The sequence below is a fragment of the Collinsella sp. BM28 genome (assembly GCF_054551995.1).
In genome coordinates, this window is sequence record NZ_JBTOLJ010000001.1 from 114,441 (window position 1) to 171,207 (window position 56,767).

Consider the following 56,767-nt stretch of genomic DNA (forward strand, 5'->3'; position numbering starts at 1 on the left):
TCCGTTCCTGGGCAAGAACATGCTCATCCCGCTGACCAACGTGTCCGCCCTCGCGTTCATCCTCTCCTGCACCATGGTCGCCCTCGCGTGCCTGAAGATGCGCTACACCGAGCCCGACCTGCCCCGTCCCTACAAGGTCCCCGGCGGCAAGTTCGGTATCTTCCTGGCCATCCTCGCCGGCGCTATCATCATCGGCCTGCTGGTCCTGCCCTTCAGCCCGGCATCGCTCGACATGGTCGAGTGGTCCATCGTGATCGGTTGGCTGGTCGTCGGTTTCATCCTCATGTTCGTCACCAAGGCCCGCGCCAAGTAGCGAACTACCCGCAAGCGGCGGGTGACCCCACACGACGCACCCGCCGCTTTCCTCCGGGCATTCGCCCGACCTCTCCTCTCTTGTGGCATCACCCGGCCGTGCACGTACCCCGCGCGGCCGGGGGCCAATAGCCAATCCATCGTTCCAATAAGGAGGAACATCATGGGTAAGAAGTACGCAATCGTCGGAGGCAAGCTCATCGACGGTACCGGCGCCGAGCCGGTCGAGAACTCCCTGGTTCTCGTCGATGAGAACGGCAAGATCGAGTACGCTGGCGCCCACCAGGACACCCCTGAGGGCTACGAGGTCATCGACGCCGCCGGCAAGACCGTCATGCCCGGCCTCATCGACACCCACCTGCACTTCTCCGGCAACCTCACCGACGACGACACCGACTGGGTCATGCAGCCGCTGCTCGAGAAGCAGGCCGTCGCCGTCAAGCAGGCCTATGACTGTCTCACCCACGGCCTGACCACCGTGTGCGAGATCGGCCGCTTTGGCATCCAGGTTCGTGACTGCATCGAGAAGGGCGTCTTCAAGGGTCCTCGCGTCCTCGCCACCGGTCTCGGTTTCTGCCGCACCGCCGGCCACGGCGACTCCCACCACTGCAGCCAGCTCGAGAACAAAGAGTCCCATCCTTGGGGCGACCAGGTCGACGGTCCGTGGGACCTTCGCAAGGCCGTTCGCCGTCGCCTGCGCGAGAACCCCGATGCCATCAAGATCTGGGCTACCGGCGGCGGCATCTGGCGCTGGGACTCCGGTCGCGACCAGCACTACTGCTCCGAGGAGATCAAGGCCGTGATCGATGAGGCCAAGATGGTCGGCATTCCGGTGTGGAGCCACTGCTACAACAACCACGCCGCCGCGTATGACTCCGTGCGCTTTGGCTGCGAGCAGCTGATCCACGGCTTCGACATCGACGAGCGCACCATGGACCTCATGGCCGAGCAGGGCACTTTCTTCACCCCGACGATCGCCTTCCTGCCCACCTGGTACTCCACCTATCCGCCGGTCTACGTGCCCGAGCTGCACGACAAGTACGAGGGCACCCTCGTCGAGAAGGAGCTCCAGCGCAACTACGACTGCCTGCGCGAGGCCAAGAAGCGCGGCGTCGTGATGACCATCGGCTCCGACTCCTTCTCCTTCGTCACTCCTTACGGCACCTGCTCCATCGAGGAGATGTACGAGTTCGTGGACAAGATCGGCTTCACCCCGGTCGAGACCATCACCTGCGCCACCCTCAACGGCGCCAAGATGTGCCACATCGAGGACGAGACCGGTTCCCTCGAGGCCGGCAAGTGCGCCGACCTGCTCGTGGTGAACGGCGACGTCGCCGCCGACATCCACACCCTCAACGTCGACAACATGGACGTCATCATGAAGGACGGCTGGATTGTCGATCCGGGTACCTTCGGCGAGGGCAATAAGTATTCCGAGTAACGGGGGTCACTCCCATCGGGGCTCCCCGGTCCTTAGTCTTGCGCTCAGCTTCGCTGCGCTCAGAAATCGCGCAAGACTAAGGACCGGGGAGCCCCTGCGCTTACCCCGTTGCGGGGTCGGGTGGAGCGGGGGAGTTGGCGCGCCCGGCTTCGGGACTTCCGCTCTTGTAAGATGGTGAGGTGTTGTGGATGGCGCGGGCGAGAGGGAGACGCATGCAGAGACCGTTCGAGCGGCAGAACCAGACGAAGTTCTTCCGCGTTGCGCAGACCTGGGCACTGCGTGGCCTCATGCTCTGCGTGCCGATGCTGCTCGGCCTGCTCGGTCTCGAGTTCGTGAGCAATCCCAACCCGGTTCCCGCGGTCATCACCATCGCCGGCCTCGTGCTGCTGTGTTTCTTCTTCGCCTACGTGTTCGTGGCGCCGGACGACTTCTCGCTCTCGGCGACCGACCGCACGCTGGGCATCGCGAGCAAGATCTTCACCTACACGCGTCATGGCCTTACGCCCGAGGCCACGCTCGGCGCGTGCCAGATCATCCTGCCCGAAACGCTCGCCTCCGCGATCTGCGTGACGGACGGCACCGCCGTCGTGGCGAGTTGGGGCGAGGATTCCGACAGGTGCCCGTCGGGCACGCCCGTCGTGCTGCCGAGCACGTTGCGTGTGCTCGAGGAGAAGCAGATGGAGGTCTTTGCGCGGGAGACCCCCGAGCCGGGCGAGCCGCGCTTCTTCCCCCGTCTGCACGCGGGCATCACCGCCCCGCTCATCGTGCGTGATCGCTGCATGGGCACAATCGAGCTGTATTACCCGCGCTACAGCGACATCGACGCGCGGCAGACGGCGCTCGCCACCGGGTTTGCCGAGCTCATCTCCACGCAGCTCGCGAGCTTCGAGCTCGAGCGTCAGCAGGACGTGAGCGCGCGCATGGAGCTCCGCGCCCTGCAGTCTCAGGTCGACCCGCACTTCCTGTTCAACACCATCGGAACCATCGTGTCGCTCGTCCGCACCGAGCCCGAGAAGGCCCGCTCGCTGCTCATCGACTTCTCGAACTACTACCGCCAGACGCTCTCGAACTCCGACGCACTCACGACACTGCAAAACGAGTTGGGGCAGGGCATGCGTTACATCAACCTCATGCAGGCGCGTTACGGAGACGACCGCCTCAAGCTGCGTGTGGAGCTCGACCCTGCGACACTGGATAGCCGTGTGCCTCCGTTCATCTTGCAGCCGCTGTTGGAGAACTGCATCAAGCACGCCATGCGCGAGATCGAACCGCTATCCATCGTGCTTTCGTCCATCGAAACGGATGACGGCATCGAAATCGTTGTGGAGGACGATGGCATTGGCATGAGCGAGGAGACGGTCGCGTACCTGTTTGACCCCAAGCGGGCATCGGGGTCGCAGCCCAACGAGGCGGAGGGCCAGGACGGTGCCCGTCTTCGCGATGCACCCACTACGGCAGACGGGTCGCTTAAGCGCGGCGGCGGTTTGGCGCTCGCCAATGTGCTCATGCGCATCCATTTCTTCTTTGGCGACGAATCGGGCATTCGCGTGGAATCTCGGGAGGGTGTGGGCACGCGGATTATGGTCGAGCTTGTGGGCGAACCTCACGAGCCGGACGCGAGCGCAATACCTTCCGCCCGCTGACCTTGGGCAATTGCGCCGGGGCGTCGGGGCTGTTGGCGCTGCGGTAGACTTTTCGTTTGGGACTGGATTTTGGCCGTATGAGTTCGGGCGCATGCCCGGGCAGCAGAAAGGGAGTTCGCATGGCTGGGCAAAACTGGCGCGTGCTAATTGTGGATGATGAACCGCCGATTCGTGCAGAGCTCAACTACCTGCTTACGCAAGATGCTCGTGTGGGCGCGGTGGAAGAAGCGGGCGGAGCGACGGCGGCGGTTGAAAAGATCCTGTCGTTCCGTCCGGATGTGCTGTTCTTGGACATCCAGATGCCCGGCACGAGTGGCGTGCAGCTCGCCGACAGCCTGCACAACCTCAAGCACCCGCCGGCAATCGTGTTCGTAACGGCGTTTTCCGAGTACGCCGCCGAGGCATTTGAGCTCGATGCTGCCGATTACGTGCTCAAACCCGTTGAGCAGGCCCGTTTGGAGAAGGCACTCGACAAGGTTGAGGCTACCATTGCGGCACGCAAACCCGCTGCGGCTGCCGAGCCGGTCCGCCGTATTCAAGGGGAGCGTAACGGGAAACGCTCGTATATTCCCGTGGGGGAGATCGCCTACATCGAAGCAAAGGCCGATTACGCCGTTGCGCACACGCAAGTAGGGGGCTATTTGGTCAACGAATCGATATCGGTGTTGGAGCGCCGCCTGGCGTCTGAGGGCTTCCTGCGTGTGCACCGCAGCTTCCTGGTGAACATCGACGACGTTCGTGACATCGAGGTTCTCAAGCCAAGCGGCCTTATCCAACTCACGCTCGAGCGCACGGGGGCGTGCGTCCCGGTGAGTCGCCGCCGCGCCGCGGGTGTGAAGCGGCAGCTCGGTTTGGCGTAAATGCTCCTTGATGCCAGGAATCGGGCGATTTTGTAACGAATTTCCGGATGCCTTGAGTAGACGGGAAAAGTAAAGAGTTTTATCAGGGAAAACGTCGGCGTTTTAGAGGGTCTACTTGGCTCCCTTGGTTTTTCGTTACATTTTCGCCCGATTTGCGGCAGCAGCAATCGAATCGCGCTGTGCTCGTGCTGTGGCAGCCATTAGAGAACGATGTCGATGAGTTCGCGTGGGTCGTCAATCACGTAGTCGGCCCCCGCCGCCTCGAGTTCGGCGCGTCCGCGGAATCCCCAGGCAACGCCGCAAGAGCGCAAGCCGGCGTTGTGTCCACAGGCGATATCCACATTGGAGTCACCCACGTAGAGCGTGGAGGCGGGGTCGGCACTGAGCAGTTCGAGCACATGGAGCGTGATGGGGGCGGCAGGCTTGGGCGGGAACGCATCCACGCGCCCCTGCGCGACGGCGAAGCGGTCTCCAAAGTACTGGGCAACGAGCGGAGTGGTGGCGGCATGGTCCTTGTTTGAGAGGACGCCGAGCGTCACGCCGGCATCCAAGAGGGCGTCGAGCATCTCCATAATGCCGCTGTAGGGGGCCGTGCGGTCCTGCTTGTGGGCACTGTAGTACGTGCGGAACTCGGAGAGCGCCTGTTCAAAGATGCGTCCGTCCCCCGCGAACTCGGCGGGTATGAGCCGCTCGATGAGTTTGGGCTGTCCGTTGCCCACTTTGAATCGGAACTCGTCAGCGGTGAAGGTGGGCCAGCCGTGCAGCTCGCACATATGGTTGCCCGCTGCGGTGAGGTCATCGAGCGTGTTGAGCAGCGTGCCATCCAGGTCGAAGATCACGTGGGTGAATGCCATGGGCGGGCCTTCCTCTCGGTTGATTGCGCAGCCATCATAGCGCAACGTCCCGGTACCTTGGGGGATGGTGCCGGGACGTATAGGAGGGGACGGGGTTGTTGTGGGGGTCTGCGACGTCGCACCTTGGAGGGGTTGCGCGCGGCGGCGGGACGGAGCCTTGAAAGCGCGAAGCGCTTGCACCGTGTACGCGGAGGTCGATGTGCAGGGGCTCTGAGCGGGGGTGCAGCGCGGAGAGGCTACAGTTCTCCGAGGGCCTTCGCCACGGCGAGGTACGCCTCGTCGCGCTCGCGCGTGGCCTCAACGTCGCGACCCTGAGTGTAGTCATAGAACCCGCGCTGGGTCTTCACGCCGTAGGCTCCTTCGTCGAACAACTGGGCGAGAAGGGGAGAGGGCTCTGCGGCATTGCAAAGGTCCGCATTGAGGTACGACGCGATGTGGTGGAAGGTGTCGAGCCCGCCGAAGTCGGCGATCTGCAGCGGTCCCAGGCACGCATAGCGCAGACCGAGGCCATAGCGCATGATGTCATCGACGCCCTGCGCATCGACCACGCCGGTCTCCACAAGGTGCAGGGCCTCGCGCAGCACCGCGAATTGAATGCGGTTCGCCACGAAGCCGGGCACGTCCTTCTGCACCACGACGGGCTTCTTGCCAATCGCGTGCGCCAGATCGCGCACGATATCGGCGGTCTCATTGGAAGTCTCGTCGCCGCGGACGATTTCGATAAGCGGGATGATATGGGAGGGGTTGAACCAGTGCATGCCGATAAACCGCTGGGGCAGTTTCACCGCCGCCGCGAGCTCGTTGATGGAGAGGCCCGAGGTGTTGGTGGCGAGAATCGCGTCGGGACGAGCGAGTTCGGAGATTTCCCGGTAGAAGGACGTCTTCACATCGAGGCGCTCCACGATGCTCTCGACCATGAGGTCGCAGGTGCCAAAGCTATCTTTCTCGCAGGTATATGCGATACGTTCCAGCAGCTCATCGCCTTCGTCGCGGGTGATATCGCCATCCGCAACGAGGTTGTCCGTGCCCTGCGCGATGCGCGTCGCGGCGTTATCGAGTGCCGCTTGAGCGAGGTCGTAGATGGTGACCTGGTAGCCGTAGCGCGCGAAGATCTGCGCCATGGAATAGCCCATCGTTCCCGCGCCGGCAACCACGATGCGCTCGATATCTTGAACCTTCATAGTTAGACCTCCATCTCGAGCAGGGCGCTCCCTAGGGACTTTCCATGCATGTCGAGGGCGAGCGAGCGGGTCACGCCGCCACCAAGAGCTGCTTTGAGCTCGAAATTCAGCGCTGCGATGCTTGGGATCTCGTAACGGGTTACCTCTCCGTGCACGAGCTCTCCAAACCAAGAGGCGACACGCTCGGCGGTGATCTTCTCCTCGAGGAGCGCATAGTCCGCTGGGTCGTAGGCGATGACCGATATGACCGAGACATTGCCCTTGTCGCCCGTGCGGGAGTGGGCGATTTCCTTGAGTTTCATCGTCTATGCCTCCAGAAGCTCGACGCCGATGGTGAAGTCCGAAGACGGAATGAGAATGCTCGCGATGGAGATGATGTCACGTACGCTGGCTGTGGCACCGCCGCCACCGGCGGGGCCGTTGGTGTAGAGCGCCTCGACCTCGCGACCAACCTCATGTGCCATCTCGGCAGTCTTGGTGCGAGCTGCAACGCGGAGGCGGATCTCAATGGGGGCGCCGACTCCAGGGCCGGACGTCTCGCGGATGGCATGGGAGATTGCATCGCCATACAGGGAGTTGAACCCGATGTAATCGAAGCGGACTTCCTCGGCTTCAAGCCCGATGATCTCAAAGCGGTGCTCGAGTACATCACGTGCGAGCTCCGCCTTGGCGAGCGCGTTCTCGCCGCCGTAGCTGATCTGCCCCTCGCCGATGAAGCAATCGTGGTAGCCAACGCTCGTCTTGAAGAAGCCGTTGGGTGCGGCTCCGTCTGCCCCGTGGATCTTGACGCGGTTCTCGGCCTCTTGCTCGATGCGGACCTGGGAGAAGTCTGCCACGACATCGGGCGTGAAGTAGGTGTGGGGGTTCTGGATCTCGTAGAGGGTCTGCTCTTGGACCGTCGCGACGCTGACGAGGCCACCCGTGCCGGGCAGCTTTGTGATCACGCCGTTGCCCTCCTCATCGACCTCGATGATGGGGAAGCCGAGGTTCCACAGGTCGGGCACTTCCTTGTGGCCGGGATCGGCGAAGTACCCGCCGCAGACCTGACCGGCGCATTCGAGCAGGTGACCGACCCATGTGCCCCGCCCAAGACGAGTGTAGTCGTCCATGCTCCAGCCGAATTCGTGCACCAGGGGGCCGAGCGCGAGCGAGGGGTCCGCCACGCGTCCGGTGATGACAATGTCGGCGCCACGGTCGAGCGCCTCGACAATACCAGCGCAGCCGATGTAACCGTTGGCGGACAGGACCTCGCCGTCGATGTCGGACAGCGGCGCGCCCGTCTCAATGGTGGTCATGCCCAGGTAGTGGTCGAGCTCATCGGTCTTGTCGTCGCCGGTGACGCATACGATTTTGAGGCCGGTGAGGTCGCGCTCGCGTGCCATAGCGAGGCAGCGTTTCGCCGCGGCCGTGGGGTTCGCCGCACCCATGTTCGTCACGATGCGCGGGGCTCGCTTGGTTTCGGCGCGCAAGTCGACGAGGGCGTCGAGGATGCGCGTGAAGCGGTAATCGAACAGGTCATTGTAGCCAAGCTCGGGATTTTGGCGGCGCCTGGTCTGGGCGATGGAGACTGTGCGCTCCGCGAGGCACTCGAAGATGATGTAGTCGAGGTCACCGCGGCGGATGAGGTCGATGGCGGGTTCGATACGGTCGCCACCGTATCCCGCGCCCGAGCCGATGCGGATAGTTCTCATGTTTGGCGTCCTTTCGCATTGCGGGCCAAAGGAGGATGGGAGTACTGGCCGGCCTCCCGTGAATGTGCCGGTACCACGTAAGTACAACGTTGTACCCTACGAGGATAGTAGAACGTTGTACCTATCAGTGTCAAGCGGTTGTGCTAGGATTTTTTAAGCAAAATCGTCTGCATGCGCGGTGTCGAGCCCGCACGTGCCGTGCATATGGGGGAATGGGAATGGCCACGATAAAAGACGTCGCCGCATTGGCGGGGGTCTCGCTCTCGACGGTCTCCATCGTCGCAAACGGCCGCGCCAAACAGCGCAACATTTCACAGGTCACGCAAGAGCGCGTGCTGGATGCGATGCGTGAGGTTGGGTATCGCCCAAGTGTTGCGGCCCGCAAGCTCCGGGGCGGCAAGGAGCGCCGCCAGCTCACAGTTTTTTGGGCGGATGACTTCCGCGAGATCATGCTTGCCCGCTTCCTTAAGGGGCTTCATGCGAAGCTCGAGCAATGTGGTGTAGAACTCGATGTTGGTGTCGAGACGTACCGCAACGGAGAGCTGTCTCGCGTTGGTGCCCTGTGCGGTGCGCCGACGTTCGACGCCGCCATCATCGCGAACGCGTCGCCCGACGACCTTGCGTTCCTGGCAGAGATGAAGCCCTTGGCACCTATGGTCCTCTACAACCGCGAACTTGAGGGCTACGCCTCGGTTGTGGTTGACGATGCGGAAGTTGGGGCGATGGCGGCGAAGAGAGCCGCTGCGTGGTTGGGCGGTCGGGGCGATGGCGGTCGTCGTCCCGTGGCTTGCCTGCGAGCACCTGCAGCCTTTGAGGGCATGCTCATACGCGAAGAGGCGTTTTGCGCAGGCCTGCGAGATGCGGGCCATGAGGTGATCGACATGGCAGTTGACGAGAACTCCGCACAAGGCGGCTATAAAGCGCTTGCGGGTATCGCGCCAGGTGCGGTGTCGTGCCTGTTCGCTCCCAGCGATGCGGTCGCCATGGGCGTGCTGCACCGGTGCTGGGAGCTCGGCATTCGCGTCCCCAACGATATGGGAGTCATCTCCGTGGGCAATGGTGCCGTGGAATACGCCGAGCATACGTGTCCGCCTTTGACGTGCGTCTCGATTCCCATGGAGGAGATGGCAGGGCACTGCCTCGAGCTTTTGGGGGACGCGGTTGGCTTTGCGCCCCCCGCGGACGAGGCGCGTGTGCGCCGCATATCCGCGCGCCTGTGCGTTCGCGCGTCCATGTAGCGCCGCCGCGATTGAGGCGCTAGTAGTGTGTGAGCTCGATGCTGTGTTCTTCTGCAAATGCAATCACTGCCGGATCGCATAGGGCATCGAGCTCACGCACGCGATCCAGGTTGTACGAGCTTGCCCGGTAGAGGTCGAGGTCGCAGTAGCCGGGATGGCACATGAGCTCGATATCCTCGTCGAGATGTTCCTGCATGATCGATATCAGCGTCTCGGCTGTGGCGGTTGGCCCAAAGAATCCGCTCACATACGCAAAGCGCCCGTACCGGCGCATTTCGAGGCCGTACTCGCGCGCAAGGCCGCGCGTGACATCGAGGATGGCGGGAGACATATCGTGCACGCCATGGTGTGAGTCGATATGCGTGGGCGCATGTCCAAAGACATCGCAGAAGGACTCGATCTGGGCCTTGAACTCACGTCGGACGTCTTCGGCGTCGAGGTCATCCACGCGGCTGTAGAGCTCCTTGCGTCCATAGAACGTACCGCCAGGGGCCGTGATGCTGCGTCCAGCGGTGAGGGGGCTGCCCAGGGTGAGCGTGAGGTGAACGCCGATGCCCAGGCCGTCCAGGCCTTCCACCGCTTGCCGTGCGAAGTCGATGTCCTTGGCGTTCATGAGCGCGGTGGTTGAGCGGAGGATGCCACGCTCGTATGCCTCGATGATGCCAAGCGTATTCGCCTTGGTGTAGCCAAGGTCATCTCCATTTACAACGAATCGCATGGGGCCTCCAAGCAGGGGACGTGTGGATTAAAGAACGGCGGTCGCCAGCGCACTGATGAGGGGCAGCGTTACCAGAGAGAGCAGGGTAGAAAGACAGACCGTGATGCTGGGCTTATTGGTGTCCTGTCCGAGCTGTTGGCAAAAGACGGAGACGTTGGAGCCTACGGGCGCTGCGGCCGCGATGAGGATTGCAAGTTTGACCTCGCGCGCCCCGGGGATGACGGCAAAGAGGGCAATGGATACCAAGGGGATGAGCACGAGGCGCGCCACGCTTGCCTGATAAGCTTTGGGCGTGGTGAGTAGGGTGCGCAGGTCTGCATTGGCCAGATACGAGCCAAGAATCAGCATCGCGAGCGGAGAGTTGAGGTTGGCGATAGTCCCCATGAGGGTTTGGGCAATGGGGGGAATGGGCATGCGAACCAAGAACAGCACGGTCCCGAGGATGAGTGCGATGAGCATGGGGCTGCTCAGGACGGAACGCATGCTGATGCTCTCAGTGGAGCCGGAGATGCGCCACCGCCCGTATGTCCACTGCAAGACATTGAGGGCCGCGATGAAAGGCGCGATGAAGAACACTGCCTCGGCTCCAAATGCTGCTTGAACGAGGGGAATCCCAATGAACCCGGCGTTGGAAAACGCAGCGGCGAACTCAAGAACGCCGTCGCGGGGGAACACCAGCCGCGCGATGAGCATTGCCAGTCCGAGTGCGAGGGCGGAAAGCACCATGGTGAACACGAGGTTTTCAAGGCGCTCGGGTGTGTACATGCCCCAAAACGAGCGGACGATCACAACGGGGAACACGACATTGAGAAGCAATGAGCCGAGTTCGCGCGTGGTGGTGGGGCTAAGCATGCCAAGCTTCACCAGCAGGCAGCCGAGCCCCATGACGGCGAACATGACAAGGCACTGAGAGGCCAGTGTTGCGGCGATGCTCATGGGTCCTATTTCTCGGCTATAGCCTGGTATACGGAGATAAACTCCTTGGCGAGGATGCCAAAGGCCTCGGCGCTCATGAGCTGATCTTCGGCGTGCATGAGGATCAGGGCGAATTCGGACTGCTCGCCGGCGGCCTCCTTCTGGATGAGGGAGAAGTGGGCGTCGTGACCGGCGGTGAAGAGCTGCTGGCCCTCGGCAATCAACTGCTCGGCACCATCGAAATCGCCTTCCTTGGCGCGGTGGATGGCCTCGACGTAGTTTGAGCGCGCGGCACCAACGGAGGCGATGATCTGGAAACTTGCCTGTTCGACTTCGGGACTCATGGATACTCCTGTTCGTTGGGCTGGTTGCTATTTAGCGTGGATTTGGAAGTAGACAGCCTTGAATTCTGGGGTTGCCTTGAGCGCCGCCTTGACGACGGTGAGCGCGCGCTCGTCGTCGGTCGTCTCAAAAAACATCTCCATGGGAGTCTCGCTGACGAACGTGCACGTGGGGTCTTCCACGGCGGTGACGTACTCTTTGAGCTTGTCGTGGTACATGGTGCAGTTGATGGCGATCATGATGGGTCCTTTCTATTCGATCGCGGTGTTAAGACTGTTGGGAGGTGCGCTGCGCGAGGGCGCTGGTGAGCAGATCGATGAACACCATGAACGAGACTTGCGTCTCGAGGTATTGGCTGTAGTTCTGGTTCTGATAATTGGGGAGCCAGACGACCTGGTTGACCTTCGCGTTGAGCGGGTTCTTCCGACTCATGGTGATGAGGACGATATGCGGTTTCCGCTCGTCGGAGGTATCGGCCAAGGCATCGAGAATATCTTTGTAAACCCTGCTGCCTGCGGAGAAGATGACCAGGGTGTCCTCATCGGTGATGCCCTGGTCGACGGAAAGCTGGTCATAGGGCGCAAAGCTCGAGATGATGCCGAGCTTGAGGAGGTTGAAGTTCAGAAGCTGGGCGGACAGGGCGCTCTTGTGGAAGCCGGTGGTGACGATGCGCCGCGACGTCGTGAGGCGCTCGACGAGCAAACTCATATCGGCGTCTTCCATAGCGGCGGGTATGAGCTGGAGGAGCTTGCAGTACCATTCGATTGCCGTAGACGGCGAGCTGCTCTCGCCAGCTGACTTGTGGTGCTGGTACACGGCGGACCGGAAATCGGAGAACCCCCGGTATCCGAGTTTTTGGCAAAAGCGCGTGATCGCCGGCTGGGAGATGCCGAAGTCCTCGGCAAGGGAGGTCGCCGAAGCGCGCAGGACGGCGTCGACGTTATTGATGAACGCCTCGTACACCTGTTGATCCGTTGCGGTGAACGCACCCTGTTTAATCTGCATCTGCTCGAATGGGTTCATAGTGAGTCCTCCAGTCATACCGAATGGCTATTCAGCAATCATGGACTCAATACTACCAATTACCGACTGAACGAAGGCGTCCGCCTCGCCGCGCGCGGTGCGGGAGTTGAACGTCTCGAAGTACTTGCCGTAGTCGCAGTTGGGGACGAGATAGTTGCAGTAGGTGTTGGCGTAGCCGATGATGATGACCTCGTGATGCGGGAATGCCGCTTTGATGCGGCGGCCGAGTTCGCTGCACACGTCACCCGGCATGGTGACGACGATGAGGGTACCGAATGAGTAGAACTGGCTCGTAAGTTCGAGCGACACGGGGCTCATCTCGAGCTTGCGCTGTTGGCGGTCCATCAGGAATGCGGACATGGCCTGGGGCTCGGGTGAGGCCAGGTCTCCTTGAATGCGAGCGGTCATTTCTGCCCAGTCGCGATCGGTGCGGGCATCATAGGTGGTGGGACGACTGACGCTTCCGCACCGGGGCGTCCACGTGTGCAATTCGACGGGCGTCTTCTTGACCATGACCTGATCAAAGAGGGCATCGGCGGTCTCGTTAAGCTCGTCTATGCCCGATGACTTGCGGTAAAAGCGCGTTGACACATCCCCGCACGTTCCGTTGGTGCACAACACCTGGCAACCAAGGGCATCCTCGAGCCTCAAACGGACTTGGCCGATAAGGTCGGCGGAAAGCGCGGTGCTGCTTCCGTTGAGGATGGTGGGGTGCGCCGAGACGTTGAAGAACGCTCCGAGGGGCGTGCCGTCCTCGCCTTGGAAGGTGATGAGGTAGCAGTGCTTGTCCTCGACACCCCCCCGGACGTTGCGGTTGCCGTAGAGGCCGTCGACGAGCATCTTCTCGAAGGTGCAGGTGGCGGGCTGCATATGCGCGTGTGCACGGCAGGCGCTCTCGATCATGCGGCGCTCAGCGTCCGCGGTGAGTTCGGGTTCGACATGGGTGTCCTCAAAGGCGAGTTTGAAATACGCCGGGGCGGAGTGCGTGTGAATGCACGCCACGGTGATGTGTGAGGGGTGGATGCCCGTGCGCGAGGTGATTCCCGCCTTTACTCGGTTGCAGAACACGGGGTCGAGCATGATGGAGTCAAGGACGACGAGAACGAAGGTCTCGTTGTCGATGGAGAGACATAGTGAATTAATCTGAATGGAATCAAGCACTGATTCATTCATTCCTGGGCGATTATAGCCAGCCATATAGCATGGACGCTGTGGGGTGATATCTACTTTATCGAATCTGATATACATAGTTACCAGCTTCTTACCATTGAAACCTGTATGATGAGGACATCGTACTACATGAATTACCATTTACCGTTTACCGAATGGAAATTCCGGTAAACGGTAAAAGTGTTAAATGGTCATTCAAGTTCGTATACATTCGACTCACGTACTGGCCGTGCGCCCACATCGTTTGCAGTAACGAGAGGAAGGAAGGTCCACCATGAGTGAGGCCACTGCACCAAAGCAGTCCATCATGGATAAGTTCCAGGCAGTCATGGAACGCACCATCGTGCCCATCGGCATGAAGATCTCGCAGCAGAAGTATCTGGCTGCCATCCGCGACGGCATGACCGTCATGATCCCCATTACCATCATCGGCGGTTTCGCCTGCCTGCTCGCCGTTCCTCCTGCGCCGGTTGGGCTCACGGGCGGCAACATCTTCGCCGACTTCCTGCTTGCCTGGCAGGCATGGGCTGCGGCGAATGCGTCGGTTCTCATGATTCCCTATCACATGACGATCGGCATTATCTCAGTGTTCGTTGTGTGCGGCGTGGCCTACCAGCTCGCCCAGACGTACAAGATGGATGGCGTCAACAACATGCTCTGCGCCTTGTTGGTGTTCCTATGCGTGAGCGACGCCGTCGACCTTGAGACGGTCTCCATCTCCATTTCCAAGCTCGGTGCCTCTTATATGTTCGGCGCCATGATGATCGGTTTGCTGGCTGTTGAGATCAACCACCAGTGCATCAAGCACAACATCAGCATCAAGCTGCCCGCATCCGTTCCGCCCAACGTTGCCGCCCCGTTCAACGTATTGATTCCCATGACGTTCAGCGTCGTCGGGTTCACGCTCCTCAACGTCCTGTGCACCGCGGTCACTGGCGCGGGTATCACCTCGCTCGTGTACACCATCTTCCAGCCGCTGCTTTCCGCAACCGGTAGCCTTCCTTCCGTTCTGCTCATCAACGTCATCATGACTACCTTCTGGTTCTTCGGCATCCACGGTGCCAACATGGTCAGCGTTGTCACGAGCCCCATCACCACGGCAGCCCTCGCCGCCAACCTTGAGGCCTATCAGGCGAATCAGCCCCTGCCCTACATCTTCTCCGGCGCGGTTAACAGCGTGTTCGGCAACTGGATCACCTACTTCGCCATCCTGCTCGTCGTGCTGTTCTTCTGCAAGAGCTCCCAGCTCAAGAGCGTCGCCAAGGTCGCATCCGTTCCCTGTGTGTTCAACATCAACGAGCCCATGATCTTCGGTATGCCCACGGTGCTGAACGTCTTCACGTACGTGCCGCTGCTCATCTGCTCGATCATCAACTTCTCTACGTACTATCTGCTTGCCGATGCTGGCATCCTGGGTCGCTTCTACATCACGCTACCCTTCACGGTCCCCGGCCCGCTGCAGGCGTTCCTCGCCACTATGGACCCCAAGACCATCGTTCTGTACTTCGTGCTGCTCGCGGTCGATGTCCTGGTGTGCCTGCCGTTCATCAAGGCGTATGACAAGACGCTCGTCGAGGCCGAGACTGCTCAGGAGAAGCTCGGTGCCTAAGCCAGTCGTTCGGTTCGTGTCCGGTGTATTGACCGAACCCGTATCACATGTGTGGGGCGCGGGATGCCCGTGCCCCACATTGCCAGAGAGGAAACCATCATGCGTAACATCGTTTTGTTCTGTGCTGCCGGCATGTCTACGAGCCTGCTCGTGACCAAGATGCAGGAAGCTGCCGACGCCGCCGGCTATGAGGCAACGATTGCGGCTCACCCCATTGCGGAGGCCGACACGTACGGCAAGGACGCCGATATTGTCCTGCTTGGCCCGCAGGTTCGATTTGAGTTGGCGCGTATCCAGGGTCTGCTGTCCGACAAGAAGGTCGAGGCGATCGACATGATGGCCTACGGCATGATGAACGGCGAGGCCGTCATTGCCCAGGTCAAGAAGGCCCTTGGGGATTAAGACGAGCGATATCGTATATATGACTTTGATTTGGCGGCCTACGAGATACCACTGGCCGCCTTTTTATTAGGGGATCAAGCCAAATAAGCGAAAACGGAAACGGTGCCGGATCGGTGCCATGGGAGGTACTACCTTAATGGGCAAGAACGTAAGTCGTAGGGGGGTTGTGTGCGATGGTGGCTGCGGCGGCGACTTCTGCAGGCCTTTCGGCGTGCACGGGTGACGATATTACCAAAGGCGGGTTGTCTTCTGAGGCAAGTGGTGTGAAGTTTGATGGTGCGCGCGCCACGGTGAGCGCAGGTTCGGTCAAGGGGTCTGAAGTTGCTGATGGAGTGTTCTCGTGGTACGGAATTCCGTATGGCGAGGTACCGATTGGTGACTTGCGTTGGAGTGCTCCAAAAACCCGTGCTGCGTGGACGGACGAGCTTGACTGCAGCAAAATGGGCGAGAGGTCGCTCCAGTATTCCGGCGGAAAGGTTATTGGCTCTGAAGACTGCCTTAACCTGACCGTGACAGCTCGTGACGGTGAGGGTGGAAAACCGGTTCTTGTTTATATTCATGGTGGCAACAATCAGACTGGTGATGCTCGGGAGCTTATTGGAAACGAGCTGGTGAGTACGCTCGACTGTGTGTATGTCTCCTTAAACTATCGACTGGGTCTCTTTGGATTCAATTGTCTTCCGGCGCTACAGAGCGACGATGACGCTACGGGTAACTATGCGCTGCTCGATATTAAAATGGCTCTTGATTGGGTTGCGGAGAACATCTCCGTGTTCGGTGGCGACCCAGAGAATATTACGATAGCGGGTTTCTCGGCGGGAGGCCGAGACGTTATGGCGATGCTTATCAGCCCTTTGTTTGAAGGAGCTTTTAAACGTGCGATCGTCTTTAGCGGCGGTATGACGACATGTGATGAGTCTGCCGCCTCTGTGCGAGTGGCCCGGGCATTGGCGCCTCTTGCGCTTGAGGATGGAATCGCCGACACATCGGAAGAGGCGGTGGCGTGGCTTCTTGCGAATGACAATGAGGTCGAAGCATACGTGCGCGGGCTGGAAGCGGAGCGTCTGGCACTTCTCATGGCGAATGCCAGTATCCGGATGAGCGTGTTCCCTCATTTGTACGAAGATGGTGTGGCCCTTCCAAGGGGAGGATTTGATGGAGCGTTGTACAACGATGTGCCCGTGATTATGTTGACGGGTTCTTCGGAGTTCGGACTATTCTCCAATGGAGATTCGTGGTGGCAGGGTGAAGAAGCGGCAGGGCTCTCAGATGACGAACTGACTGCGGCAAAGAACTTCTCTTGCACATATGGGAACGAGATGTATCGCATCTTCAACGCGCAAGAAAGCGCAAACACGATGATGAGTGGATGTGAGCAGCCGATATACGTATGCGAGGTGAACTATGGCGATGATGCGTCAAAGATGAAGGATGAACTCAGCGGTTACGGCGCGTTCCATGGCATCTTTATTCCCATGCTGTCCTCGACTAATTCCTATACCTCGATGCTCCCAGGCGTGTTCGAAAGTGAGAGCTACCAGGCAATGGCGGAAGTATTCAGGAGCTACATCGCAAACTATTTGAAGACGGGAGACCCGAATTCCGAGGAGCTCGAAGAGTGGGTGGCTTGGAGCAGCGATTGCCATGAATCCCTGTGCTTTGACGCGGATGCAGAAGGTGCAGTGGTGAAGAGCCTTGATAAGACTACTACCTATGGCGATATCATCGAGCGCATGGAGTTGGATACAACGGTAAGCGATGAGATAAAAAGCCTAGTTGCGAAAAATGTGATGAATGGGCGTTGGTTTAGCAAAGACCTTGATGGGTACTATGCGGGAAACCGATCAGCGTAATAACAGGTGCCTTCGAAGTCTTTGTAGAAAAGGATAAGAAGAATCCACTGTGCGTTCGTCATTGAACACGTAAGCAAACAGGCCGGAGCAATTATCTGCTCCGGCCTGCTGTATTCAATGGCTGGGGTAGAGGGATTCGAACCCCCGTAACTGGTACCAAAAACCAGGGTCCTGCCGCTGGACGATACCCCAATGCATCGACCGCGCAAACGCGCGACCGTCATAGTGTAGCGTACCTAGGCGCTCAATGCATCGCACAAAGCGTCGAGGAGGCGGACCGCCAAGGTTTGCGCATCGCTTGCGGTGAACATGCCGTAACCGGTGATGCCCGTGAGCTCGATTCGCAGTGCCACAGGTTTGGTTTTGGCCGCCGCCAGAGCGGTCTTTATGCGAAGGGGGAGATTCTGGCATTCGGCGAGAGCAATGGTCGCACGGGGCTCTGCGTCTTCGGGAAGCTCGTCAGAAGCGACCTCGACGATGAGGTCGACGTCGTGCGGCGCCTCGCTGTCGTACAGGACGATACCGCTGCCGTCCGTGGTCGCCGAGGCGATATTCCACACGCGCGAGGCGACGTTGCGCGCGATCGCGTCCTCGCCGCCAATGGCAATGCGGCAGTTCTCAAGCACATTTGCAGCACGTGCGAAGCCCATGCGTGCCTCGGCATCGATGTCGACGATCGAGGGCTTACCCTCCCAAACATGGTGAAGGCGCTTGACGTAGGCAAACGTGTCCTGGAACGCCATGCCATCGGCGAAGAGGCCGACGTTTTCCTGGAACTGCTGCAGCGCCGCCTCGGTGTGCGGGCCAAAGTAGCCATCGTCGACGCCGCAGGCAAAGCCCAACGTGTTGAGTGCCCGCTGCAGTGCCTGCACGTCCGCGCCGTGGAAATTGGGCAGGCGCAGGTAGAGCGTGCGGTCACCGAGTTTGTACGAGGCATCGACCAGCGCACTCCATGTGGTGCCGTCAACCTCGTCGCCCGTCTCGATGCCTTCGGAGGAGCGGAAGGCACGCACCGCCTCTGTGGTGGTGGTGCCGTACTCCTGGGCGGACGTCTCGGCGGTGTCAATGGTATATCCCAGCGATGCGAGGCGCGTCTGAACGTCTTCGACGGCAGGCCCCTGCATTCCCGGTGCGATGGACTCCATGCGGATCCCCTAACAAGCCTGGCGCGCATCACCAATTGGACGGTGACGGCGCTATCTCATGCGCGCGGGTGCAACATGTCTGCGCGGCATACGATTCATAGTGTATCAAGGATGCGTATCGTCCGCACAAGTTCCACCGGGGTCGGCTCGTGAGGCGTTGATGATACACGGGACGATGCAGCTCATGCAAAAAGACGACCGCGCCTGGGGGACGGGCGCGGTCGCAGAGGGAAGGTGCGTTGACGCGCCGCAGTGCGACGCGACGTGGCAGGCGTTTAGAGGTTTGCCTCGATATCTGCCTTAAGCTTGGGCTTGGGAACGGCGCCAACCGAGCGCATGGCCTCTGCGCCGCCCTTGAGCATAACGACCGTGGGGATGGACATGACGCCGTAGCGCATGGCGAGGTCCTGGTTCTCATCAACATTGCACTTGGCGACGACGATCTTGCCCTCGAGCTCGTTTGCGATCTCGTCAACGACGGGGGAGAGCATGCGGCACGGACCGCACCACGGGGCCCAGAAGTCGATGACGACGGGCAACTCGTTGGTGAGCAGGCTGTCGAACGTGTTTGCATTCGCTTCGATGATATTGGCCATGAGAGCCTCCTGTATGGGTGGTCTCGCAGCGTTGGACGCTGCAAGGGTTGGTCTAATCGAGGTGGTTATACCCACGAGCGTACTGGTGTTACACCGAGCGGTAGAATGTTCTTACAATATGTAGGACGACGGTCAACGCGGACGGGGTGAGGGCGCATGTCGGTAACAACAGGCGAACGCAAGGAGGCCCTGGCGGCTGCCGTTGAGCAGGAACTTGGCTCGCTCCAAGCGCGTGGCGTTCGGATTGCGGGGAATGCGTTCTCGCCTGTCGTTTTGGTAAAAGGCGAGCTGAATGCCGACGAATTGGCGGGCGAAAGCCTCTTGAGCGGCGCAGACGGCGCGGCGCTCCGTGCGGCGCTTCCGGCCATTGGGTGGGAACCGCAGGATTTCTGTGCGCTTGCGACGGTGTTCGGCGCGGGCGAGCCAGGCATTGTCGACGGCCCCGTACCGGGCGATGCCGTGCCCGCTGAATTGTTTCGCGAGGCGCTCGAGGCGCTTGACCCCGAGGCGATCGTCTTGCTCGACGATGCCGCAGCGGATGCGATGCGCGAAGCGTACGCGGACGCCCTTGCGATCATCGAGGACTTTGACACGGCTATGCTCAAGCCCGGGTTGGTGGCTCCGGTGTTGGGGCGGCGCGTGCTTGCGCTCGACGGCTTTGAGGCGGCACTCACGGAGCCTCGTCAAAAGCAGCGCATGTGGGCATATCTCAAGCAGCTCCCTCCCTTGGGAGCCCCCTATTAACCGTGAACCGTGGCGACTTCTCGTCATTATTAACTGTCTTGTCAGTTGTCTTGTCAGTAAAGGCGGTCAGTGGGATACTTCCCCCAACGGAAGCTGATTCGTCGGGAGGACTCAATGACGGAGACGACGATGGAACCCACCGCGCTTGAGCGCGCCGCCGCGGTGACGGCGGAGACCCGCGCGCGGATCGAGACGCTCAAGGCTGAGCGTGACGCGGTGATTTTGGCCCACTATTATGTCGAGCCCGAGGTCCAGGCGGTGGCTGACTACGTGGGTGATTCGTTTTACCTGGCAAAACTCGCAAAATCACTCCCTCAACAGACGATCGTGCTGTGCGGCGTGGAATTCATGGGGGAGAGCGCGAAGCTCCTCAATCGCGATAAGACCGTGTTGATGCCCGAGCCCGCAGCGGACTGCCCTATGGCCCACATGGTGCAGCGTGCGACGATCGACAAGGCGCGCGAGGAATACGGCGACGATCTTGCGGTGGTCTGCTACGTCAACTCCACCATGGAGATCAAGAGCTGGAGCGATGTGTGCGTGACCTCCTCCAACGCGGTGAAAATTGTGCGCGAGCTGCCCCAGCATCACATCCTGTTCATTCCCGACCGCAATTTGGGGCGCCACGTGGCGGAGCAGGTTCCCGAGAAGCACGTGATTTTGAATGACGGATGCTGCCCGCGGCATGAGGCCATCTCTTTGGCGGAGCTGCGCGAGCTCAAGGTGGGGCATCCGAATGCCCTGGTGCTCGCTCATCCCGAGTGCGTCGCCGCCGTGTTGGACGAGGCGGACTACATTGGTTCGACGGCGGGCATCATCTCGTTTGCCGAGCAAAGCGACGCGCAGGAGTTCATTATCGTGACGGTTCGAGGGGTTCTGTACGAACTCGAGCGTCGATGCGCCGGCCAGGGGAAGAGATTTTACGTTACGTCTACGCCGCCTACGTGCAGCGATATGGACGGTATTACGCTTGAGAAGCTCCTGCATTGTTTGGAGTTCGGCACGGGTGCCGTGGAGATCGGCGTGGATGGGGCCTCCGCAAAGCGCGCTCAGCTCACGCTCGACCGTATGCTCGAGTACGCCGCTCGATAATCGACGGCACATGCGCGGCGAAAGGAGCGGCACGATGGAGGCTGTATATAAAGATATGACATGCGATGTGGTAATCGCCGGCTGTGGCGTGGCGGGTTTGTACGCCGCGCTCAACTTGCCGAGTGATATGCGGGTGGTTATGCTTTCCAAGGGCGCGGTTGACGAATGCGACTCCATGCTCGCCCAAGGGGGCATCTGCGTATTGCCCGAGGCCGCGGATTACGACGCGTTCTTTGAGGACACCATGCGCGCGGGTCATTATGAGAACCGGCGCGAGAGCGTGGACATCATGATTCGATCATCCCGTTCGGTCATCAACGACCTCGTGGCGTTGGGGGCGGATTTCGATCGGGCTGAGGACGGTTCGCTCGCGTTCACGCGCGAAGGTGCGCACTCGCGTCCGCGAATCGCGTTCCATGCGGATGTGACAGGCAAGGAGATTACCGAGTCTCTGCTCGCGGCGGTCAAACGGCTGCCCAATGTGACCGTTCTCGAACACGTTGCCGCCGTCGACCTCATCGTTGATGACCATGCGTGCGCAGGCGTGATTGCCGTGCCGGTAACGGAGGATGCCTCGATCGCGACGGTCGAAGAGCTGCGCGGTGAGCAGAGTGAGCGGGGCGTCCGTCCCGAGGGCGTGGGGGAGCCTTTTGAGATTCGGGCGTGTGATGTGCTGCTTGCAACGGGCGGTATCGGAGGCGTGTACCAGCACTCCACAAACTTCCCGCAGCTGACTGGCGACGCGTGTTTCCTGGCAAACGAATACGGCGTCGGTCAGGAGCACCTGGACTACGTTCAGATTCATCCCACGGGCCTGTATTCCGAAAAGCCCGGTCGCACGTTCCTCATCTCCGAGAGTTGCCGTGGCGAGGGGGCGGTTTTGCTCAACCAGGCCGGCGAGCGCTTTACCGATGAGTTACAGCCCAGGGACGTGGTGGCGCGTGCCATTCAAGACCAAATGCGCGATGAGGACGCGGAGTACGAGTGGCTGAGCTTTGATCCCGTCGATCGCGAGATCGTGCGCACGCACTTTGCGAATATTCGAGAGCATTGCAAGACCGAGGGACGCGACATCTTGGAGGAACCGATTCCCGTAGTTCCCACGCAGCACTACTTCATGGGTGGCGTTTGGGTCGATCGGGATTCGGCGACCACGATGCCGCATCTGTATGTTGCCGGCGAGGCGGCGTGCAATGGTGTGCATGGCAGGAACCGCCTTGCGAGTAATTCGTTGCTTGAGTCGCTCGTTTTTGCGCGCCGTGCGGCGTGGAAAATGGCAACGGGGGAGAGCCTGGAAGTCGAGAAGGCGGGCGAGCCCGCGCTCGACGGCGCACATCGCCTGTTGCCCGGTCAGGTGCGCCAAAACCTCAACATCGACGCGCTCGTGCACGCGTGATGAGCACGCCTTGAGGTGCGCTATCTGCGACGTGCCCCTTGGCGTGCAGTGTGCCCTTCATGCTTGCGACCGTCATGCCTACGAAAGGAGCTCTTGTGAACCCAATCACCATGAACCTTGTTGCCGACGATATCATCCGTTTTGCCCTGCGCGAGGACATGAACGCGGGCGACCTGTCGACCGAGTCGGTCTGCCCCGGTCCGCGGGAGGCACAGGTGCAGCTCATCGCCAAGGCCGAGGGAGTCATCGCCGGCCTGGACGTGTTCGTGCGCGCGTTCACCCTGCTCGATCCCGCCACGACATTCGAGGCGCGCGTGAGTGATGGTGACGAGGTCGAGCCCGGTCAGGTGCTGGGAACGGTGCGCGGTGATGCCCGCGTGTTGCTCTCCGGTGAGCGCGTGGCTCTCAACTTCCTGCAGCGCATGAGCGGCATCGCTACGTATACGCGTACCATGGCAAAGGAGCTCGAAGGTACCAAGACCCTGCTTGCCGACACGCGCAAGACCACACCCGGCCTACGCATATTCGAAAAAGCGGCGGTCGAGGCGGGCGGTGGCCACAATCACCGCTACAACCTTTCACAGGCGGTCATGCTCAAGGACAACCACATCGATGCGGCGGGAGATATCGCTGCCGCCGTGGCAGGTGCTCGCGCCCATGCGCCCTTTGTGTGCACGGTGGAAGTTGAGTGCGAGAGCCTGAATATGGTGCAAGAGGCACTCGATGCTGGAGCGGACATCATCATGCTCGACAATATGGATCGCGAGCAGATGCGCGAGGCCATTGCGCTCATTGATGGCCACGCCAAGGTCGAGGTCTCGGGCAACGTTGACGCGAGTAACATCCGCGAACTCGCCAATCTGGGCGTCGATATCATCTCGTCGGGAGCGCTTACCCATTCGGCGCCCATTCTGGATCTCTCGCTGAAACACCTGCGCCTGCTCTAAATCGATTTGATGCGAAGTCGCGGTGTATTCGATGAGACGGAGACGGGAGGTGCGGCGATGCCGCTAATGGGTCATGAGCGCAGGGATGCCATCTTACAGTCCTTGCGTGGCGCAAAACGCCCGGTGAGCGGGACGGCGCTCGCAAGCGTCGCCGGTGTGAGCCGACAGGTGATCGTGCAGGACATCGCCCTGCTGCGTGCCGATGGGCACGACATCGTTGCGACCAATCGCGGGTACGTGCTGCGCGAGGGCGCCTCGGAGCTCACGGTTCCCACGCGTCTTATCAAGGTTCACCACACTATCGATCAACTTGAGGACGAGCTCCAGACCGTCGTCGACCTGGGCGGAACCGTTCAAACCGTCATGGTAAATCATCGCGCATACGGCAAAATCACCGCCAATCTGGACATACGCAGCCGTAGCGGCATAGCCCGCTACCTCGATGACATCCGCACGGGTAAGAGCACACCGCTGATGACGGTGACGAGTGGCTATCACTTTCATCGTATTTCTGCCGATACGGAGGAGGCCCTGGACGCCATTGAGGCCGCCCTTGCGGCCAAGGGCTATCTTGCCGAGGTTCTGCCCTATGAGCGCGAGGGTCTTGACGGGTAACGCTCGGGCGGCGTTTCGCAACTGCCTGTGCCGGTCGCGGCATGTCCCATCCCATGGCGGCTCCGCGCGAAAGTGCCGCGAGAGTTGACTTTCGCGGCACGTTTTTGTTGCAGGTCCGAAAAAGCTTCCGCGAAAGTTAACTCTCGCGGGCACGTTCGACGCCCGACCCCTTGGGCGCGGCTTGGCATACGGCCCCTTTGGCTGGCTACCCGATAGGCTCGACGTATTTTGCGCGGTCTGTACGCTGGACGCGCTTTGAGACGTGGAGCGGGGCGGACGTTTGATGCCGGAGCGGTGGTCCGCTTGGGGCTCTTTGCTTGCTGGAGGTGTCAGCTGCCGTCTCGTGCGACATGCCAAAATATGTTGTCGATCCGATGCTTTGGTTGTTATGGTGCCATGCCTTCTGTAGTTGCTTTTGCTGCCATAACCGTTATCTTCACAAGGCTGTCGGAAGGGTTCTTGTTCGGGCGCAGTGGCGAGGGACAGTTTGAGGATGTGGATAGATGAAGACCGTTCACATGGAAATAGCTACCGTCTACCCAAGACTGATGTAACTAAATCGTATACAACGTATAAGACGTATATGATGACTTCTGTCATATGTTGCCGCGGGATCCGGACTCGCGCGCTTCGATGAGGGCGCTTCGAAGCGCCATAAAGAATTGATGGAAAGGAGACGGTAATGAATCAGCTTTATGCAGCAATAGCCGTTGGCCTCGTGGGTGTCATTTGCATCATGGACTCCCGTATGCTGGGGCGCCTGAGTCTTGAGCGCCCGCTTATTGGCGCCACGATGGTCGGCATCGTGCTTGGTGACATCCCCACGGCTTTGGCCGCTGGCGCGACGCTCGAACTTATGAGCATCGGCTTGATTAATGTGGGCGCCGCGATGATCCCCGACATGAATATGGGATCTATCGTTGCTACGGCGTTTTGCATCTTGACCGGAGCGGGTCCGGAGGCGGCGTTGACCATCGCAGTTCCTGTTGCCGCATTTGGCCAAGCGATTGGTCTTGCGGTGCGCATGGTCCTCGCGGCATTTTCTCATAAGGCCGACACCCTTATCGATCAGGGCAAATTTAAGCAGGCGCTTCACCTTCATATTATTTGGGGTAATGTCCTGTATGCTCTGATGTATTTCGTGCCCATCTTCCTTGCGATCTATGTCGGCACCGATCTTGTCCAGTCTATTGTGGATATGATTCCCGCATGGGTCACAAGTGGACTTAACCTTGCCGGCAATGTCCTTACCGCTCTCGGCATGGCCCTGCTGCTTAATATCATGCTTACCAAGAAGATGGCCCTCTTTTTCTTCGTTGGCTTCTTTGCTGCGGCCTTCCTTAACATTAACGTTACCGCCGTTGCAATCTTTGCTGTGTTGCTCGCCCTGCTGCTCGTGGATCTCAAATTCCGTGATGGTGGCGGCCAGTTCGCAACCCAGGCCGCAGACGACTATGATCCGCTCGAGGACGACGACTAAGAAAGAAGGAGGTCATTTCAATGGCAGAGCAGATTACTGTTGAGCAGGCATCCAGCACGACCGAGCTGAAAAGCTTGGAGCCGCAACCTGTTTCCGAGAAGAAGCGCCTTTGGCAGTTCTTCTGGCGCACCTGGGCGATCCAATCTTCGTGGAACTATGAGGGCCAGATGAACCTGGGCTTCCTCTATTCCATTGCGCCGACGCTCGACCGCATTTACACAGATGAGTCCGACCCGGAGATTCTCGAGCGAAAGAAGGAGGCCTATCACCGTCATACCGCTTTGTATAACATCACGCAACAGCTGAACAGCTTTGTGCTTGGTCTCGTTGCCTCGATGGAGGAAGAGTACGCTCGCGACCCCAAACACTTCAACCCTGAGGTGATGAACAGCCTAAAGGTTTCGCTTATGGGTCCGCTTTCGGGCATTGGCGATTCATTGCTTGAGGGAACGCTTCGCATTATCTCTTTCGGATTGGGCGCGTCCCTGGCAGCGCAGGGCTCCATTCTTGGACCTATTTTGGCGATCCTCATCTCCGGCATCCCTAAAGCCCTTATTACTTGGTTTGGCGGCAAGCTCGGTTATACACTTGGTGCCGACTACGTAAAGCAGCTGCAGAGCGGCGGCATGATGGAGCGCGTGATGTACGTTGCGAGCATTGTTGGCCTCATGACTGTGGGCGCGATGATTGCCACGATGGTTGGTATTACGACCCCGCTGCAGTTCCAGGATGGAGCTTTGGTAATTCAGGACGTGCTGAACGGCATCTTCCCGGCAATGATTCCCTTGGCTATTACTATGACTTTCTACTGGCTGCTCAAGAAGAAGGTTAGCCTCACGGTGTTGCTGCTGGGCGGCATTGCTGCTAGCTTGGCTGCAAGCTTCTTCGGAATTCTTGCATAGCAATTGCGTATATAGCCCCCTTATTAGGCGCAGATCGTTGACGGGTCTGCGCCTTTTCGTATGTTGACGAAATGTGTCGAGCGGGGTCTGGTGCTTCGAGTGAGACATCTTTGAAGTATGTCGGTCTTGGGCAGGACCTGGTCCCCGACTGTTGCCAGTGGTTGCGGGCAAGTAGTGGCTCGCCGATTCGTTCGCAGCCATGGTTCATCGAAATGTGGACGGGTGTGGCGAAAGCTGTGATGGCGTGGGTGTCGAATGTGCGTGTGCCGCATGGTCATCCTGTCGATGTCAATGTGCGGATGGGTTATGAGAGTCTGGATCTTTACCGCTACGGGCGGCCTTTTCCCTTTCGAGGTTGCTGAGGACAATATGGGTGGGTGCTTTGCGTGGGGTCTTTTGGTTCAGTTGCATGACCGGTGGCTGGCATTGTCAGAGACAAGAAGCCCCCGTTTCTGCTGTATGAGAAACGGGGGATGGAAGGTTTCTGTCTTTTGGTGGGGGTGCGCGTTATGCGCGTGCAGCTTCGATCTTCTCGTAGGCGCTAAGATAGGTTGCCATTGATCGCGCATCGGCTGCCATGGGATCGGTGAGCGTTGCGGAATCGGTACACTCGACGCTTAACACCCCTTGGTAGCCGTTCTGCTCAAAGGTGAGGATGTCAGTCGCAATATCACGTTCTCCGTCGCCAAGGGCAAGGTGGAGTGAACGCTCGCCGGTATCGACATAGTGGGCATGAATCATCTTGGGGCCAAAGGCATCGAAATACTCCTGAATAGTGTTGCCAGCGCTCACCATGGCGCCGATATCGAGGCAGACTTTCAATGCGGGTTCATCGACCATGGATAGTAGAAGTTTGAGGTCGGCAACGGTGTTGGCGATGCGCGACTCGGGCGCGCGCAAGGCTTCGATGGCGAGGTTGATGCCCTGCTCGCCTGCATAGCGCGCGACCTGTTTGAGCATGGTTGCACTACGCTCGCGTGCGGTTTCAACTGGCTCGTTGTAATACGCCCAGCCACTCGTTACGAGCACCTGAGTTGCGCCAACGCTTTTTGCAACATCGACGGCACGGGTAAAATATGCAAGTGTGCGTTCTTGGATGCTCGCGTCTTTTGCCGCCATATTGTGTGGTTTGGGGTTGCATTGCTCCGGGCATATGCCGTGGATGCGGATGCCGTATTCATCGATGAGATGGCTTAGACGCTCAATGGGATCGTTCTGCCGATAATCCATAAAGAAGTGCTGGGGAGATGTCCATAGCTCGACGCAGGGATAGCCGAGCTTTTGTGCATTGGCAAAAAAGTCATCAAGGTCATAGAACATGTAGTGGTGGTTCATGGTGGCAAGTTCAATGCGAGGCTGTGCCATCCCGACTCCTTTCCAAGGATTTATCAACAAACACGTCTCAGACGTCATATACGATTATAAATTAAAGAGATGTATGATGTGCAGACCTGGGGTTCTTGCCGTGAACGGTAGATATTCGGCGATAAACGGACATTTCAACTTGAATCTAGACCAATCGGTATATAACGTCTATGATGTCAGTAACGAATAGGAGGTACGTATGAATCAACTCATACTTGCGTCGCATGGTGGCCTTGCGGCTGGTGCCCGCGATACGCTCGAAATGATTATTGGCGATGTGTCGCGTGTTCACGTGGTTTCGCTGGAGAGGGATGACAAGGATCGGATCGACGAGCGCACGATTGCGCTTATCGACTCGTTCGAGCCGTCTGATGCAGTTTATATTTTGACCGATATGATGGGTAGCAGCGTGAATAACTCGATGGTTTCCGTGCTTGCCCAGCGTCCCTCTGTCACGGTGATCTCTGGGATGAATTTTCCTCTAGTGCTTGAGATGTCGTTGGCAACCGAGCCTCTTTCTCGAGAGCGCATTGACGAAATCATCTCGCAAAGCAAGGGCGGCATCCAAGACGTCGCGGCCCTTTTGGCTCAGAAGGCACAGGAAGAAGAGGAGGACGACCTATGATCAAGCTCGTGCGTTTGGACTATCGTTTGGTACACGGCCAGATTTTGGCAGCCTGGGTGAACCACCTGAGCGCTCAGCGTATCATTTTGGTTGACGATGCGGCGGCGAATGACGAAATGAGGTCTGCCGCCCTGAAGCTCGCAAAGCCCGCGGGGATTCGCCTGAATATCTTTACCGTTGAGAAAGCTATCACGAAGATGCCAAAGATTCTCGAGCTCAACGAGAATATCATGATGGTCTTTGGTACCACTAAGGCGCTTGTCGATGTGTGTAAGGCTACTGGTGCGATTAACGAGATCCAATATGGAGCCACCTTTAATAAGGACGGTTCGAAGCAGATTGATCAAAGCGTCTTTTTGGATGAGTCTGAACAAAGTGATACCCGAGAGTTGCTCGCAATGGGCGTGAAGCTCTATAGCCAGCAGACCCCTTCGTTCCCGAAAGAACCTATTACGTCTGTTTAGCGTACGGCGTTAAATCCACTGCATAAAGCCATTTGTTTATAGGTGCCACGACGGCGCGTAGGAGAGTCTTGTCGCGGCAGCATAGAAAGGAAGCATGTTATGTACGAGATCGACCTTAACCTCCCTAAGCAGATCGTCGCTGACGTCCTGTCCAACCACGAGATCCACAGCGTCGCCTTCGTCGGCTGCGGTGCCTCCATGTCCGACCTGTACCCCGCCAAGTACTTCCTGGCCAACAACACGGACAAGCTGAACGTTCAGATCTTCACCGCTAACGAGTTCAACTACGACACGCCTTCCTGGGTCAACGAGCACACCTTCGTGATCACCTGCTCCCTCGGTGGCTCCACGCCCGAGACCGTCGAGGCCAACAAGACCGCCAAGAAGCACAACTGCCCGGTCGTCTCCCTCACCAACAAGGCTGGCTCCGCTCTGACCGTCGACGCCGACCACGTCATCGTCCACGGCTTCCACGCCAACTATGCCGCCAAGGCCGAGAAGCCTGGCTATGCCATCGCTCTTGCTCTCGAGATCCTTCAGCAGACCGAGGGCTATGATCACTACGAGGATATGATCACCGGCCTCACCAACATCTTCGACCTGTGCGAGAACGCCGCTCAGCACTGCAAGAAGCTCGCCAAGAAGTTCGCCGAGGACTTCAAGGACGACAAGATGATCTACTTCATGGCTTCCGGTGCCTCCGAGAAGATGGCTTATTCTCACGCCGCCTTCCTGTTCACCGAGATGCAGTGGATCGACGCCGCCGCCTACAACACCGGCGAGTACTTCCACGGCCCGTTCGAGGTTTCCACCGAGGGTAAGCCCTACGTCTTCTTCATGTCCGATGGTGCCACCCGTCCGATGGACGCCCGCGCCCTCACCTTCCTTGAGCGCATGGGCGCCAAGGTCGCTCTGATCGACTCCAAGGACTACGGTCTGGCCGACGCTGTGCCGGCAAGCGTCATCACCTACTTCAACCCGCTGCTGCACCTCGCCGTTATGCGCGAGTACGGCAACCAGATCGCCGAGGCCCGTCAGCACCCGCTGACCATGCGTCGCTACATGTGGAAGCTCACTTACTAGGTGAAGGCTGCAGGTTCTGTCTGCGATTTGTATTTTGACTCGGCGGGGCGGCTCCTTATGGGGCCGCCCTTTATTACAGGGAGGTTCCTATGATTAGGGCAGTGCTGTTTGACATGGACGGTGTGCTGGTAGATACAGAGTGGTATTACAGCAGGCGTCGTGAGGCATATTTAGCTGAGTGCGGGATAACATATGATGTTTTTCCCGATTTGACTGGTATTAGCACTGCCGAAACTTGGGAGGTGCTCATCCCTAACGATTTAGGGCTACGTGAACGTCTATGTGAGGCATATGGCCCCTATTGCGATGCTCACCCCATTCCGTATTCCGAGCTTCTCAATGATGGGGTGAGGGACACGTTTCGAAAGTTGCACGAACGCGGAATAAAGACTGCTATTGCGAGTTCATCATATCGAGACATGATTGAGGAGGTCATTAGCGTTGCGGGAATCAGGGGTATTGTAGACTATGTGATAAGTGGGTTTGAGTGCAATGCTTTTAAGCCTGATCCTGAAATCTACGCGAGAGCGATGAACTATTTGAGGGTTGAGCCTTCCGAATGCTTGGTCGTCGAAGATTCTCCTACTGGTATTGAGTCGGGCGTGCGTTCTGGCGCACGCGTCTTGGCATTGAGGCCCCGCGACGGGGTTATGCTCGATCAATCTCGGGCAGATAAAGTGATTGACACTTTGGGCGCAATCATGGACGAGCTGTAGTCAAGGTCTGGACGGCGATTGGCTTTTTACCGTTTACCGAGGTGTATGCCATTGCCGGTTGAGGCGGGTTCAACTGATGCGCAAGCGATTATACTTAAGACGTTATATACATCACATAATTGGATGGAATCATGGCAAATAGCAAGTCGTCACCTCTGTACCAGCAGATTTTCGAAGAGATTAAAGGGGCGATCGAGGCGGGGGATTACGTTCCGAAGGAGCGGATTCCCTCCGAGCCGGAGCTTTCCGAGCGTTATGGAGTGAGCCGCATCACCGTTCGCCGTGCTGTTGAGGAGTTGTGTGCCGATGGATATTTGGTCAAGCAGCAGGGTCGCGGCACCTTCGTGAGCACGCCTCACATTAATCGCCGTCTTCTGCAATATACGGCGGCGCGGAGTTTTACAGATGTGTGTCGCGACAGCAACATGAAGCCTGGTGCCCATGTTCTCAATCGTCTCATCGTCCCCGTGCGCTCGGAGGAAGCGAAGTTCTTTGGCCTCGACGAGTCGGCGCTACTCCTGTATGTCCAGCGAATTCGTACTGCCGACGAGCAGCCGATTTTCGAAGAAAATGTTTTCGTGCCGTACGAAGGTTGTCAAGAGCTTCTCAACGTCGATTTGGAGGACGTATCCCTGTTCGACATAATTGCGGAAGTTACCGGACACCGGCCGACTAAAACACCAAGACGCACGGTCGAGGCGGTTCGCGCCACGCAGGAGCAGGCGTCGAGGCTGGCGATCTCGGTGGGCGACCCGCTGCTCTTCCTGAATGTCTGCTTTGCCGACGACGAGGACAACCCCGTGTGCATCGGCCGCCAGTACTACGTGGGCAGCAGGTACCGCTTCGTGTTGTAGGCAAAAGCGCTTGATATGGCGGCGAGTCGATATAACGGCGCGCCGCCATATGGGATGTGCGCGGATTACCTGCCGTCGTCCTGCTGCAGGCCGGCGGGTTCGTGCCTGCGGGCCTGCTTGGAGAGCAGGCGGGCGGGTTTGTCGGGGTCGGGCACCGCGGTGGGCAACGGCTCATCCACATGGCCACCCCACCATCCGCCCACGAAGTCGAGCGTATGGAACACGTTGATCACGGCGCCGGGGTCGATGTCGCACACGAGCTTGATGATGTCCTGGCTCTCGTAGGTGGACACAACAGTGTGCAGCAGGTACATCTTCTCGCGGCTGTAGCCGCCGATGACCTCGGCGCAGCTGATGCCGTGCTGGAAGTGGTTGACGTAGGCGGTCATGACCTCGTCGGCCAGGCGCGTGGTGATTTGCAGGGTCACGCGGTCGTAACGGTGGTAGAAGCTGTCGATCGTCTTGGTGGATATGAACTGGAACACGATTGAGTACGCGGCGTTGTCCCATCCGAACATCCAGCCAAAGATCACGAGGATGAGGCAGTTGAAGGCGAAGATCACGCCCCAGATGGTCTTGCCCGTGTGGTTCGAGATCCACAGCGCGATGAAGTCGGTTCCGCCGGTGGAGGCGCCCGCCTTGAGGGCGATGGCGATGGAGAGCCCCGAGACCACGCCGCCGAAGATGATGAGCATGATCTTGTCGCCCAGGAAAGGCGCGAAGTCGAAGATGTTGAGGAACAGCGAGGAGAGGGCGACTTGGGCCATCGAGAAGATGACGAAGCGCCTGCTGATGCCGCTCCAGCACATGAGCGCCACGGGGATGTTCAGCGCGAGCATGCCGAGCGAGGTGTCGATATGGACGCCGCCGAGCGAGGTGATGCGGTCGAGGAGGACCGCGACGCCGGTGAAGCCGCTGGGCAGGAGGTCGGCGGGCTGAACGAAGGCCTGGATGAGGAAGGTTTGGATCAGGGCGGACACCGTGACGGCCACCGCGGTGATGATGCGGCGGACGATGGTGAGGCGCGCGAGCTCGAGCGCGCGGTCGGTGAGCTGGTCGACGGCGTTCGCCACGGGCGCTCCTTTTGCAGGTAGGTGTTGGTACAGGGTGTGTCGAGCGATTGTATCACGGGCGGGCCGCGTCTATCGCCAGCGGCCTTGCAGCACGCGACGCGCCGGTTGCTATAGTGGAGATCGAGTGCGCGAGGTGTGCCCATAGCCCTCATCCAATGGGAAGGGGGTGGTCGTCGTGTCCGAGGCTATTTTGCTTCTGGCCCTCGTCACCGTCCTGGTGATCGTGGCCAAGTCTTAATTTCTGCTCTCGCACAAAAGACGACTCCGGGCCGCCCTGCAAGCGACCCGGAGTCTAGGTGCGAGACATATGTTCCGTTCCACCCGATTCACTTGCTTAAAAGAGGGTGAGCCTCGCGTGCTTGGATACATCATAGCACAGACGAATCGTCCTCAAACGCTGTCGTCATACATATGGAACTTGAGTTCACGTATGCTGAAAAGCGGCATTTTGCGCGGGCATAAAGAAGGGAATCTTTGGATGGTGGACGTGGAGAGCGTGCGCGACCGCGCAAACAACCCCAGGCCTGGTGGAAGGCCCCGGCGCACCAAGCCTAGGTCCGTCTCGTCCAATGCGGGCGAATCCGCGCATTCGGTTCGGGAGGCATAGGGGGTTCGTGGAAGCAACAAAGGACATTCTCAAGCGCTATTTTGGCTACGACTCGTTTCGTCCGGGTCAGGAGCGGATGGTCGACGCCATCCTCGCCGGCCGCGATGCGCTGGGTGTGATGCCCACCGGCGCCGGAAAATCGATCTGCTACCAGGTGCCAGCGCTCATGATGCAGGGCCTCACGCTGGTGGTGTCTCCGCTTGTCTCACTTATGGGCGACCAAGTCCGCGCCCTCAAAGAAGTCGGTGCGCGCCCGAGCTACCTCAACTCCTCGCTCACGCCCGCCCAGCAGAACACCGTGCTCAAGCGTGCGTCTGAAGGCTGGTACCAGATCATGTACGTGGCGCCCGAACGCCTCGCCGACGAGCGCTTCCTCGCGTTTGCGCAGGCGGCCGCGGCCCCGGGAGGAATCGGTCTTCCACTCGTCGCCGTGGACGAGGCCCACTGTGTTTCCCAGTGGGGTCAGGATTTCCGCCCATCCTACCTGCAGATAGCAGAGTTCATCGCCGCCCTGCCCGCGCGCCCCGTGGTGGCTGCCTTTACGGCAACGGCGACTGAGCGTGTGCGAGACGACATCGTTCAGATGCTCGACCTGCGCTCGCCGCAGACGGTGGTGACGGGTTTTGACCGAGCCAACCTCTCGTTCAACGTGCAGGAGATGGGCGACAAGGCGAAGGCGGCTTGGATTCGCGATTACGCGCTCGGGCACGCCGACGAGAGCGGCATTGTGTACTGCGCCACTCGCAAGGCGGTGGATGAGCTTGCTTTTGATCTGGGCCGGACGCTTGCGCCGCAGGGAATACGTGTTGCGCGCTACCACGCAGGCATGAGCACAGACGAACGCACGGCGGAGCAGGCCGCCTTCATCGCCGACGCCGCACCGCTCATGGTCGCCACGAACGCCTTTGGCATGGGAATCGACAAGCCCAACGTGCGTTACGTGATTCATCATAATGTGCCCGAGAGCATCGAAGCCTATTACCAGGAGGCCGGTCGCGCGGGGCGCGACGGTGATCCAGCCGCATGCTACCTGCTGTGGAACGGGCACGTTTTTGGCCTGAGGCGCTACTTTATCGAGCGGGATGTGCCTGAAGACGCGCTCGGCGCGGAAGAGCGCGCGTTCACGCGGCAGAACCGGTACCGTTTGTTGGCGCAGATGGAGGGCTACTGTCAGACCACTGGCTGCTTGCGCGAGTACATCCTGCGCTATTTTGGCGACGAGGGTGCGCTGGGTGTCAAGGGGGTGGCGACTGGGAGTGCCGACCCGATCGGCGCAGGCGCGGCGGCAGGGAGCTCCGTACCGGTCGGCGCGACTTTGGCAATCGGGGGCGCCGCGTCAAGCGAGACCGGGTGCGGCAACTGCTCCAATTGCCTGACACGCTATGAAGTGGAGGACGTCACGGACGTCGCGCTCGCTGCCATGCGCCTGGTCTCCGCAACGGGCGGGCGGTTTGGCAAGGCACTTATAGCTGAGGTTCTGCACGGTGCCAACACCGAGAAGATCCGCCAATTTCACCTCGACGACGCGCCGGGATACGGTGTTGTTGCGGAGGTCTCCATCAAGCGCATCAAGGACGTCCTGGACCAGCTGGTGGGTCGCGGCTACTTGGCGCAATCGCAGGGTCGGTTCCCCGTTGTGGGCCTGGGCTCCCACGCAGGTGAGGCACTTGATCCGCAGCGTGTGAGTGGCTTCTCCTTTACGGTGAAGAAGCGCGCCTCCCAGAGCGTCTCGGCAAGCCGGGCGCGCCGGGCGGTCGACTTGGTGCGTGAGGAGGCTGCGCTGGATGCGCGCCCGCGCGTGGGTGATGACGCCGAGCTGTTCGACGGGCTCAGGTCCTTGCGTCGCAAGTTGGCGAATGAGCACAACGTCCCGGCGTACATCATCTGCTCGGACGCGACGCTGCGCGGTTTGTGCCGCAAGCGTCCCGCAACGCGCGAGGACCTGCTCGAGGTCACAGGCATAGGCGAGAAGAAGGCCGACGCCTACGGCGAGGCGTTTCTTGCGGCGATTGCCGAGTACGAAGCAAGCGTGCGGTAGGTGCCGTCATTCGATTGCATCCTGGGGCAGCTGTGGGGCCATTGTTCAGTGGCGGAGGCCCCTGTGGGCGTTCGCAGGGACAATAAGCGGGCCGCGCCGGAAGTGTTTCCTCCGTGCGCGGCCTCTGTAGGAGCGCGATATGTAGGAGCGCGTTACGCTCGACCAGACGGCGGTCGATTGACTATTTGGCGTCCCAGGCGGCCTCGTCCCACCAATCGAGCTGGGCGATGTTGTCGCGAATGTGTTGGCAGCTCTTGTGGAAGCCCTCAAGCTCGTGTTCGGACAAATCGAGCGTATAGACCTCCTCGACGCCCTCGGCACCGATCACGCACGGCAGGGAGGTGAAGATGCCCTCCTCGCCATATTGGCCGGTCATGAGCGTGGAGGCGGAGAGTACGGCGTGCTCGTTGTGCAGCACGGCGGCGCAGACGCGTGCGGCGGAGTTGGCGACGGCGTATTCGGTGCAGCCCTTGCCCGCGTAGGTGACATAGCCGCCCTTACGTGCGAGTTCCTCGATCTTCATGTGGTCGAAGGCGTACTTTTCGGGGTTTTCCACCTCGAGCTCGCTGAGCTTCTTGCCGGCGACGGTCGCGGCCTTGAATGCGCCGATCTGGCTAAAGCCGTGCTCGCCGACCATGTACGCATCGATGGACTTGGGCGAGATGCCGATCTGCTTGGAGATCTCGGTGCGCAGGCGCGCGGAGTCCAAGCCACAGCCCGAGCCGATGATCTTCTTGGGGTCGTAGCCGGTCAGGTGCCAGATCTCGGTGCACACGACGTCGCAGGGGTTGGAGATGCTTACGAAGATGCCGTCGAACCCGGCGTCGACGATGCGGTTGGCGAAGGTGCGCGCGGCGTCCGTGGTGTAGAACAGCTCGCCATCGCGATTGGTTGCGGCAAGCGCGACCTTGCCGGCGGCGTTGACGACGATGTCGCAGCAAGCGAGCTCTTCGTAGCGGTTTCCGCAGTTGACGATCTTGGTGTTGTAGGGAACGAAGCTGAGCGAGTCGCGCAGGTCCTGGACTTCGGAGGTCACCTTTGTCTCGTTGATGTCGCACAGGTAGAGCTCGTCCGCGATTCCCTGCATCAGCAGACTGTTGGCAACGTGCGCGCCCACATGGCCCTGGCCCACCACGCCGATCTTTCGAGTCTGGTACATATCCGAGTCCTTTCGGCCGAAGTTTTCGTACAGGACATTGTAATTCGCACCGAGCGCTGTGCCGAGATAAAGCGATTCGTTTCCGTTCTGACACATTGCGGTGGCGGCATGTGGGGGCGGCGGGCGTTCCGGGCGTGATGGGCTCTGTAGGTGCAGCGGGCGCGGCGGGGTTGCGGGGCGGCGGGGTTGCGGGCGCGGCGGGGTTGCGGGGCGGCGCAGGCGCGCACGCGCGGCGTCCGTGGCGCGCGCTTCGCTCCGGCATCGGTTCGCATCGAGCCCACCTCCCGGCGCACGCGTTTGTGTCGTACCATAGGGGAACGTGAACCAAGGAGGCCCCATGCCCATTCGCATTCCTGACGCTCTGCCCGCCACCGCGGCATTGGAGAGCGAGAACATCTTCGTCATGACCGAGTTCCGTGCCCTCCACCAGGACATTCGTCCGCTTCGTGTGTTGATCTTGAACCTCATGCCCACCAAGATCGCCACCGAGACGCAAATCATGCGCAAGCTCTCCAATACGCCTCTGCAGATCGAAGTCGAGCTGCTGCGCACGCGTAGCCACGAGGCGAAAAACGTCTCCCCCGAGCACCTGGAGACCTTCTACCGCACGTTCGACGAGGTACGCCATGAGCACTTCGACGGCCTCATTATCACGGGAGCGCCGGTTGAGAAGCTTGACTTCGCGGATGTCGACTACTGGGACGAGCTGGTGGACATTATGGATTGGTCTACCACAAATGTGCACTCAACGTTGCACATCTGTTGGGGTGCGCAGGCGGGGCTCTTTCATCATTACGACATCGACAAGCACGCGCTGCCCGCCAAGCTCTCCGGCGTGTACGAGCATCGTATTGAGAAGCCGAGTTCGCCTTTGGTGCGTGGCTTGGACGACCGCTTTTTCGCGGTGCATTCGCGCTACACCGAGGTCGATGAGGCCGCGGTGCGCGCGCATCCGGAGCTCGAGGTCATCGCGAGTTCGTCCGAGGCAGGGCTCTACCTGGTAAAAAGCGTGGATAGTCGGCGGTTCTTCGTGTTTGGGCATCCCGAGTATGACGCCGATACGTTGCAGCTCGAGTACGAGCGCGACGTGCGTGCAGGCATTGATCCAGACGTGCCGGTGAACTACTTCCCCGGCGACGATCCGGCGCGCGAGCCCTTATGTACATGGCGCGCCCAGGCGCAGCTCATCTACACGAACTGGCTCAATTATTATGTGTACCAGACCACGCCTTACGATGTGACTCGCGTTGGTGTCGGGAAATAACTCATAGCTCTGAGCGCCGCCCTCCCTCCGGGAGGGCTCCTTTATGTAGCGAAGTGACCTCGGGCCTTGGTGCACCTTCGCTACTTGGAAGCGTCTTCAACCTGCCCCATTCGTCGGTGTTGCACAGCTTTCGGTTACGCAAATTCGCAAATGCGGGGATAAAAATGAGGAGCGTCGCATAGAGGGGATGAGGGCATCGTTCTGACCTGCGGGTTTATTAAGTGGGATGGCGTGTCTATCGAAGGGTTGGGAAATTAACCCCGCATTTGCGTATTTATGCGTTCATGACGCCCTTTTTGTCGGCCGAGATTCCACCGTGGCTGTTTTGGATCACGCCGGGGCAGCACTGGATCACACCGGGGCCGTTTTGGATTCCCCCGAGGCTGTTTTGCCCCGGTTGCGCGCTTCCGAGTGTGGGGGCTTTGCGGTTGGCTCGGTTTGTCTGGGCGTCTCGTTATACTGGATAGGCTCAAAAGACGACGGCCCGCAGCCTCGTCGACGATGTGTTTTGGAGAGATGGCATGACCAATCAGCCTAATTTGTGGGATGCACAGCCCTCTGCGCCCGACCCCGACGTTGTCCCGCTTGATGCGTATGGGGCAGAGCCCGAGCATGCCGAGGCCCCCGCAGACTATGTTCCCGCGGATTATGAGCCTTCTGCGGTGGATGTCGCTCCAGTGCATGTTTCGGTTCCCGGGGTCTCGACCTATGTTGCTCCGACGGTGGCGCTCGCGCCTGCCCGCCCGCTTGTAGATATCGACTCGCTCAATCCCGCCCAGCGCGAGGCGGTCCTCACCACCGAGGGCCCGCTGCTCGTGCTCGCGGGTGCCGGCTCCGGCAAGACACGTGTCCTGACCTTCCGCATCGCCCGCATGATTGGCGACCTCGGCATCCGTCCGTGGCAGATCCTCGCCATTACCTTTACCAACAAGGCGGCTGCCGAGATGCGCGAGCGTCTCTCCGCCATGCTGCCCGATGGCGGCATGCGCGGCATGTGGGTGTGCACCTTCCACGCCATGTGCGTGCGCATCCTGCGGGAGGATGCCGACCTGCTGGGCTACACCGGCCAGTTCACCATCTATGACGACGATGACTCCCGCCGTATGGTGCGCGAGATCATGACGCAGATCGGTATCGAGCAAAAGCAATACCCCGTCAACATGATCCGCTCCAAGATCTCCACGGCCAAAAACGCCATGATCGGCCCGGAGGAGTTCATCGAGAAGGCGAGCTCCCCGCAGGAGCAGAAGGCGGGTCAGGTGTATCTGGAGCTCGAGCGCCGTCTGCGCGCCGCGAACGCCATGGACTTCGACGACCTGCTCGTCCGCACGCTCGAACTGCTGCGTACGCGCCCCGAGGTGCTGGAGAAGTACCAGGAGCGCTTCCGTTACATCAGCGTCGACGAGTACCAGGACACCAACCACGTCCAGTACGAGATCGCCAACCTGCTCGCCGCCAAGTACCAGAACCTCATGGTCGTGGGCGACGACGATCAGTCCATCTATTCCTGGCGCGGCGCCGACATCTCGAACATCCTCGACTTCGAGAAGGACTTCAAGCAGGCTAAGGTTGTCAAGCTCGAGCAGAACTACCGTTCGACCGGCCATATCCTCGCCGCCGCCAACGCCGTGGTGCGCAACAACTCGCAGCGCAAGGACAAGCGCCTGTTCACCGATTTGGGCGACGGCGAGAAGATCCAGTCCTACCAGGCGAGCGACGAGCGCGATGAGGGCCGTTGGATCGCCTCGGAGATCGAGAAGCTGCACGTTGGTGGCATGAGCTACGACGACATGGCGGTCTTTTACCGCACCAACGCGCAGTCCCGCATCTTGGAAGATATGTTCCTGCGCGCGGGCGTGCCGTACAAGATCGTGGGAGGCACGCGATTCTTCGATCGCGCCGAGATCCGCGACGTCATGGCGTACCTCAAGATGATTGTGAACCCCGCCGACGAGATGAGCGTCAAGCGCGTTATCAACACCCCGCGCCGCGGCATCGGATCCACCTCCATTTCCAAGATCGAGGACCTTGCACGCACCAACCGCTGCTCGTTCTTCCAGGCGTGCGAGATCGCCACGGCGGAGACGGGCATGTTCTCCGCCAAGGTCCGTAATGCCCTGGGCGACTTCGTCTCGCTTGTGCGCGAGGGGCGCCGCGTGGACGGCGAGCTCAAGGATGTCGTCGAGATGATCGTCGACAAGAGCGGCCTGATTCAAGCGTTCCGTGCCGAGGCGACGATGGAGGCGGAGAGCCGCGCCGAGAACATCCAGGAATTCCTGGGCGTCGCCGCCGAATTCGAGGAGACGCACGAGGACATCGAGGGCACGCTCGAGAGCCTCGAGGAGCTGCGCACCGCTGGCGTCGCGGGAGTGCCGGAGGCGGGCTCTGCCACGCCAGGTGCCGCCGGCACCGATGCGATGGTGGCCAAGGGAGCCGACATGCGCGATGCCTCGGCGCTTGGCAATCCGCTCGATGCGCTTGCGGCAGCCGTTACCTCGCCTCAGGGCGCGTTGGCGTCGATGGTTGCTGCGCCCGCCCCCGCTCTGAACGCCGCCGCCATCGCCGCGGCGGAGGTCGAGCGCACGTACGGACAGCTCGCCTGCAAGGCCCTGCCCGCCCTCCTCGAGTGGCTCGCCCTGCGCAGCGACCTCGATGCGCTGGCGGGGGAGACCCACGCCATCACGATGATGACCGTCCATTCCGCGAAGGGCCTGGAGTTCCCGGCGGTGTTCGTCGCCGGTATGGAGGAGGGCATCTTCCCGCATGTCGCCGGCTGGACCGATGACGACCCGGCCAAGCTCGAGGAGGAGCGCCGTCTCGCGTACGTGGCCATCACGCGCGCCCGCAAGCGCCTGTTCCTCACCTACGCTGCCACGCGCCGTACCTACGGCTCCACCCAGGCAAATCCCCGTTCTCGCTTCGTGAACGAGATCCCGTCGGAGCACATCGAATTCTCTGGCATCGGATCGTCCGGTTTCGAGGGGACGGGCTGGGAGAAGCGCGGCGACCGTCGCGGCACGTTCGGTTCCGGCAAGGGCTCCGATATGTACGGCGGTCGCGTGTTCGGCTCTTACACCCGCTCGACGCCCGGCACGCAACGTCGCACCGCGATCAGCCCCGACGCCGGGCGCGTGGGTGCTGTGGGCGCAGGCGCGGGAGCGAGCTCGGCGCCCCGCAAGCCGTCGACCTTCGGCTCCGGTGCGCCCCGACCCAAGAAGGCCAGCGTGTCCGCCACGGTCGAGCGCGAGCGCGACGCAACTGCTGCCGCCACGAGTTTCGCGGCGGGCGATCGCGTGAGCCACAAGACGTTCGGCCCGGGCACGGTTATCTCCGCCGCTGGCGATATGATCGAAGTCCAGTTCGAGCGCTCCGGTCAGACCAAGAAGCTCATGAAGGGCTTCGCTCCCATCGTCAAGCTGAGTTGACGCTTTCCGCGGCGCCCGACCTACCGTTCAAACGTCGGCTGCCGTGCACAACGCGTTCGGCTCGCCTTCAATCGTCGGGCGCCACGAACAAACGCGCGCTCTTCGTTCGCGCTAACCTCGGGCTCTACGGATTCCATTTTAGGGCGGGGCGCTCCCCAAGTGAATTGCGCCCCGCCCTCTGCTTTGCATAGATAATTGGATGTGTTGCATCGCGCAACGTACCGCTTGCCGAGAAAAAGCGACCGTTGCTGGGGTGCGAATTGCCCATTGAATCTATATGTTTATGTGCATGCGACAATCATGCGGCTATGCATGCAGAGTGATTGAGCAGGATAACGAGGGGAGGCGGGTCGGCGCAGGCCGGCCAATGGGACTCCTGTGGGTTCTGTCACTCGGCATGCCGGAGGCTCGCAGAAAGGAGCATGTATGGTTCGAATGCATCTCAATATGTATAAGGGAGGTGTAAGCCGGAGACTTGCTGTCATCGCGCTGCTTGCATGGGCGCTTTGTTGCGCTTTGGGACCCATGCGTGCGTTTGCTGTTGACGGTGTGGTCGATACTGTGAACGTCAACCACCTGCTTGGTGGGACGGCGACCGCGAGTGCCTACGAGGACAACAACGATAAGTTCAAGCCCGACCATGCCATCGACGGCAAGACCGATACGCGTTGGTCGAGCAGCTCGGCAAAGCCCAACAAGGACGATACAACCTGGCTTGCCGTCGACCTCAAGCAAGCCGCCAAGCTACAGTTCTTCGACATCCAGTTCGAGGGGCGCACGGTTGCGGTCAAGCCCAGCAACGTAAAGGGCTTTGATATTCAGTATCAGACCCCAGGCAGCGACGAGTGGAAACTGGCCAAGACCGTCGAGAACGTCAAGAGCGGCGATGGTTACGAGACTCACGTTCGTGTGATGCTTGACGAGCCCATTGTGGCCTCCAAGGTCCGCCTGACTAATTTCGACATCGTCGCGGGCGACACGCAGTGGAACGGCGTGTCCGTGGTCGAGCTCGCTGCCTACACGAATGAATAGGCCGTGACCCAGTCGCTTAGCAGCGTGGTGAAGGACCTGGAGCAGATGGGGGAGCAGACTGCCGCGCTCGACGCCGCGTCCATCTCCCTTCCCGAGGTCCCCGAGGGCTTCACCGTCCAGTTGAATGGAGCGGACTTCGAGCAGGTCATCGGTGATGACCTGAGCGTGGTTCACCCTCTGGTCGATAAGGTCGTGCAGGTATCGTGGAAGGTGACCAAGGACGGTAGCGATGAGACCGCCGAGACCAAGGACATCCCCTATGTGGTGAAGGGCGCCAAAACGCAGGAGCAGGGCAAAAACGCCAAGCCCTCCGTTGTGCCCGAAATCCAGGAGTGGTTCTCCGACTCGACGGCCAAGCTCTCCCTCGACACCGTGACCGCGATTACCTATTCCGATGCCTCGCTCAAGGCAATTGCCGAGGAATTCGCAGACGACTACAAGACCTTTACCGGTCGCGATCTGACGATCGAGCAGGTCGGCGCAAAGGCCGGCGCGTTCAACTTCACGCTGGCGTCCCCCGAGGGCGATGCGCTTCTTGGGGATGAGGGCTATGCCATGACCATCGATGCCGACAGCATCGACGTGGTGGCACCCGCCGTGACCGGCAACATGTACGCTATGCAGACCATCCTGCAGATGTACAAGCTCGACACGGACGGGTTCCCCATTGGCCAGATGCGCGACTATCCGCGCTTCGAAGTGCGCGGCTTCATGTGGGACGTGGCGCGTAAGCCCGTGTCCCTCGACATGATGAAGAACGTGGCGCGCACCATGCGTTACTACAAGATGAACGACTTCCAGGTCCATCTTTCCGACAACCTGATCTTCCTCGAGGATTACGGCGCGGAGGAAAACCAGTGGCAGGCCTATAGTGCCTTCCGTTTGCAGACGGATGTGGCCAATGCCGAGGGCGAGACCCCCACGGCAAAGGACTACTCCATTACCAAGGACCAGATGCGTGACTTCATTCAGTCCGAACGCGCCCTTGGCATGAACATCGTCCCCGAGATCGACATGCCCGCGCATGCTGTGGCCTTTACCAAGGTGTGGCCTGAGCTCGGCGTGCACAACACCAGGGTCACGACGGCTGGGAACACGACGCGTTCCGCTATCGACCATCTCGATGTGACCAAGCCCGAGACCATGGAACTCATCAAGGATATCTTCGATGATTACACTACGGGCGAAAACGAGGTTTTCGACGACGAGACCGTCGTGCACATCGGCGCAGACGAGTTCATCATCCCCAACGGTCGCCCGGCATATTGCAACTTCTATAACGACCTCGTGCCGCACCTCAAGGCAAACGGCAATACCGTACGCGTATGGGGCAGCTTTGACAGCAGCTACCTGCAGGGTGGTGGCACCGAGCCCGGTCCTGAGGGCATCGAGGACGTTCAGATGAACATCTGGTCTCTTGGTTGGGCGAACCCTCGGCGCATGCACGATAAGGGCTTCGATCTTATCAACATCCTCGATTCCTATGGCTACATGGTCCCCAATGGTGGCGGCAATCGCGGTGCATACGGCGACTACCTCAACTCCGAGGGGCTGTACAACTCGTTCGATCCCAACAGCTTTGGCGGTACCGTGCTGCCATCTGGCGATAAGCAGGTGCTGGGATCCGCATTCGCCATCTGGAACGACAATATCGACACACGCGCATCCGGTCTATCTGAGGCCGACGAGTTCACGCGCTTCTTCGATGCGATGCCTGTGTACGCAGAGAACAACTGGGCTGCTACCGGCAAGGAAAAGGGCGAGGGAAGCAAGGGGTATCAGAACCTTCGCTCTCTCGTGGAGACGGCCGGCTACGGTCCGGGCGTGAATCCGTACGGCGAGGCCTCCCTCAAGGGCGACTCCTACGAGGAGTTCGACTTCGAGCAGGGCCTCGACGATGTGAGTGAGAACGGCCGCGACCTTACGGAGGGCAAGAACGCAGAGGTGGAGAACGGCAAGCTCACATTGAACGGTGGCGAGTCCTATGCTGACGGCGCGATCGACAAGATTTCGACCGGCACCTCGCTCTCCTTTGACATCGAGCTCACCGAGCCTGCCTGTCCCGGCGATATCCTCTTTGAGGCCGATGCGCCGTACGGCACGTTGGATATTCGCGTAATGGACGACGGGCGGCTTGGCTTTACGCGCGAGCTGTACAACTACTACTTCGACTATAAGCTGCCGGTGGGCAAGTCGGTCCACGTTGAGATTGTCACCAGCGTGCAGGAGGCAACGCTCAAGATCGATGGTGAGGCCATCGGGACGGCACGTGGCAGCTTTTACAACGTCGATGCGGGCAAGGTGACCAAGGAGGGCATTACCAATGCCACCTTTACCCTGCCTCTGCAGCGCATAGGGTCCAAGACGCAGGCGATCGCCGCGACTATGGACAACGTGGTGGTCAAACCTGCCGTCGAGGAACCCGAGATCGATGAGTTCAACAAGAAGGGCTGGACGGCAACGACCAATAGCCAGACCCTTCAAGGCGAAACCGCCGGCGGCCACATCGAGCACGCCTGTGACAACGACGATGCCACCATCTGGCATTCCAATTGGAAGGACGTAACGGAAGGTAACGCCGACGGGCACCTGTCCGTGACGAACCCAATCTACGCTGAGATCGACTTCGGTAAGGGTTATCTCATCAATCAGTTTTCCTTTACGCCGCGTAAGGGCCAAAACAGCGGTCAGGTGACCGAGGCGAATCTGTTTATTCGCACGGAGAAAGATGGGGAATGGAAGCAGGTCGTCAAGGGCGCCACGTTCAAGGCGGATGGTTCCAAGAAGACCATCTCGTTCGACGAGCAGACAGTGTACGGCGTGCGCTTTGAGGCGACCAAGTCCAATGACGAGTGGGTCGCCGTTTCCGAGTTCGACATCGCCAACAAGCCTGCACCCGCAAGCACGGTGTACGCGCGCGGCATGAGCTATGTCGCCGCGCAGGACGGGTCGCTTGACATGTCCGCGGGTGAGTTGGGTGGTATCGTGACGGGATCGGTCGAGGACGCGGATGCCTCCGACGCCGTGTTCCGGGCGGACGTCAAGCCCGGCTCCAGGGTGACTCTCACGGCAAAGGCCGGCGATGACATGGAGTTCGTGGGTTGGTTTGCCCCCTGTTCAAGCGAGCCTCTGAGCGAGGAGACTTCCTATGAGGTTGCAGCCGACTACAGCGTTGCGCTCGAGGCGCGCTTTAAGCGCTCCGATGAGACGCCTGCTCCCCCTGTGCCTACGACTCATACGGTGACCTTCACGGTTGATGGTGAGCAGTATCACAAGGTTGAGGTGGCCGATGGCGAGACGGTCGCGGCGCCGCAGGATGATCCGGTTAAGGACGGCCACACCTTCAAGGGCTGGTATCTCAACGGCGAGCTGTATTCGTTTGAGACGCCCGTGACGAGCGACCTGACGCTCGTTGCGAAGTTCTCGAAGAATGACGCGCCGTCTGAGAAGCCGGGCGAGAAGCCCGGGCAGGGCTCGACGCAGAAGCCCGATTCTGGGTTGCCCCAGACGGGTGATAGCTCGATGCTCGTGATTGGTGGCGTTGCGGTGGCTGCTGTGGCTGTAATCTCCGCTGGCGTTATTGTGAGGCGTCGCAAGCAGTGACTGCTGCACGCGCGTAACGTTACCTGATCGCCGATGATAGGGCGGGGCACCCTGAGGGTGCTCCGCCTTTTCATGTTGTGCGTCGCCGTGCCTCGTCGCAATGTGAGCGCCTTCCGCTCATGTCAAATGTTGACGCTGTGTTAATCCGTTGCAATGTGGGGTGCTGAACGCATAATCTCGCACGCCTCGTGCATATTGTGAGAACTACTCCCCTCTGGTAAAGTACGAGCACTACGGCGGAATCGCGGGAACGGGGAGACTATGACTACTGGTAAGTTGACATCGAGGCAGTCCCTATTCGTGGGCGTTACCCTCTTTTCCATGTTCTTCGGCGCAGGCAACCTGATTATCCCGCCCTTACTGGGTTTGCAGGCGGGTGAGGCCGTGGTTCCCGCCATGGTCGGTTTCCTCGTTACGGGTATCGGTCTGCCCATGCTCGGCATTATCGCGGTTGGCCTCGCGGGCACTATCCGCGACCTCGCCTCGCGCGTGCACCCGCTGTTCGCGCACGTCTTCGTTGCGGCGAATTACCTGGCAATCGGTCCGTGCCTCGCCATTCCGCGCACCTCTTCCACCTCGTTTGAGATGTTTGAGCCGCTGCTCCCCGCGGGGCTTTCGCTCGAGGTGGCGCGCCTCGTGTTCTCGGTCGTGTTCTTCACCGTTGCCTACCTGCTCGCCATGCATCCGAACGCTCTCACGCGCCTGCTCGGTCGCATCACCGGCCCCGCCCTCATCGCCTTGCTGGTCTTCGTGATCGGTGCCGCGCTCTTCGACCCCGCATCCAGTCTCGAGGCCGCCCATGCTACGTACGCCTCCGCCCCCGCTATGTCGGGCTTCCTCACGGGTTACCAGACCATGGATCTGCTGGCGTCGCTCACGTTCGGCATCGTCATCGCCACGAATATCCGCGAGCTCGGCGTGACGGACGATGCCGGCCTCACGCGCGAGGTTTCCCGCGCGGGCGTATTCGCGGGCGTGCTCATGGGCATCATCTACTGCGGCTTGGCGCTGGTGGGCGTCAACATAGCCGCCGTTCTGCCCGGCGCTACCAACGGTGCCGAGATCCTTGCTGCCTCCGCTGGTCAGCACTTCGGTACGGTGGGCACGGTGGTCGTTGCGGCAATCTTCCTGCTTGCCTGCCTCAATGTGTGCATCGGTCTCATCAGCTGTTGCGGCACGTACTTCTCCGACGAGTTCCCGCGCATTCCATATCGCGTGTGGGCACTGGGTTTTGCCGTGTTCTCCTGCGTGGTGTCGAACTTCGGGCTCGATGCCATCCTCACGTTCTCCGTCCCACTGCTCAACGCGATGTACCCCATGGCGATCGTCCTGGTTGTGATGGGCATGCTGCATAAGGTGTGCGATGGCATGCCCGCCGTGTGGCCATGCGCCGTGGGCTTAACCGCCGTCGTGAGCATTGCCACCTCTTTGCGCGACGCGTTTTTCACCGGCGCTTGGCTGCCGTTCGACGTCCTGCCCTTTGCCGATTTGGGCATGAATTGGGTTGTGCCCGCACTGCTCGGAGCGTTAATCGGCGTTGTGGTGTCGTTTGCCGGTAAAAAGCCCCAAAGCGCGTCCTAAGTGAGTGCTTTTCCTGCGTTTGTACCCTCCGAATCGTATGAAAAGCGCCTGCTCGGTGAATTGGGTGATGGTGTCGGGCCTCTTGGGCTCCGGGGCCTCCGGGCGATATGCTGCCCATTCGTTTGGCATGATGGCGGCAGGTAGCGGTATAGTTGGAGCCAGCGATTGAGGCGGGCACATGGACCTGCCACACGAAGGGAGCTCCAATGACCGAAAGCAAGCAGTACTACATTGGCATCGACGTGGGAGGCACCTCCGTCAAGGAGGGCCTGTTCGACGAGGACGGCAACCTACTCGGCAAGGTGAGCGTGCCAACCCCCTCTTTGGCCAATGAGGAGGGCTACGCGGCGGTCGTGGGCGGCATCGAGGAGCTCATGGCGTCCGTGCAGCAGCCCATGCTGTTCGTGCGCGGCGTCGGTCTGGCGCTGCCGTGCCCCGTTCCCGCGAGCGGCAACATCACGCTTGCCGCCAACATCAAGATCAACGCCCCCGAGCTCAAGGAGGCACTCGAGTCTCGCTGTCCCCATGCCGCCGTGCGCTACGTGAACGATGCGAACGCGGCTGCCATGGGGGAGCTGTGGCGTGGTAGCGCCAAGGGTCATCGCAGCATGGTCATGGTGACGATCGGCACCGGTTTGGGCGGTGGCGTCGTGGTGAACGGCGATGTGATCGACGGCGCGTTCGGTGCGGGCGGCGAGATCGGCCACATGTGCGTGAACCCCGACGAGACCCGTGTGTGCGGCTGCGGCAACAAGGGCTGCCTCGAGCAATACGCCTCCGCCACCGGCGTGGTGAGCAACTACCTGCATGAGTGCAAGGTCCGTGGCGTCGACCCCATCGAACTTTCCGGCACGAGCGACTCCCGCGCCGTGTTCCAGGCGTGCCGTGAGGGCGACGAGGTCGCCTGGGCTGCCGTTGAAACGATGACCGACTATCTCGCCCGCGGCCTGCAGATCATCTCTGCTGTGGTCGATCCCGAGGTGTATGTCTTGGGCGGCGGCGCTTCTGCTTCTGCGGACGTATATTTGGACAAGCTGCGCGAGAAGTATGCCGCTTGCGCTCTCTCTGTGAGTACCAAGACTCCCATTGAGGTCGCCGAGCTCGGCAACGATGCGGGTATCATCGGTGCTGCGTACGTGGCGCTGCGCGCCGCTGCGTGCGAGGTGTAGACGAGCGTCGTGCACTCGCCGCATGACTGTCCGCTGTCCTACTCGACGGCGTGTGCGGATCGCTGTAGATGAAGAGGCCGGTTCCAAATGGAGCCGGCCTCTTGTTTTGCATGCGGTGTTTGTCCTCGAACTGCCACATTGGGAGGTTCGAGGGGGGCTTTCTTCCTGTCAGCGCGTCGCGTTGCCCGGGGCGGCGTTGGCCTTGCGCACGGCAAGCTCGGCAAGGACGGTATTGGTAACGAGGAGCGCCGCAATCATATAGGGAATGAGCACCGCTCCACCCGCACCGGCGACGAGCCCAAAGACGGGCGGCACGAGCATGGAGCCCGCATACGCGCATGCCATTTGCAGGCTGACCAGCCCCTGGGACGCCTTGGCGCTAAAGCGCTTGGGCGTGAGGGCGACGATGCTGGGGTAGATGGGAGCACACCCAAGACCCATAAGCAGAATGGAGATACCGGCGGCAACAGGCCCGTCAAACACCAGGAGCGAGAAGATGCCGAGGGTGATGAGCGCTTGGCCAATGCGGATCTGGTTCTCGCTTGTGAGCCATTGGGCAACAAAGCCCGACACGAGGCGTCCGATGGTGATGCCCATAAAGAATTGTGCAACGATGGAAGCCGCCGTTGCCGTGTCGATGGAGCGCGCCATGACGAGGTAGCTGGCAATCCACAGGCCAATGGAGCCCTCGAGCGCGCAGTAGGAGCCAAAGGAACCGATGGAGGCGATGGCACCCGGGAGTCTAAGTAGCTCTCGGTTCGTGAGGGGGCGTTCGCCAGAGGGCTGCTTACGGGGAGCACCGGTGTCAAAGGCAGGTTCGATCGCCGTGCCCTCATTTGCATCGGTCGCCTCCGCGTCGGTTGATTTCCACAGAGGAAGTGAGAGGAACAGGGCCGCCGTGATTGCGGCCTGGATAAGGCCGATACCGAGGTATCCGCCATGCCAACTCAAGGGGCTGGCGAGGGCCCAGCCCATAACGAGCGGGCCCACGCTCGCGCCGACACCCCAGCAGCAGTGTAGCCAGCTCATGTGGCGTGCGCCGTAATGCAGAGCAACGTAGTTGTTGAGGGCGGAATCGATGGCACCCGCGCCTAGACCGTAGGGAATGGCGATGAGGCAGAGCTGCCAGAACGCGTTCGTTGTAGAGAAGCCGAGGATCGCCGCAGCGGTGAGGCCAACCGAAAGTGCGGTGAGCTTGCCGGTGCCGAGCTTGTGGACCAGGCGCGCGGTGAGCAGTGACGAGATGATCGTACAGCAGCTGATGATGATGGAGATGAGGCTTTGTGCGGCAACGGGCGCGGCGAGGTCGACGTGCATGACGGGCCATGCGGTGCCGAGCAACGAGTCGGGAAGGCCGAGCGAGATAAACGTGAGATAGATGACGGCGAGAAGGAGAGAGGCCATTGATGCTCCGGGGTTGATGGGACGAGGTGGACGGCAAGACGTGCTTCGGCGCTATGCCGACAGGGAGAGCCTACAGCCTATGGAAGATCGGCTCCATGTGGTCGAAGGTGCAGAACTCGGTAAAGCCGATTTCCTGCAGGCGCTCGCGCATCATGGGGATGTGCGCGCCAAGGTGTTCGGGCTTGTGCGAGTCGCTGCCGATGGTGAGGATACGGCCGCCGAGGTCGTGGTAGAGGCTCAGGATCTCAACGCTGGGGGTGAGATCGGACAGGCCGTATCGGACGGAGGAGGTGTTGAGCTCGATGCCCTTGTCGCGGCGAATCGCCTCTTCAAGAATTTCCGCCACGATGTCGCGAACGTTCACGTCGGGCCAGGGTCCGAGCGGGTCGTAGCGCTTGATGTGGTCGAGGTGTCCGATAACCGACCAATGGTTGAAGTTCTGGACAACGCGCAGCATCTCCTCGTAGTGCTGCATGTTGTACTGCTCCTGCGTCCTGCCCTCCTGGAACGTTCCATCCCAAAACTCCTGGTCACCAACCTGGTGGATGGACAGGATGATGAAGTCCCATGCATTGGCGTGCTGGTCGAACAGCGTCTGGTACTTGTCGAGCGTGTGCGATTGCACGCCGAATTCCATACCCGTTTTCACCGTGAGCTCCGGTGCAAATCGCTCGCGCGCCCGCTCGATGGCGGGGAAGTAGCGCTCGTAGTCGACGTTGATGGAGGGCTTGCCCTCAACGATCTTGGCGCAGGAGGGGTCGCGGCGGTATTCGTCCCAGTCGGGGCGCACGCCGTAGTCCACGTGGTCGGTGATGCAGATCTCGTCGAAGCCGCGTTCAACGGCGAGCGCGCAGACGTCTTCGAGCGGGAAGACGGAGTCGTCGGAGAAGTCGGTGTGTACATGGTAATCAGCAAGCATGCTGGCTCCAATCAAGAAAGAGAATTCCCCTCGTCGATGGCGAATGCCAATCGAATTGGCCGTGGACATGCCACTTGCAAGGATGCCCGACGAAAAGCCGGTCTCTGCTGGCGCAGCCTGCGCGCGATGCCGCGCCTCGCATGGATCGACGAAGGGGGTGTTGCTATTCCGCACGTATGATACCGTGCTGATAACAGGGCTTCGTCAAAGAGACGGGTGTTTATCGTTAATACAGAGGCTTGCGAGGCGGGGTGACGTCCGCGCGTTACAATGAGAGCATCCATGCATTCGCTACAAGGGAGGAGCCCTCATGGCAAACGTCCTCGTCTTCGGACACCAGAACCCCGACAACGACGCCATCATGTCGTCCGTCGTCCTGTCCCAGCTGCTCAACCAGGTCGAGTACCAGGGCAACACCTACACCGCCTGCTGCTTGGGTCCGCTTCCCGCCGAGTCCGCCAAGCTCCTTGAGGACGCCGGCGTGGCTGCCCCGACGCTCATCGACGCCATCGAGCCCGCTGCCGAGGGCGACGATGCCCAGCTCGTCATCCTGACCGACCACAACGAGCCCGGCCAGTCCGTCACCGGCCTCGAGAACGCCACCATCTTCGGCGTTGTGGATCACCATCGCTTCGGTGACTTCACCACCGCCGCTCCGCTTCACATCGTGGCGTTGCCTTGGGGTTCCTCCTGCTCCATCGTGGCCAAGCTGTTCGAGGTTCTGGGCGTTGAGCCCACGGACACGCAGGCCAAGCTGCTGCTGTCCGCCATGATGACCGATACCCTCATGCTCAAGAGCCCCACCGCCACCGATGTGGATGCCGCTATCGCCGCAAAGCTCGGCGAGCAGCTCGGCGTCGACCCGGTCAAGTTCGGCATGGAGGTCTTCCTCACCCGCCCGTCCGGCTCCTTCACCGCCGCCGAGATGGTCGGCAACGACATCAAGATGTTCGAGGTTGCTGGCAAGAAGCTCCTCATTGGTCAGTACGAGACCGTGGACAAGTCCCGCGCGCTCGGTATGATTCCCGAGATCCGCGAGGCCATGCGCGCTTACCAGGCCGAGAAGGCCGCTGATGGCATTGTGCTCTGTCTCACCGACATCATGGAGGAGGGCTCCCAGGTCCTGCTCGAGGGCGACACCGCCGCCGCGCAGAAGGGTCTCGGTATCGAGGACGTGGCCGAGGGCGTGTGGATGCCCGGCGTGCTTTCTCGCAAGAAGCAGGTCGCTGCCCCCATTCTCGCCGCGAACTAACGCTTCTCCAACAAGCGTGAGGCGCCCTGCAACGCATGTGCGGTGCAGGGCGCCTTTCTATGCCAGAGGTTGAGTTTTGCAATATGGATGCCCGGCAATTATGGATTCGCTCTAGAACCAATAATAGACATATGTCGCTCATATGTGCCCGCTGGGTAGGATAGTTCTCGATGTGAAAAGAGACGGGGAGTGGTATGGACGCACGCGAGCAGCTTTTCAACGAGACGCAGCGCAAGCGCATCGAGCGGCGCGATATTTGGGAACGCATCTCGGAAAATGGAACTATCGCCGCTGCCGTGATGGTTGTGGCGGCGATTGCCGCGGTTATCTGTGCCAACAGCGACGCTTATGAGGCGATTCACCATATCTTGATGGAGCCCATCCACGTGGGCATTGGTTCGCATACGATGGCGATCTCCATCGAGGTGTTCGTAAACGATTTCCTCATGGCGATCTTCTTCCTGCTCGTGGGCATCGAGCTCAAATACGAGATGACGGTGGGCGAGTTGAGGCGCCCGCGTCAGGCGCTGCTCCCCATGCTTGCCGCCGTGGGCGGCGTGGTGGTGCCAGCGACGATCTACATGCTGCTCAATCGCGGAAGCGGTTCGGCACAGGGCTGGGCCATTCCCATGGCAACGGACATCGCGTTCGCCCTCGGCGTGCTCTCGCTGTTGGGCAACCGCGTGCCCGCCGGCGTGCGCGTGTTTTTCTCGACCCTCGCTATCGCCGACGATCTCATCTCCATCGCGGCGATCGCCCTGTTCTACGGCCAAGCTCCCGATCTCATGTGGCTCGTGTCCGCCGCTGTGGTGGCCGCATCCCTGTTCATGCTCAACAAGACGCAGCATTACCGCTTGGCGCCTTATATGGTGAGTGGACTCGTTTTGTGGGTGTGCCTGTTCAAGTCGGGCGTGCATGCCACACTCGCGGGCGTCATCGTGGCGTTCGCGATTCCCGCGCGCTCGGGCATCCGCCTGGACAACCTGACTGACTGGCTGCGCGGTTATATGCCCGAGCTGGTCGACTCTTACGATGAGGATGCGCATATCCTGGGACAGCACGACTTCACGCACGCCACCTTGGGTGCCGAGCGCGTTATGCATCGCGTCTCGCCCCCGCTCGTCCGCCTCGAGCGTAAGATCTCGACGCCGGTTAACTTTATCATCTTGCCGCTGTTTGCTTTCGTGAACGCTCAAGTGCGCCTGGTGGGCGTCGATGTGGTGCAGCTGGCACTCGACCCCGTGTCCATGGGTACGTACTTTGGCATGCTGCTGGGCAAGCCCATCGGCATTGTGGGGGTAACATTTCTGCTGGTGAAGCTTGGTATTGCCGAACTGCCAAGCAGGGTGACGTGGCGGCACATCGTGGGCGTTGGTATCTTGGGCGGCATCGGGTTCACCATGTCGATTTTGATCTCGGGCCTTGCGTTCCCCGCCGAGCCCTTCGAGATGCTCGCTGCCAAGGCCGCCATCCTCGCAGGATCCGTGAGCGCCGCGGTAATCGGCATGATTTACATGACGGTCGCCTGCAAAAAGGCGAAGCGCCCCTGACCTTACCGCGCGCATGGAGGCGCGCCTAGCCTTACCGCGCGCGTGTAATGTCGAAAAAAATGAGATTGAAGCCCTTCACTTTCGACATTACACGCGCACAGCGCCTGCATTTGCTCGCGCGCGTTCGCACCACGCCTGATTGCGTTCGTACTGCGCTTGCGTTTGCCTGTGCCCGCATCGCGCCTGTGTCCGTCCGCATTCGCCCGTATTCGCCCACGTCCGTCCGCATCGCGCGCACGCACGCGCATGCACCCCAATTTGGAGCCCATCTCCAATTCGAGGTCCGGCGGGGTGCCCCTGCTGCCTACTCGACCGTGCCGTAGGTGGCGCCCCAGCCGTGCGCGGCGAGGGCGGAGTTGATTTGATCGCACAGCCTCGTGCGGTCGTACGTTCCCGGGGGCACGAGGTTCACGATTTCGAGCAAATCGGGCGCGAGGTCCAAAATCTCGGCCTGCACGATGAGGTCGAGCCGCTCGATTGTCTCGCGCCCGGTGAACAGGCCGTCTACAAGGCGCTGCAGGTCGCCGAACTCCTCGGCTTGAAACATTCCCAGGTGCATGATGGGCTCCTTACTTGGTGGGCGAGGGGTCGTGGATTGGGGCGTCTGTCAAAATCGAGGCGGCATCCGGCGTTGGCGAGGCGTTCGGTTCGGCAGGGGCGTCTGAGGCGATTGGGGCGGTTTGCGACTCAGCTGCTGCCTTGTCCGTGCTCGCACCGGTGCTTGCCGCGCGTACGCGCTCAATCACGCGCTCCATTGTCTCATCGATGCGGTCGCGCTTGAGCTCGCATTCCCAAATGGTGATGGCGGTCCAGTCCAGTGCCTTGAGCTCATCGAGCGCGCGCTGGTCACGCTCGACGTTACGGCGGAACTTCGCTTCCCAGAACTCGACGTTCTTTTTGGGGACGCTTGGATTGCAGTTGGGGCAGCGGTGCCAGTAACAGCCATTGACGAAGATGGCGATCTTGCGTCCGGGGAAGGCGATGTCGGGACGTCCGGGGGCCTTTGCCCAGTCGAGGCGGTAGCCGGTGAGCCCGGCGGCACGCAACCGTTGGCGCACAAGAAGTTCGGGCTTGGTGTCGCGCCGCTTGTTGCCCTGCATGGATTTGCGCACAGCGGCGCGGCGACGGACCAGGGCGGTTTGGCCGGCGGTCAGCTGCGAGGTGTCGATGCCGTCGAGGAGGTCGGGCTTCTTCAGGGCGCGCTTCTTTCGAGCGCGCCTCTTGCTAGCGCGCGTCCTGCCCTCATGCTCCTTGCCGACCTCGTCGCTCGTCTTGGGCTGACGGGCCCCTTCGCCGTTCGATTTCCGCGCGAGCTGTTCGAGGAGTTCCACAAGCTCGATATCGGCCGGCATCCATTCCAGCGTCGCGAGCGAGACCTGCGGTATCCAGCGCAGTTCACGTTGACGGTCGTTGCCCTGAGGCTCCCCCTCATCTTCGGCAATTTGGCAAAAGAAGCAGTTCATCGAAAGATGGAAGTCGGGGTAGTCGTACTCGAGGGTGTAAAAATCTTGCAAGTTAGTGACGCGCACCTGCAGCTCCTCGAGCAGCTCCCGCCTGCACGCTTCCTCCGGCGTCTCGCCGTTCTCAATTTTGCCGCCGGGGAACTCCCACATGCCTGCCATGCTGCCATATCCGCGTTGAACGGCCAAAACTTCGCCACCCTCGCGCTGGATAATGCCCGCCGCCACGCGAACGTTCTTCATGCGCGTCACCTCGCTTTGCGATGCTTCCAATCGCTGCTTCCGTTTTCCACAAGCAACCTTACACGAATGCAACCCTTCTGTAAGCCAAATCGATGGTTGTGCACGGGGGTTGCTGCGAGTATAGGGGTCGAAGAAAAAGACCAGCGCGCCAGTGTGCGCGAGCAGATGGGAAAGGACGCTTACGATGAAGGACATGATGATGAAGATGGACGCCGCGATTGTTCAGGGTGAGCCCGCGCTCGTTCAGGCGAGCATGAGCCAGGTTGAGATGACGGTGTGGCTGTGCGTGATGGCGCTCATGGCATCGGGCATGCTCGCATTGCTTGCGCTGGTAAGCCGCTAGTCAGCTATTTGGCCGCGCTCTGGCAAGATTGTTAAAGAGAGAGGAATGATTCACATGGCATTTGAGGCACAGGCCGCTCCCGTCCTTGAGGTGCGCCACGTCGAGAAGGTATACGGCAGTCGCAACAACGTCACGCGCGCGCTCGCCGATGTGTCGTTCACGGTGAATAAGGGCGAGTTCGTGGGTATCATGGGCGCATCGGGATCCGGCAAATCGACACTGCTCAACTGCGTGTCTACCATCGACACCGTGACAAGCGGCAGCGTCATCATCAACGGGGCGGACGTAACGCGTCTCAAGCAGGCCAAGCTCACGCGCTTCCGTCGCGAGCAGCTGGGCTTTATTTTCCAGGATTCGAACCTACTCGACACGCTTACCGCGCGCGAGAACATCGCCCTACCGCTCACCATCGCGCGCACGCCCGCCAAGGAGACCCTTGCGCGCGTTGAACAAGTGGCACAGCGTTTGGACATCGCGGGCGTGCTCGATAAGTATCCCTACCAGATGTCCGGCGGACAGCAGCAGCGCGTGGCGGCTGCCCGTGCCCTGGTGACCGACCCCGCCGTCATCCTGGCCGACGAGCCCACGGGCGCCCTCGACTCCAAGAACGCCCGCCTGTTGCTCGAGAGCCTCGAAAACATGAACCATGCGTACCAGGCAACCGTGCTTATGGTCACGCACGACAGCTTTGCCGCGAGCTACACCAACCGCGTGCTGTTCATCCGCGACGGGCGCATTTTTACCGAGCTCCGCCGCGGAGACAGCCCGCGCCGCGAGTTCTTCGACCGAATCATGGAGGTCGTGGCCATGATGGGTGGGGAGGGCTCCGATGCTCTGTAAACTCGCTTGGGGCAACGTGCGCCGTGCGGGTAAGGACTACTTGGTCTACCTGCTCACGCTCACGCTTGCCGTCACGGTGTTCTACGCGTTCAACACCATTTCCGTTCAGGCGGATCTGGTGCTTGAGGAAGAGGGCATGCCCGAACTCCTAAGCACCATCATGTCCGGACTCAACATGTTCCTCGCTACGCTCATGGGTTTTCTCATGGTGTACGCGAACAACTTCATCATGAAGCGACGCAAGAAGGAATTCGGCCTGTATCAGGTCCTTGGCATGAGTCGTGGCCAGGTGTCGCGCGTGATGGCCCTCGAGACGGCCATCGTCTCCGGTGCGGCCCTTGTGCTCGGCATCGCGCTGGGTGTGGGATTCTCCCAGCTCATGACCTTCTTCACGGCGTCACTGTTCAAAACGCAGATCCGTGACTTCCATTTCTTTTTCTCGGTGCCGGCATTTTTGATCACGGTGGGTTGCTTGGTTGCGATTTTCCTGGTGACGCTCGTGTTCAACCTGCGCGTGGTGCGTCGTGCC

Annotated in this window: 51 protein-coding genes and 1 tRNA gene (2 of these 52 only partly in view); 32 read left to right on the top strand and 20 right to left on the bottom strand. The window is 60.3% G+C overall.

Annotated features, from left to right (window positions below; genetic code table 11):
• From ACX9NZ_RS00505 to ACX9NZ_RS00520, 4 genes are all read left to right on the top strand, one after another.
• Positions 1-313, top strand: partial view of an APC family permease gene (locus ACX9NZ_RS00505; RefSeq protein ID WP_118652854.1) — the final stretch only. It extends 1,133 nt beyond the left edge of the window; 313 of the gene's 1,446 nt are visible here — the last part of the coding sequence; its start codon lies beyond the left edge, outside the window; its stop codon occupies positions 311-313.
• A 162-nt stretch (positions 314-475) separates the two neighbouring features.
• Positions 476-1,753 carry a metal-dependent hydrolase family protein gene (locus ACX9NZ_RS00510; RefSeq protein WP_118652856.1) on the top strand — a complete coding sequence of 426 codons (1,278 nt, stop codon included), beginning with the start codon at positions 476-478 and terminating at the stop codon, positions 1,751-1,753.
• Positions 1,754-1,965: 212 nt separating this feature from the next.
• A complete protein-coding gene (locus ACX9NZ_RS00515; protein WP_294122725.1) occupies positions 1,966-3,396 on the top strand; it encodes a histidine kinase in 1,431 nt (476 codons plus the stop codon).
• Positions 3,397-3,515: 119 nt separating this feature from the next.
• A complete protein-coding gene (locus tag ACX9NZ_RS00520; protein WP_118652860.1) occupies positions 3,516-4,256 on the top strand; it encodes a LytR/AlgR family response regulator transcription factor in 741 nt (246 codons plus the stop codon).
• 200 nt (positions 4,257-4,456) lie between these two features.
• Here ACX9NZ_RS00520 and ACX9NZ_RS00525 read toward each other — a convergent pair whose 3' ends face one another.
• The 4 genes from ACX9NZ_RS00525 to ACX9NZ_RS00540 all read right to left on the bottom strand — a co-directional run bounded on the left by ACX9NZ_RS00525 (position 4,457) and on the right by ACX9NZ_RS00540 (position 7,982).
• Positions 4,457-5,110 carry an HAD family hydrolase gene (locus tag ACX9NZ_RS00525; RefSeq protein ID WP_118652862.1) on the bottom strand — a complete coding sequence of 218 codons (654 nt, stop codon included), beginning with the start codon at positions 5,108-5,110 and terminating at the stop codon, positions 4,457-4,459.
• Positions 5,111-5,346: 236 nt separating this feature from the next.
• Positions 5,347-6,291 carry a 3-hydroxyacyl-CoA dehydrogenase family protein gene (locus ACX9NZ_RS00530; RefSeq protein WP_118652864.1) on the bottom strand — a complete coding sequence of 315 codons (945 nt, stop codon included), beginning with the start codon at positions 6,289-6,291 and terminating at the stop codon, positions 5,347-5,349.
• Positions 6,292-6,293: 2 nt separating this feature from the next.
• Positions 6,294-6,593 (bottom strand): AtuA-related protein, encoded by a 300-nt coding sequence (locus tag ACX9NZ_RS00535; protein ID WP_118652866.1) that lies wholly within the window; start codon positions 6,591-6,593, stop codon positions 6,294-6,296.
• 3 nt (positions 6,594-6,596) lie between these two features.
• Positions 6,597-7,982 (bottom strand): acyclic terpene utilization AtuA family protein, encoded by a 1,386-nt coding sequence (locus ACX9NZ_RS00540; protein ID WP_118652868.1) that lies wholly within the window; start codon positions 7,980-7,982, stop codon positions 6,597-6,599.
• A 218-nt stretch (positions 7,983-8,200) separates the two neighbouring features.
• Between ACX9NZ_RS00540 and ACX9NZ_RS00545 the strand changes: the two genes are divergently transcribed.
• Entirely contained in the window at positions 8,201-9,220 is a 1,020-nt protein-coding gene (locus ACX9NZ_RS00545; protein WP_158574793.1) for a LacI family DNA-binding transcriptional regulator, read from the top strand.
• Positions 9,221-9,239: 19 nt separating this feature from the next.
• On the opposite strand, the gene ACX9NZ_RS00550 is transcribed toward ACX9NZ_RS00545, so the two are convergent.
• The 6 genes from ACX9NZ_RS00550 to ACX9NZ_RS00575 are packed head-to-tail and all read right to left on the bottom strand — an operon-like array spanning position 9,240 to position 13,379.
• Positions 9,240-9,938 (bottom strand): ChbG/HpnK family deacetylase, encoded by a 699-nt coding sequence (locus tag ACX9NZ_RS00550; RefSeq protein WP_118652872.1) that lies wholly within the window; start codon positions 9,936-9,938, stop codon positions 9,240-9,242.
• Positions 9,939-9,965: 27 nt separating this feature from the next.
• Positions 9,966-10,874, bottom strand: coding sequence for an AEC family transporter (locus ACX9NZ_RS00555; RefSeq protein ID WP_118652874.1), 909 nt, complete (start codon positions 10,872-10,874; stop codon positions 9,966-9,968).
• A 5-nt stretch (positions 10,875-10,879) separates the two neighbouring features.
• Positions 10,880-11,197, bottom strand: a complete 318-nt coding sequence (locus ACX9NZ_RS00560; RefSeq protein WP_118652876.1) for a PTS lactose/cellobiose transporter subunit IIA — start codon at positions 11,195-11,197, stop codon at positions 10,880-10,882.
• 27 nt (positions 11,198-11,224) lie between these two features.
• The gene (locus ACX9NZ_RS00565) at positions 11,225-11,434 is read right to left on the bottom strand and encodes a hypothetical protein (RefSeq protein ID WP_118652878.1); all 210 of its coding nucleotides are present in this window, start codon (positions 11,432-11,434) and stop codon (positions 11,225-11,227) included.
• Between the two features lie 28 nt (positions 11,435-11,462).
• The gene (locus ACX9NZ_RS00570; protein WP_407496067.1) at positions 11,463-12,218 is read right to left on the bottom strand and encodes a MurR/RpiR family transcriptional regulator; all 756 of its coding nucleotides are present in this window, start codon (positions 12,216-12,218) and stop codon (positions 11,463-11,465) included.
• A gap of 27 nt (positions 12,219-12,245) precedes the next feature.
• Positions 12,246-13,379 (bottom strand): hypothetical protein, encoded by a 1,134-nt coding sequence (locus ACX9NZ_RS00575; protein ID WP_407496069.1) that lies wholly within the window; start codon positions 13,377-13,379, stop codon positions 12,246-12,248.
• A gap of 283 nt (positions 13,380-13,662) precedes the next feature.
• Between ACX9NZ_RS00575 and ACX9NZ_RS00580 the strand changes: the two genes are divergently transcribed.
• The 3 genes from ACX9NZ_RS00580 (at position 13,663) to ACX9NZ_RS00590 (ending at position 17,252) form a co-directional block, all read left to right on the top strand.
• Positions 13,663-14,997 (top strand): PTS sugar transporter subunit IIC, encoded by a 1,335-nt coding sequence (locus ACX9NZ_RS00580; RefSeq protein ID WP_407496071.1) that lies wholly within the window; start codon positions 13,663-13,665, stop codon positions 14,995-14,997.
• 99 nt (positions 14,998-15,096) lie between these two features.
• Positions 15,097-15,399: a PTS sugar transporter subunit IIB gene (locus tag ACX9NZ_RS00585; protein ID WP_118653049.1), complete on the top strand. Its 303-nt coding sequence runs from the start codon at positions 15,097-15,099 to the stop codon at positions 15,397-15,399.
• 173 nt (positions 15,400-15,572) lie between these two features.
• Positions 15,573-17,252, top strand: coding sequence for a carboxylesterase family protein (locus ACX9NZ_RS00590; protein ID WP_118652884.1), 1,680 nt, complete (start codon positions 15,573-15,575; stop codon positions 17,250-17,252).
• A 118-nt stretch (positions 17,253-17,370) separates the two neighbouring features.
• Here the strand turns inward: ACX9NZ_RS00590 and ACX9NZ_RS00595 are convergent.
• The 3 genes from ACX9NZ_RS00595 to trxA form a co-directional block, all read right to left on the bottom strand.
• Positions 17,371-17,444, bottom strand: a tRNA-Gln gene (locus ACX9NZ_RS00595).
• A 44-nt stretch (positions 17,445-17,488) separates the two neighbouring features.
• Positions 17,489-18,397, bottom strand: coding sequence for a peptidoglycan-binding domain-containing protein (locus ACX9NZ_RS00600; protein ID WP_407496074.1), 909 nt, complete (start codon positions 18,395-18,397; stop codon positions 17,489-17,491).
• A 275-nt stretch (positions 18,398-18,672) separates the two neighbouring features.
• A complete protein-coding gene (gene trxA / locus ACX9NZ_RS00605) occupies positions 18,673-18,993 on the bottom strand; it encodes a thioredoxin (protein WP_407496076.1) in 321 nt (106 codons plus the stop codon).
• Between the two features lie 156 nt (positions 18,994-19,149).
• Here trxA and ACX9NZ_RS00610 point away from each other — a divergent pair, with 156 nt between their 5' ends.
• From ACX9NZ_RS00610 to ACX9NZ_RS00640, 7 genes are all read left to right on the top strand, one after another.
• Positions 19,150-19,737, top strand: coding sequence for a hypothetical protein (locus tag ACX9NZ_RS00610; protein WP_118652888.1), 588 nt, complete (start codon positions 19,150-19,152; stop codon positions 19,735-19,737).
• A 114-nt stretch (positions 19,738-19,851) separates the two neighbouring features.
• Positions 19,852-20,829 (top strand): quinolinate synthase NadA, encoded by a 978-nt coding sequence (gene nadA / locus ACX9NZ_RS00615; protein ID WP_459389417.1) that lies wholly within the window; start codon positions 19,852-19,854, stop codon positions 20,827-20,829.
• A gap of 34 nt (positions 20,830-20,863) precedes the next feature.
• Complete coding sequence (locus ACX9NZ_RS00620; RefSeq protein ID WP_407496078.1) at positions 20,864-22,225, top strand: L-aspartate oxidase; 1,362 nt, start codon at positions 20,864-20,866, stop codon at positions 22,223-22,225.
• Positions 22,226-22,320: 95 nt separating this feature from the next.
• Positions 22,321-23,172 (top strand): carboxylating nicotinate-nucleotide diphosphorylase, encoded by an 852-nt coding sequence (gene nadC, locus ACX9NZ_RS00625; RefSeq protein ID WP_407496080.1) that lies wholly within the window; start codon positions 22,321-22,323, stop codon positions 23,170-23,172.
• 57 nt (positions 23,173-23,229) lie between these two features.
• Complete coding sequence (locus ACX9NZ_RS00630) at positions 23,230-23,787, top strand: transcription repressor NadR (protein ID WP_407496082.1); 558 nt, start codon at positions 23,230-23,232, stop codon at positions 23,785-23,787.
• A 682-nt stretch (positions 23,788-24,469) separates the two neighbouring features.
• Positions 24,470-25,267, top strand: coding sequence for a PTS mannose/fructose/sorbose/N-acetylgalactosamine transporter subunit IIC (locus ACX9NZ_RS00635; RefSeq protein ID WP_118652898.1), 798 nt, complete (start codon positions 24,470-24,472; stop codon positions 25,265-25,267).
• Between the two features lie 20 nt (positions 25,268-25,287).
• Positions 25,288-26,169, top strand: a complete 882-nt coding sequence (locus ACX9NZ_RS00640; RefSeq protein ID WP_118652900.1) for a PTS system mannose/fructose/sorbose family transporter subunit IID — start codon at positions 25,288-25,290, stop codon at positions 26,167-26,169.
• A gap of 507 nt (positions 26,170-26,676) precedes the next feature.
• On the opposite strand, the gene ACX9NZ_RS00645 is transcribed toward ACX9NZ_RS00640, so the two are convergent.
• Positions 26,677-27,534, bottom strand: a complete 858-nt coding sequence (locus tag ACX9NZ_RS00645; protein WP_294122695.1) for a sugar phosphate isomerase/epimerase family protein — start codon at positions 27,532-27,534, stop codon at positions 26,677-26,679.
• A 199-nt stretch (positions 27,535-27,733) separates the two neighbouring features.
• Here ACX9NZ_RS00645 and ACX9NZ_RS00650 point away from each other — a divergent pair, with 199 nt between their 5' ends.
• The 5 genes from ACX9NZ_RS00650 (at position 27,734) to ACX9NZ_RS00670 (ending at position 31,276) form a co-directional block, all read left to right on the top strand.
• Complete coding sequence (locus tag ACX9NZ_RS00650) at positions 27,734-28,159, top strand: PTS sugar transporter subunit IIA (RefSeq protein ID WP_294122693.1); 426 nt, start codon at positions 27,734-27,736, stop codon at positions 28,157-28,159.
• Entirely contained in the window at positions 28,156-28,623 is a 468-nt protein-coding gene (locus tag ACX9NZ_RS00655; RefSeq protein WP_304291837.1) for a PTS sugar transporter subunit IIB, read from the top strand. The genes ACX9NZ_RS00650 and ACX9NZ_RS00655 overlap by 4 nt, the downstream gene beginning before the upstream one ends.
• A gap of 99 nt (positions 28,624-28,722) precedes the next feature.
• Positions 28,723-29,706, top strand: a complete 984-nt coding sequence (locus ACX9NZ_RS00660) for an SIS domain-containing protein (protein WP_407496086.1) — start codon at positions 28,723-28,725, stop codon at positions 29,704-29,706.
• A gap of 89 nt (positions 29,707-29,795) precedes the next feature.
• Entirely contained in the window at positions 29,796-30,422 is a 627-nt protein-coding gene (locus ACX9NZ_RS00665; protein WP_407496088.1) for an HAD family hydrolase, read from the top strand.
• 131 nt (positions 30,423-30,553) lie between these two features.
• Positions 30,554-31,276: a GntR family transcriptional regulator gene (locus tag ACX9NZ_RS00670; protein ID WP_407496090.1), complete on the top strand. Its 723-nt coding sequence runs from the start codon at positions 30,554-30,556 to the stop codon at positions 31,274-31,276.
• Positions 31,277-31,341: 65 nt separating this feature from the next.
• Here ACX9NZ_RS00670 and ACX9NZ_RS00675 read toward each other — a convergent pair whose 3' ends face one another.
• On the bottom strand, positions 31,342-32,349 hold the full coding sequence (locus tag ACX9NZ_RS00675; RefSeq protein ID WP_407496092.1) for a YitT family protein: 1,008 nt from the start codon (positions 32,347-32,349) through the stop codon (positions 31,342-31,344).
• A 569-nt stretch (positions 32,350-32,918) separates the two neighbouring features.
• Here ACX9NZ_RS00675 and ACX9NZ_RS00680 point away from each other — a divergent pair.
• Positions 32,919-34,994, top strand: coding sequence for a RecQ family ATP-dependent DNA helicase (locus ACX9NZ_RS00680; protein ID WP_407496094.1), 2,076 nt, complete (start codon positions 32,919-32,921; stop codon positions 34,992-34,994).
• Between the two features lie 181 nt (positions 34,995-35,175).
• Here ACX9NZ_RS00680 and ACX9NZ_RS00685 read toward each other — a convergent pair whose 3' ends face one another.
• Positions 35,176-36,249 carry an L-lactate dehydrogenase gene (locus ACX9NZ_RS00685; protein ID WP_304291240.1) on the bottom strand — a complete coding sequence of 358 codons (1,074 nt, stop codon included), beginning with the start codon at positions 36,247-36,249 and terminating at the stop codon, positions 35,176-35,178.
• 241 nt (positions 36,250-36,490) lie between these two features.
• On the opposite strand from ACX9NZ_RS00685, the gene metA reads away from it, so the two are divergent.
• From metA to ACX9NZ_RS00715, 6 genes are all read left to right on the top strand, one after another.
• Positions 36,491-37,417: a homoserine O-acetyltransferase MetA gene (metA, locus tag ACX9NZ_RS00690; protein ID WP_407496096.1), complete on the top strand. Its 927-nt coding sequence runs from the start codon at positions 36,491-36,493 to the stop codon at positions 37,415-37,417.
• Between the two features lie 521 nt (positions 37,418-37,938).
• Positions 37,939-40,842 (top strand): ATP-dependent helicase, encoded by a 2,904-nt coding sequence (locus tag ACX9NZ_RS00695; RefSeq protein ID WP_407496098.1) that lies wholly within the window; start codon positions 37,939-37,941, stop codon positions 40,840-40,842.
• 426 nt (positions 40,843-41,268) lie between these two features.
• A complete protein-coding gene (locus ACX9NZ_RS00700; protein WP_407496100.1) occupies positions 41,269-41,874 on the top strand; it encodes a discoidin domain-containing protein in 606 nt (201 codons plus the stop codon).
• A gap of 3 nt (positions 41,875-41,877) precedes the next feature.
• Positions 41,878-45,477: a family 20 glycosylhydrolase gene (locus ACX9NZ_RS00705; RefSeq protein ID WP_407496102.1), complete on the top strand. Its 3,600-nt coding sequence runs from the start codon at positions 41,878-41,880 to the stop codon at positions 45,475-45,477.
• A 261-nt stretch (positions 45,478-45,738) separates the two neighbouring features.
• The gene (brnQ, locus tag ACX9NZ_RS00710) at positions 45,739-47,058 is read left to right on the top strand and encodes a branched-chain amino acid transport system II carrier protein (protein WP_118652924.1); all 1,320 of its coding nucleotides are present in this window, start codon (positions 45,739-45,741) and stop codon (positions 47,056-47,058) included.
• A gap of 206 nt (positions 47,059-47,264) precedes the next feature.
• Positions 47,265-48,227 (top strand): ROK family protein, encoded by a 963-nt coding sequence (locus tag ACX9NZ_RS00715; protein WP_118652926.1) that lies wholly within the window; start codon positions 47,265-47,267, stop codon positions 48,225-48,227.
• Between the two features lie 168 nt (positions 48,228-48,395).
• Here the strand turns inward: ACX9NZ_RS00715 and ACX9NZ_RS00720 are convergent, their stop codons facing one another.
• Together ACX9NZ_RS00720 and ACX9NZ_RS00725 are read right to left on the bottom strand one after the other, a co-directional pair.
• A complete protein-coding gene (locus ACX9NZ_RS00720; protein ID WP_118652928.1) occupies positions 48,396-49,631 on the bottom strand; it encodes an MFS transporter in 1,236 nt (411 codons plus the stop codon).
• Between the two features lie 70 nt (positions 49,632-49,701).
• The gene (locus tag ACX9NZ_RS00725) at positions 49,702-50,550 is read right to left on the bottom strand and encodes a histidinol-phosphatase HisJ family protein (RefSeq protein ID WP_407496105.1); all 849 of its coding nucleotides are present in this window, start codon (positions 50,548-50,550) and stop codon (positions 49,702-49,704) included.
• Between the two features lie 310 nt (positions 50,551-50,860).
• Between ACX9NZ_RS00725 and ACX9NZ_RS00730 the strand changes: the two genes are divergently transcribed.
• Both ACX9NZ_RS00730 and nhaA read left to right on the top strand, forming a co-directional pair.
• Positions 50,861-51,802 carry a DHH family phosphoesterase gene (locus ACX9NZ_RS00730; protein WP_118652932.1) on the top strand — a complete coding sequence of 314 codons (942 nt, stop codon included), beginning with the start codon at positions 50,861-50,863 and terminating at the stop codon, positions 51,800-51,802.
• A gap of 194 nt (positions 51,803-51,996) precedes the next feature.
• Positions 51,997-53,352 carry a Na+/H+ antiporter NhaA gene (gene nhaA / locus ACX9NZ_RS00735; protein WP_407496107.1) on the top strand — a complete coding sequence of 452 codons (1,356 nt, stop codon included), beginning with the start codon at positions 51,997-51,999 and terminating at the stop codon, positions 53,350-53,352.
• A gap of 304 nt (positions 53,353-53,656) precedes the next feature.
• Here nhaA and ACX9NZ_RS00740 read toward each other — a convergent pair whose 3' ends face one another.
• Positions 53,657-53,911, bottom strand: coding sequence for a hypothetical protein (locus ACX9NZ_RS00740; RefSeq protein ID WP_118652936.1), 255 nt, complete (start codon positions 53,909-53,911; stop codon positions 53,657-53,659).
• A gap of 10 nt (positions 53,912-53,921) precedes the next feature.
• A complete protein-coding gene (gene mutT, locus ACX9NZ_RS00745; RefSeq protein ID WP_407496109.1) occupies positions 53,922-55,055 on the bottom strand; it encodes an 8-oxo-dGTP diphosphatase MutT in 1,134 nt (377 codons plus the stop codon).
• A 184-nt stretch (positions 55,056-55,239) separates the two neighbouring features.
• On the opposite strand from mutT, the gene ACX9NZ_RS00750 reads away from it, so the two are divergent.
• The 3 genes in view from ACX9NZ_RS00750 to ACX9NZ_RS00760 are tightly spaced (at most 45 nt apart) and all read left to right on the top strand, a layout consistent with a single transcriptional unit that may run on beyond the window.
• Positions 55,240-55,398, top strand: a complete 159-nt coding sequence (locus ACX9NZ_RS00750) for a hypothetical protein (protein WP_199588839.1) — start codon at positions 55,240-55,242, stop codon at positions 55,396-55,398.
• A 45-nt stretch (positions 55,399-55,443) separates the two neighbouring features.
• On the top strand, positions 55,444-56,238 hold the full coding sequence (locus ACX9NZ_RS00755; protein WP_317440084.1) for an ABC transporter ATP-binding protein: 795 nt from the start codon (positions 55,444-55,446) through the stop codon (positions 56,236-56,238).
• On the top strand, positions 56,228-56,767 hold the 5' end (the start) of the coding sequence (locus ACX9NZ_RS00760) for an FtsX-like permease family protein (RefSeq protein ID WP_407496112.1). It continues 1,647 nt past the right edge of the window; 540 of the gene's 2,187 nt are visible here — the first part of the coding sequence; its start codon is at positions 56,228-56,230; its stop codon lies off the right edge, out of view. Before ACX9NZ_RS00755 ends, ACX9NZ_RS00760 begins: the two co-directional genes overlap by 11 nt.

Coding starts and splice junctions, on each gene's coding strand:
- ACX9NZ_RS00545 (WP_158574793.1), top strand. CDS start 8,201: ATGGCCACGATAAAAGACGTCGCCGCATTGGCGGGGGTCTCGCTCTCG.
- ACX9NZ_RS00715 (WP_118652926.1), top strand. CDS start 47,265: ATGACCGAAAGCAAGCAGTACTACATTGGCATCGACGTGGGAGGCACC.
- ACX9NZ_RS00730 (WP_118652932.1), top strand. CDS start 50,861: ATGGCAAACGTCCTCGTCTTCGGACACCAGAACCCCGACAACGACGCC.
- ACX9NZ_RS00740 (WP_118652936.1), bottom strand. CDS start 53,911: ATGCACCTGGGAATGTTTCAAGCCGAGGAGTTCGGCGACCTGCAGCGC.
- metA (WP_407496096.1), top strand. CDS start 36,491: ATGCCCATTCGCATTCCTGACGCTCTGCCCGCCACCGCGGCATTGGAG.
- ACX9NZ_RS00655 (WP_304291837.1), top strand. CDS start 28,156: ATGATCAAGCTCGTGCGTTTGGACTATCGTTTGGTACACGGCCAGATT.
- ACX9NZ_RS00700 (WP_407496100.1), top strand. CDS start 41,269: ATGGTTCGAATGCATCTCAATATGTATAAGGGAGGTGTAAGCCGGAGA.
- ACX9NZ_RS00645 (WP_294122695.1), bottom strand. CDS start 27,534: ATGGCACAGCCTCGCATTGAACTTGCCACCATGAACCACCACTACATG.
- ACX9NZ_RS00755 (WP_317440084.1), top strand. CDS start 55,444: ATGATTCACATGGCATTTGAGGCACAGGCCGCTCCCGTCCTTGAGGTG.
- ACX9NZ_RS00540 (WP_118652868.1), bottom strand. CDS start 7,982: ATGAGAACTATCCGCATCGGCTCGGGCGCGGGATACGGTGGCGACCGT.
- ACX9NZ_RS00640 (WP_118652900.1), top strand. CDS start 25,288: ATGGCAGAGCAGATTACTGTTGAGCAGGCATCCAGCACGACCGAGCTG.
- brnQ (WP_118652924.1), top strand. CDS start 45,739: ATGACTACTGGTAAGTTGACATCGAGGCAGTCCCTATTCGTGGGCGTT.
- ACX9NZ_RS00580 (WP_407496071.1), top strand. CDS start 13,663: ATGAGTGAGGCCACTGCACCAAAGCAGTCCATCATGGATAAGTTCCAG.
- nhaA (WP_407496107.1), top strand. CDS start 51,997: ATGGACGCACGCGAGCAGCTTTTCAACGAGACGCAGCGCAAGCGCATC.
- ACX9NZ_RS00510 (WP_118652856.1), top strand. CDS start 476: ATGGGTAAGAAGTACGCAATCGTCGGAGGCAAGCTCATCGACGGTACC.
- ACX9NZ_RS00685 (WP_304291240.1), bottom strand. CDS start 36,249: ATGTGTCAGAACGGAAACGAATCGCTTTATCTCGGCACAGCGCTCGGT.
- ACX9NZ_RS00620 (WP_407496078.1), top strand. CDS start 20,864: ATGGAGGCTGTATATAAAGATATGACATGCGATGTGGTAATCGCCGGC.
- ACX9NZ_RS00555 (WP_118652874.1), bottom strand. CDS start 10,874: ATGAGCATCGCCGCAACACTGGCCTCTCAGTGCCTTGTCATGTTCGCC.
- ACX9NZ_RS00565 (WP_118652878.1), bottom strand. CDS start 11,434: ATGATCGCCATCAACTGCACCATGTACCACGACAAGCTCAAAGAGTAC.
- ACX9NZ_RS00600 (WP_407496074.1), bottom strand. CDS start 18,397: ATGGAGTCCATCGCACCGGGAATGCAGGGGCCTGCCGTCGAAGACGTT.
- ACX9NZ_RS00535 (WP_118652866.1), bottom strand. CDS start 6,593: ATGAAACTCAAGGAAATCGCCCACTCCCGCACGGGCGACAAGGGCAAT.
- ACX9NZ_RS00570 (WP_407496067.1), bottom strand. CDS start 12,218: ATGAACCCATTCGAGCAGATGCAGATTAAACAGGGTGCGTTCACCGCA.
- ACX9NZ_RS00650 (WP_294122693.1), top strand. CDS start 27,734: ATGAATCAACTCATACTTGCGTCGCATGGTGGCCTTGCGGCTGGTGCC.
- ACX9NZ_RS00520 (WP_118652860.1), top strand. CDS start 3,516: ATGGCTGGGCAAAACTGGCGCGTGCTAATTGTGGATGATGAACCGCCG.
- ACX9NZ_RS00560 (WP_118652876.1), bottom strand. CDS start 11,197: ATGAGTCCCGAAGTCGAACAGGCAAGTTTCCAGATCATCGCCTCCGTT.
- ACX9NZ_RS00720 (WP_118652928.1), bottom strand. CDS start 49,631: ATGGCCTCTCTCCTTCTCGCCGTCATCTATCTCACGTTTATCTCGCTC.
- ACX9NZ_RS00610 (WP_118652888.1), top strand. CDS start 19,150: ATGTCGGTAACAACAGGCGAACGCAAGGAGGCCCTGGCGGCTGCCGTT.
- ACX9NZ_RS00695 (WP_407496098.1), top strand. CDS start 37,939: ATGACCAATCAGCCTAATTTGTGGGATGCACAGCCCTCTGCGCCCGAC.
- trxA (WP_407496076.1), bottom strand. CDS start 18,993: ATGGCCAATATCATCGAAGCGAATGCAAACACGTTCGACAGCCTGCTC.
- ACX9NZ_RS00635 (WP_118652898.1), top strand. CDS start 24,470: ATGAATCAGCTTTATGCAGCAATAGCCGTTGGCCTCGTGGGTGTCATT.
- ACX9NZ_RS00515 (WP_294122725.1), top strand. CDS start 1,966: ATGCAGAGACCGTTCGAGCGGCAGAACCAGACGAAGTTCTTCCGCGTT.
- ACX9NZ_RS00665 (WP_407496088.1), top strand. CDS start 29,796: ATGATTAGGGCAGTGCTGTTTGACATGGACGGTGTGCTGGTAGATACA.
- mutT (WP_407496109.1), bottom strand. CDS start 55,055: ATGAAGAACGTTCGCGTGGCGGCGGGCATTATCCAGCGCGAGGGTGGC.
- ACX9NZ_RS00530 (WP_118652864.1), bottom strand. CDS start 6,291: ATGAAGGTTCAAGATATCGAGCGCATCGTGGTTGCCGGCGCGGGAACG.
- ACX9NZ_RS00630 (WP_407496082.1), top strand. CDS start 23,230: ATGCCGCTAATGGGTCATGAGCGCAGGGATGCCATCTTACAGTCCTTG.
- ACX9NZ_RS00525 (WP_118652862.1), bottom strand. CDS start 5,110: ATGGCATTCACCCACGTGATCTTCGACCTGGATGGCACGCTGCTCAAC.
- ACX9NZ_RS00750 (WP_199588839.1), top strand. CDS start 55,240: ATGAAGGACATGATGATGAAGATGGACGCCGCGATTGTTCAGGGTGAG.
- nadA (WP_459389417.1), top strand. CDS start 19,852: ATGACGGAGACGACGATGGAACCCACCGCGCTTGAGCGCGCCGCCGCG.
- ACX9NZ_RS00660 (WP_407496086.1), top strand. CDS start 28,723: ATGTACGAGATCGACCTTAACCTCCCTAAGCAGATCGTCGCTGACGTC.
- ACX9NZ_RS00585 (WP_118653049.1), top strand. CDS start 15,097: ATGCGTAACATCGTTTTGTTCTGTGCTGCCGGCATGTCTACGAGCCTG.
- ACX9NZ_RS00670 (WP_407496090.1), top strand. CDS start 30,554: ATGGCAAATAGCAAGTCGTCACCTCTGTACCAGCAGATTTTCGAAGAG.
- ACX9NZ_RS00680 (WP_407496094.1), top strand. CDS start 32,919: ATGCGGGCGAATCCGCGCATTCGGTTCGGGAGGCATAGGGGGTTCGTG.
- ACX9NZ_RS00725 (WP_407496105.1), bottom strand. CDS start 50,550: ATGCTTGCTGATTACCATGTACACACCGACTTCTCCGACGACTCCGTC.
- ACX9NZ_RS00590 (WP_118652884.1), top strand. CDS start 15,573: ATGGTGGCTGCGGCGGCGACTTCTGCAGGCCTTTCGGCGTGCACGGGT.
- ACX9NZ_RS00550 (WP_118652872.1), bottom strand. CDS start 9,938: ATGCGATTCGTTGTAAATGGAGATGACCTTGGCTACACCAAGGCGAAT.